This window comes from Nocardia fodinahabitans, from assembly GCF_052983615.1.
Genome location: NZ_JBRJJC010000001.1, coordinates 1030344 through 1088014, shown reverse-complemented (window position 1 = coordinate 1088014; position 57671 = coordinate 1030344). Strand labels below are relative to the sequence as shown.

Sequence of the window (57671 nt, the reverse complement as noted above, 5' to 3'; positions counted from 1 at the left end):
CGCGAACTGGGCGAGGAATGCTCGCTCGTCGCGATCAGCGACCGGCAGCGCGAACTCGCGCCCGAGCTGCCGTGGGCGGGCCGCGTGCACAACGCGTTGCGGCCGGACATGTGGCCGTTCGTGACCGAGAAGCAGGAGTACGCGCTGTTCCTCGGCCGCTTCACGATGGACAAGGGCCCGCATCTGGCCCTCGACGCCGCGCACGCGGCGGGCATCCCGCTCATCCTGGCGGGCAAGTGCTCCGAGCCACCGGAGAAGGCCTACTTCGAGGAGTACGTGCGACCACGGCTGACCGATGCCGATCACGTTTTCGGCCTCGCCGACGCGGCGGCCAAGCGTAAACTGTTGTCCGGAGCACGGTGTCTGCTGTTCCCCATTCGCTGGGAGGAGCCGTTCGGCATGGTGATGATCGAGTCGATGGTCTGTGGAACGCCGGTGGTCGCGTTGCGCGGTGGTGCGGTGGCCGAGGTCGTGGTCGACGGCGTCACCGGGCGCATCTGCGAGGAACCGGACGAACTGCCCGCCGCCATCGCCGAAGTCGCGACGTTCGATCCGGCGGCCTGCCGGGCGCACGTGGAGGCGAACTTCGGCGCCGACACTCTCGGTGGCGGCTACGAGCAGGTGTACCGGCAATTGTTGGCCCGCACCACGATCGGCTACGGCAACGCCTTCACATTGCCGATGCCCGTCGGGGCGGCGGTCAGCGGGCGCCGATGAGCCTGAACAACGCGTCGCCGCCGAGCCCGCTCAACGCGGGGGAACCCGCGGGGCTCGGCGGCAACGGCGGCAATGTCACCCTCGTCGAAGGCGGCACCTTCTGCCTGTCCGACCGGCTCGGTGACATCGAGCCAGGCAAGCCACAGGGCCTGTTCTTCCGTGACGCGCGGGTGATCTCGCGCTGGGAGCTGATGATCGACGGCAAGCGGCCCGAGCCGCTGTCGGTGCTCAGCCCGGAGGCCTTCGCCGGGCGGTTCGTGCTGCGCAGGCCGCCGCAACAGGGCCGGGCCGACAGCACCCTGCTGGTCGTGCGCGACCGGCTCGTCGCCGAGGGTATGCACGAGCTGATCACCCTGGAGAACATGAGCCGCGAGGCCACCGCGGTGGTGCTCGAGCTGCACGTCGACGCCGATTTCGTCGACCTGTTCTCGGTGAAGGAAGGCCGGATGGGCGGGCGCCGCGCGGAGATGACGACCTCCGACGGCGAACTGCTGCTGCATGACCGGGCCGACCTGTCGCGCGGGCTCGCGCTCACCTCGACGGTCGAGCCGATGGTGCTGCCCGGCACCATGATCTGGCGCGTCGTCGTGCCCGCGGGTGGCCGCTGGCAGACCGAGATCACCGCGCAACCGGCGGGTGCCGCGCAGCGCCCGCAGACCCAGGGCACCCCCGGCGAGCGCTACCGGGCGAGTGAGCCGGTGCGCAAGATCCAGGCCTGGCGGGCCACCGCCACCGACATCAGCGCCGATTCCGGGCTGCTCAACCAGATCCTGCGCCGCAGCGAGAGTGATCTGGGCGCATTGCAGATCCACACCGATTCCGGCACGGGCCGGCCGTTCGTCGCCGCGGGCGCGCCCTGGTTCATGACGCTGTTCGGCCGGGACTCGCTGCTCACCGCGTGGATGTCGCTGCCGCTGGAGACCGATCTCGCCCTGGGCACACTGCAGCAGCTGGCCGAATTGCAGGGCCAGACGGTTGATCCGCTGGTGGAGGAGGAACCGGGCCGGATCATGCACGAGATGCGGCGCGGCCCCTCGGTCGGGCAGGTGCTCGGCGGGCAGATCTACTACGGAACCGTCGATGCCACACCGCTGTTCGTGATGCTGCTGGCCGAGTGCCTGCGCTGGGGCGCCGACCCGGCCTCGATCGCCACCCTGCTGCCCGCGGCCGACGCCGCGATCGGCTGGATCACCGATTTCGGCGACCGCGACGACGACGGGTTCGTCGAGTACGTGCGCGCCACCGATCGCGGGCTGATCAACCAGGGCTGGAAGGACAGTTTCGACGGGATCAACGACGCCGCAGGGCATATCGCGCAGGCCCCGATCGCGCTGTGCGAGGTGCAGGGGTACGTGTACGCGGCGTATCTGGCCCGGGCGGAGCTGGCCGATCAGTTCGACGATCCGGCGCTGGCTACCCGGATGCGCGAGCGGGCCGCCGAGCTGCGGACGAAGTTCGCCGAACAGTTCTGGCTACCCCAATGCGGCTGGTACGCCGTGGCCTTGGACGGCAGCAAGCGTCAGGTCGACGCGCTGACCAGCAATGCGGCGCACTGCCTGTGGTCGGGGATCGCCACCGACGAACACGCCGAGATCCTGATCGCGAACCTGGCCAAGGCCGAGATGGATTCGGGCTTCGGCCTGCGCACGCTGGCCTCGACCATGGGCGCCTACAACCCGATGAGCTATCACTGCGGGTCGGTGTGGCCGCACGACACCGCGATCGCGGTCGCCGGGCTGATGCGGTACCAGCACGTGCCGGGAGCGGTGGCACTGGCGACGAAGCTGTCGGCCGGATTGCTCGACGCCGCCGCCGCGTTCGACGGCAGGCTGCCCGAGCTGTTCTGCGGTTTCCCGCGTGCCCGCTTCGCGGCGCCGGTGCCCTATCCCACCTCGTGCTCGCCGCAGGCGTGGGCCAGTGCCGCACCGCTGCTGCTCGTGCGCTCGTTCCTCGGGCTCGACCCCGATGTGCCCGCCAAGGTCCTGACCGTGCGGCCGCAGGTACCGCAGTCGTGGGGCTGTGTGCGGCTCTCGGAGTTCCGGCTCGGTGACGCCACCGTCGACCTCGAGGTCTGCGGGTCGGCGGTGACGGTGACCGGGCTGCCCGAGGGGTGGGCGCTGATCACCGACGAGGAGTCCTAGCACGACACCGGGGCCGGATCCGTGGTGGATCCGGCCCCGGCTCGGCACTCAGTCGCGGACGGGGAACCGGTCGTCCAGAGCGAGATTGAGCTCGACGACATTCACCCGAGGCTCACCGAGGAACCCGAGCGTGCGGCCGGCAGTGTGGGCCGCGATCAGCTCACGCACCTGATCGCCCGTGATGCCGCGAGCCTTCGCCACCCGCTCGACCTGGATGGCCGCGTACTCGGGGGAGATGTGCGGGTCCAGGCCGCTGCCGCTCGCGGTGACCGCGTCGGCGGGCACCGCCGCTTCGGCCGGGGCGTCGCCGAGGATCGGGATGATCCGGCCGACCGAGTAGTCCTCGCCCTCCTTCGCGCACGCCACGGTCACGCCGCGGAAGGTCGCCAGGAACGGCTGCGCCGGGCAGAGCTCGTTCACACTGACGACCTGCACCGGCCGCGACACATCGCCGTCGGCGTCGCGCGGGCCGATCACCGAGAGCACCGCGCCGACACCGTCTTTCGTGCAGAACTGGCGGGCGCCGTCGACCCCCTCACGGTCGCCGACCTCCTTCGAGCGGGTGCACACGGTCGTGAGCAGACTGGTGCGGGCGGTCGTGTCGACGATGTCCTCCGGGCCGAGATTGCTCGCGGCGGTGGACAGCGGGTCGTAGCCGTCGCCGGCGGCCGACGGACGGCTCTGGAAGTACTGCGTCATGGCATTGCCGTCGGCGTCGGTGAACGACTGCCCGATCAGGCTGGAGCCCACCAGTTCCCCGTCCCGCTCGATCAGCGAGCCGTCGGCTTTGTCGTTCAGTCCCGGCAGCTGAGCCACCGCGAAAACCGCGACGGGGTAGACGATTCCGGTGATCACGGTCAGCACGAGCAGGGCGCGCAGGGCGGCCAGGTGCTGGCGGATCCAGGTTGACATACGCATTTCAGGACATCCCGGGGAGGAGTTGGACGAGCAGGTCGATGATCTTGATGCCGAGGAATGGCGCGATGATGCCGCCGAGGCCGTAGATCGTCAGATTGCGGCTCAACAACGTCGAGGCATTGCTCGGCCGGTAGTTGACACCGCGCAGCGCCAGCGGAATCAGCGCCACGATGATGATCGCGTTGAAGATGACCGCGGACAGGATCGCCGACTGCGGGCTGGCCAGGCGCATGATGTCGATCGCGTCCAGGCCGGGGAACAGCGCCACGAACAACGCCGGAATGATGGCGAAGTACTTGGCGATGTCGTTGGCGATGGAGAACGTGGTCAGCGCGCCGCGGGTGATCAGCAACTGCTTGCCGATCTCGACGATCTCGATCAGCTTGGTCGGGTCCGAATCCAGATCGACCATGTTGCCCGCCTCTTTGGCGGCCGAGGTGCCGGTGTTCATCGCCACGCCCACGTCGGCCTGGGCCAGGGCGGGGGCGTCGTTGGTGCCGTCACCGGTCATCGCGACCAGGCGGCCGCCGTCCTGTTCGGACTTGATCAGGGCGAGCTTGTCCTCCGGCGTGGCCTCGGCGAGGAAGTCGTCCACGCCCGCCTCGTCGGCGATCGCCTTGGCGGTCAACGGATTGTCGCCGGTGATCATCACCGTGCGGATACCCATGCGGCGCATCTCGTCGAAGCGTTCCCGCATGCCGTGCTTGACGACGTCCTTGAGGTGGATGACGCCCAGCAGCCGGGGTGTGCCGTCCTTGACCTCACCGACCACCAGCGGCGTACCACCGGAGGCGGAGATGCCGTCGACGATCACCGCGGCCTGCTCGGGCACCGAACCACCCTGGGCGCGAACCCATTCGGTGACGGCACCGGCTGCCCCCTTGCGCAGCTGGTGCCCGTCGGCGAGATCGACGCCCGACATCCGGGTCTGCGCGGTGAATTCCACCCAGGTCGCACCCGGCAGCTCGCCGGCCGACCGTTCCCGCTTGTTGAACGTCTGCTTGGCGAACACGACGATCGAGCGGCCCTCCGGCGTCTCGTCGGCGAGGCTGGACAGCTGCGCCGCGTCGGCGAGCTCGTCGTCGGGGATGCCCGGCATCGGCACGAATTCGGCGGCCTGCCGGTTGCCGAGGGTGATGGTGCCGGTCTTGTCGAGCAGCAGGGTGTTCACATCGCCCGCCGCCTCGACCGCACGACCCGACATGGCCAGCACATTGCGCTGCACGAGCCGGTCCATCCCGGCGATGCCGATCGCCGAGAGCAGCGCGCCGATGGTGGTCGGGATGAGGCAGACCAGCAGCGAGACCATCACGATGCCGGTGATGCCGTGGACGTCCAGCGCCGAAGTATCCGGCACGCCGGGGTTGTTCGACTTGGCGAAGATCGCCAGCGGCTGCAGCGTGGTCACCGCGAACACGAAAATGATCGTGAGCGCGGCCAGCAGGATGTTGAGCGCGATCTCGTTCGGTGTCTTCTGCCGGCTGGCACCTTCGACCAGCGCGATCATCTTGTCGATGAAGCTGGCGCCCGGCTCCTGGGTGATCCGCACGACGATCCGGTCCGAGAGCACCGTGGTGCCGCCGGTGACGGCCGACCGGTCGCCGCCGGATTCGCGGATGACCGGGGCGGATTCGCCGGTGATGGCCGATTCGTCGACCGAGGCGATGCCTTCGACGACGTCACCGTCGCCGGGGATGACCTGACCGGCCTCGACCACCACGTGGTCACCGCGGCGCAGGTCGGGTGCGGCGACGCGCTCCTCGACGATGCGGCCGCCGGGGGTCCAGTCGGCCAGACGGCGGGCGACGGTGTCGGTCTTGGCCTTTCGCAGCGTGTCGGCCTGCGCCTTGCCGCGTCCCTCGGCGACGGCCTCGGCCAGATTCGCGAAAACGACGGTGAGCCACAGCCAGACGACGACCGCCCAGGCGAAGAAGCTGGGGTCGGCGATCGCGAGAATGGTCGACCACGCCGCGCCGATCTCCACGATCAGCATCACGGGGTTCTTCCACAGCGTGCGCGGGTCGAGCTTGCGCAGCGCGTCCGGGAGCGAGGTGAGCAGCAGCTTCGGATCCAGGACGCCCTTCTGTACGCCCTTGGTCCGGTGCTCGGGCCGCGGTGCGGCCGGTGTTTCGAGTGTGGGACTGGTCATTTCAGTGAATTCCTTCGGCGAGCGGCCCGAGCGCGAGAGCGGGCAGGAAGGTGAGCGCGACCAGGATCACGGTCACGCCGACGACCATGCCGACGAACTGCGGCCGGTGCGTCGGCAGCGTGCCGATCGACGCGGGAGTGGTGCCCTGTTGGGCCAGCGAACCGGCCAGCGCCAGCACGAAGATGATCGGCAGGAACCGGCCGAATACCATCGCCAGGCCGAGCGCGGTGTTGAACCACTCGGTGTTGCCGGTGAGACCGGCGAAGGCGGAACCGTTGTTGTTGGCCGCGGAGGTGAAGGCGTACAGCACTTCCGAGAGACCGTGCGGCCCCGAGTTGAGCATGCCCGCGCGCTGGCCGGGCAGTGCCATCGCGATGGACGTGCCGATCAGCACGATCAGCGGGCTCACCAGGAAGTACGACGCCGCGAGCTTGATCTCGCGCGGAGTGATCTTCTTGCCCAGGTACTCGGGCGTGCGGCCGACCATCAGACCTGCCACGAATACCGTGATCACGGCCAGGATCAGCATGCCGTAGAGGCCGGAGCCGACGCCGCCGGGGGCAACCTCGCCCAGCTGCATGTTGAACAGCAGCATCATGCCGCCCAGGCTGGTGTAGGAATCGTGGAACGAGTCGACGGCACCGGTGGAGGTGAGCGTCGTCGCCGCGCCGAAGGTGGCCGAATTCGCGACGCCGAAGCGGGTTTCCACGCCCTCCATGGACGCGCCGATCGCGGTCGGGACCGTGCCGTGGTGCTGGAGCTGGAACAGGTTGGTCAGCGTGACGCTGGTGAGCGCGATGGTGCCCATCACCGCCACGATCGCGTATCCCTGCTTGGTGCTGCCGACCATCCGGCCGAACGTGCGCGGCAGCGAGAAGGCGATCACCATCAGCAGGAAGATCTCCAGGAAGTTCGTCCAGGTGCTCGCGTTCTCGAACGGATGCGCGGAGTTGACGTTGTAGAAGCCGCCGCCGTTGGTGCCGAGTTCCTTGATGACCTCCTGGCTGGCGACCGGCCCGCCGGTGAGCGTCTGCTGGGCGCCGCCGACGGTCTGCGCGACCTGATCGTGCAGGTGGAAGTTCTGGATGACACCGCCCGCGACCAGCGCGATGGCGAAGACGAAGGCGATCGGCAGCAGGATCCGCAGCGTGCCGCGCACCAGGTCCACCCAGAAGTTGCCGAGCTCACCGGTGTGGCGGCGGGCGAAACCGCGCACCAGCGCCACCGCCACCGCCATGCCGACGGCCGCGGAGACGAAGTTCTGCACCGCCAGCCCGGCCATCTGCACCAGGTGACCCTGGGTGGACTCGCCGGAGTAGTTCTGCCAGTTCGTGTTGGTGACGAAGCTGACGGCGGTGTTCCAGGCCAGCGCCGGGGTCATCTCGGTGCCGGGGTCGTTCAGGTGCAGTGGCAGCGCGCCCTGCACCAGCTGGAAGAAGAACAGGAACAGGATGCCCACCGCCGAGAACGCCAGCACACTGCGGGCGTAGACCGGCCAGGTCTGCTCGACTTCGGGTTTCGCGCCGATGGCGCGGTAGATCAGCCGCTCGGCGCGGGAGTGCTTGTCGCTGCTGTAGACCCGGTACATGTAGTCGCCGAGCGGCACGTGCACCAGGGCCAGCGTGATGACCAGGGCCGCGACGAACGCGATCCCCGCTGTTGTCGTGTTCACCTAGAACCTCTCGGGGAAGAGCAGCGCCGCGACCATGTACACGGCGACGAGGATGGCCAGAGCCAGACCGACAAGGTTCGCGATCACAGCTTCTCCACCCCTCGCTGGATCACGCCCAGCAGCGCGAAGATCGCCACGGTGAGCACCGTGAACACCACGACAGACATTTCCAACCTCCTTGCGCTCCGAGGTGGAGCGCCTAGGTGAGTGAAACGCCGGAACGGGGCTCGGCGTGGTTTCCTTACGACTCCTTTGCGCTGGGCGGCACGGCCTTTACGGGCTGTTGACGCCCGGCCGCGCGGCGGGTGTGAGGATGCCGTCAAGGCCGGGCCGATAGCCGTCAACAGGCCGTAAAGATCGAGCTCAGGCGCCGACCGGGCGAGACACAATGGGGCACCGGCCGGGCGAGGGACGCCGCCGGTCCACGTGTTCAGGGAAAGTGAGATCGCGGTGTCTGTTGTGACTCTTGCGGTGATCCTCGGTTTCGTCGGGTCGCTGCTGCTGATCCGGGTGCTCGGCCGGCTCAACGCCTCGCACACGCCGATGGTGACCGTCGGTGTTCTGCCGGTGCGCCCTCCGGCGACGGAGCGCAGGCACGCGATGATGGGCAGGTGAAACGCGGACAACTGCGCATCTACCTCGGTGCGGCGCCGGGCGTCGGCAAGACCTACGCCATGCTCGGCGAGGCGCACCGGCGGTCCGAACGCGGCCGCGACGTGGTCGCCGCCGTGGTGGAGACGCACGGCCGGAAAAAGACCGCCGAACTGCTGGAAGGCATCGAGCGGATCGCGCCGAAGCTGGTCTCCTATCGGGGGACCGAGCTGCCCGAACTCGACGTCGACGCCGTGCTGGCCCGCAGGCCCGCGGTGGTGCTCGTCGACGAGCTGGCGCACACCAACGCGCCGGGCAGCGTCCACGAGAAGCGCTGGCAGGATGTGGAGCAGCTGCTCGACGCGGGCATCGACGTCATCTCGACGGTGAACGTGCAGCACCTGGAGAGCCTCAACGACGTCGTCCAGCAGATCACCGGCATCGAGCAGCGCGAGACCCTGCCCGACGCGGTGGTCCGCGCCGCCGATCAGGTGGAGCTGGTCGACCTCACGCCGGAGGCGTTGCGGCGCAGGCTCTCCCACGGCAACGTCTACGCCGCCGACAAGGTCGACGCCGCGCTGCGCAACTACTTCCGCCCCGGCAATCTGACCGCGCTGCGCGAACTCGCGCTGCTGTGGCTGGCCGACCAGGTGGACGCGGCGCTCGCGAAGTACCGGGCCGACCACAAGATCACCGAACTGTGGGAGGCGCGCGAACGGGTGATCGTCGCGGTGACCGGCGGTCCCGAATCGGAGACCGTGGTGCGCCGGGCCGGGCGGATCGCGTCCAAATCCAGCGCCGACCTGGTGGTGGTGCACGTGGTGCGCGGGGACGGTCTGGTCGGGGTGTCGACCGAGCGGATGGCCAAGCTGCGTGAACTCGCTGCCGGCCTCGACGCATCGCTGCACACGGTCACCGGCGACGACGTTCCGACCGCGTTGCTCGATTTCGCACGGGAGGTCAATGCCACGCAGCTGGTGCTCGGCACGTCCCGCCGGTCCCGGTGGGCCAGGATGCTCGACGAGGGCATCGGTTCCACCGTCGTGCAGCGCTCGGGCAAGATCGATGTCCACATGGTGACCCACGAGGAAGCCAACCGGGGTGTGCGCAGGCATTGGCTGCGCCCGCGTCGCCGGGTCACCGTGTGGCTGGCGGCGGTCGTGGTGCCGGTACTGGTGAGCGTGGTCTGCGGGCTGTTTCTCGACGGCTGGCTGCAGCTGGGCGGGCTCAGCGCCATGTTCTTCGTCGGTGTGGTCGCGGTGGCCTTGTTCGGCGGTGTGATCCCCGCGGGGCTGTCGGCGCTGTTGTCGGGATTGCTGCTGAATTGGTTCTACACCGACCCGCGATACAGCTTCACCATCGCCGAGCCGGACAACTTCGTCACTGTCGTCGTGTTGCTCATCGTCGCTGTCGCCGTCGCGGCCCTGGTCGACGTCGCGGCCAAACGGACGTCGCAGGCGCGCAAGGCCTCCCGTGAAGCGGAGCTGCTGACGATGTTCGCCGGGTCGGTGCTGCACGGCGCGGACCTGCCGAATCTGCTCGAGCAGGTGCGCGAGACCTACGGGCAGCGCGCGGTGAGTGTGCAGTGCGGTGACCAGATCGTCGCCACGGTGGGGGAGGAGCCGCCGATGCGGCGGTCCGCGGCCGAGACCGTCATCGAGGCGGGTGACGCACAGAGCCATCTGCTGTTGTCGGGCCGGGCGATCGACTCCGCCGATCGGCCGGTGCTCAATGCCGTCGCCAATCAGGCGGTCGGGCTGGTGCGGCAGGCCAAGCTGGCCGAGGAGGCCAGTGCGGCCGCGGCGCTGCTCGAGGCGGACCGGTTGCGCCGAGCCCTGCTCTCGGCGGTCAGCCACGATCTGCGCACCCCGCTCGCCGGGGCGAAGGCGGCCGTATCCAGTCTGCGCAGCGACGATATCGAGTTCTCGGCCGAGGACACCGGTGAGCTGCTGGAGGCGATCGAGGAGTCGGTCGACCAGCTGACCGCGCTGGTGGGCAATCTGCTCGACTCCTCGCGGTTGGCCGTGGGCGTCGTCACCCCGCAGTTGCGGCAGGTGTACATGGACGAGGCGGTGCATCGCGCGCTGGTCAGCGTCGGTATGGGCACCCGCGGACTCCGCAGAGCGGCGATGGACCGGGTGAAGGTGGAGGTCGGCGAGGTCTCCGTGCTCGCCGACAGCGGCCTGCTCGAACGGGTGCTGGCCAACCTGATCGACAACGCGCTGCGGCACTCCGGGCGCGAGACGCCGGTGCGGGTCACCGCCGAACACGACGGTGACCGGGTGGCGATCGCCGTCATCGATGTCGGGCCCGGTGTTCCCGCGGGCACCGAGGAACAGCTGTTCGAGCCGTTCCAGCGGCTCGGTGACCGTGACAACACGACCGGCGTCGGCCTCGGACTTTCGGTGGTGCGCGGTTTCGTCGAGGCGATGGGCGGCAGCGTGCATGCCGAGCCGACGCCCGGCGGTGGGCTGACGATGCTCGTCGACCTGCCGTCGGCCGGCGCCGCGCCGACCACGGACGATGACAGCGGGCCCGGATCCGACGAGACTGACCGATGACCGCATCGGCACTCGCCCCAGATCGGGCCGGTACGCCCGGCCACAACTCAGGAACGGTGATGACGGACAAGAACCAGGCTCCCGCGGCCACCAAGGTGCTGGTGGTCGACGACGAGCCACAGATCGTGCGGGCCTTACGGATCAATCTGTCGGTCCGCGGGTACGAGGTGATCACCGCGGGCAACGGTGCGGCCGCCCTGCGTGCCGCCGCCGAGCGGCATCCCGACGTCATCGTCCTCGATCTCGGCCTGCCCGATATGGACGGCATCGAGGTGCTCGCCGGGTTGCGCGGCTGGACCTCGGCGCCGGTGCTGGTGCTCTCGGCGCGCACCGACTCCGCCGACAAGGTCGAGGCACTCGACGCCGGCGCCGACGACTACGTCACCAAGCCGTTCGGGATGGACGAACTGCTGGCCCGGTTGCGCGCCGCGGTCCGGCGCGGCGCGACCGACGTCGACAGCGTCGACCCGGTGGTCGTCACCGACTCGTTCACCGTCGATCTGGTCGCCAAGCAGGTCACCAAGCGGGGCGAGCCGGTGCACCTGACGCCCACCGAGTGGGGGATGCTCGAGATGCTGGTGCGCAATCGCGGGAAACTGGTGGGCCGCAAGGAACTTCTGCGCGAGGTGTGGGGTCCCGCCTACGCCACCGAGACCCACTACCTGCGGGTCTATCTCGCGCAGCTGCGCCGCAAGCTCGAGGACGACCCGGCCAACCCCCGGCACCTGCTGACCGAGGCAGGCATGGGGTACCGCTTCCAGGAGTGATGCCGAGCACGCCCGGTGTTCGAGTCGTCCGGAAATCACGACCGGCAAGAATCACGGGGAGGCGGACGTGCCAGGATCAACGTATGGCTGAGCAGAACGCACCCGTGACCACCGCACCCACCGAACTGTGGGTCGAGCGCACCGGAACCAGGGCCTACACCGGGCGCAGCAATCGCGGCGCGGAGGTCCTGATCGCCTCGCAGGGTGTCGAAGGCGCGTTCACCCCGGGGGAGCTGCTGAAGATCGCGCTGGCCGCCTGCACCGGCCTCAGCTCGGACCTGCCGCTCTCGCGCCGCCTCGGTGACGACTTCGACGCCACCATCCGCGTCTCCGGCGACGCCGACCGCGAGAACGAGCTGTACCCGCAGCTCGACGAGGTCCTGGAACTGGATCTGTCCGAGCTGGACGAGGCCGCGCGCGAGCGACTACTGGTCACCGTGCAGCGGGCCGTCGACAAGGTGTGCACCGTGGGCCGCACCCTCAAGGCGGGCACGAAGGTGACACTGAACTTCGCCGTCGACTCGTGAGCGAGGCGCCGCAGCGGCTCAGCGCCTGGGTGCACGGGATGGTGCAGGGGGTGGGATTCCGCTGGTGGACCCGCTCGCGCGCACTGGAACTCGGGCTCACCGGGTACGCCCGCAACCACAGCGACGGGCGGGTGCACGTGGTCGCCGAAGGACCACGAACGGCGAGCACGAAGCTGCTCGAACTGCTACGGTCCGGCGATGCACCTGGCCGGGTCGACCTGGTTGTGGAAAGCTGGGAGCCCGCGCGGGGCGACATGACGGGATTCGAGGAGCGCTAGTGGTGACTACGGGGGCCAGGGGGCGGCAGCGGTGAGCACACAGAACCCTGGTCCGCCCGATCAACCGCCTGCCGGCGGCTCCGGACAGTCGCCGCACCAGCCACCGGATCCCGGTGCGGGCTGGCCACCACCCGACCCCGGCGCGGGCTGGCCGCCGATGCCGCAGCAGCCGCCCGCCGCGCCGGAACCCCCCACGGGCGAGTCGCCGCAGCCCGGCCGGATGGCCAGGCAGGAACCCGGCGTCACCCAGCCCCGCCCGCCCACCGTCGGTGAGGCGCGTGCCCGGGACAAGGCGCGCAAGCAGGCCGAACAGGCCCAGCGTGCGGCCGCCGAGGCGGCAGAAGTCAAGCGGCGCACCCGGAAACGGGTGATGATCGGTGGCGTCGCCATCGTCGGTGTCGCCGCGCTGGTAGGCGGTGGCTATCTGGCCTACCGGGCGATCGCGGCGCCGGACCAGGTGACCGCCTCGTGCGTGCAGATCGACCAGAACGGCAACGAGGTCGTCGTCGCCGACGACTACTGCGGTGACGGCAAGTCCAACTTCCGCAGCGACACCAGCCACGGTGGCGCGGGCAGCCTGATCCTGCTCGGCTGGCCGCAGTACCGCTACCACTACGGCGGCACCCCCACCATCGGCAAGCCGCCCAGCGGTGGCAGCTCGGTGAAGCCGCGCAACGCCACCGTCACCACCAAGAGCGGCACCACGATCCAGCGCGGCGGGCTCGGCAGCAAGTCGACCGGCGGGAGCGGGTCCTAGTGCGGCGGGTGGCGGGTACGCCGCGTCCGGGCTGGCAGCAGATCATCGAGAGTCAGGGGCTGGTCTACGGCGCGCCCGGTCGCGATGCCAGCGGTCAGCCGCGCCCGTACTGGGACGAGTCGGTGCACTACGAGTTCTCGATGGACGAGATCCTCGCGCTGGAAGCCGATGTGGAACTGCTGCAGTCGATGTGCCTGCACGCGGCCGAGCACGTGGTCCTCACCGAGCGCTACGCCGATTTCGGCCTGCCCGAATGGAGCTGGGGGCCGATCGCCGAATCCTGGCGGCGCAGTGACCCGTACGTCTACGGACGTTTCGATCTGCGCTACGACGCGCGGCGCCCGGCCAAACTGCTCGAGTACAACGCCGACACCCCGACCTCGCTGCTCGAGGCCGCGATCATCCAGTGGCACTGGTTGCAGCAGGTGTATCCCGGTGGCGACCAATGGAATTCGCTGCACGAGAAGCTGGTGGAGCGCTGGACCGAGCTGCGCGGCGTGCTGCCGGGCGCCGAGCTGCACTTCACCTGGTCGGGCGCCGACGCGACCGGCGAGGACAACGTGACCACCGCCTACATGCAGGAGACCGCCGCCGAGGCGGGCTTCGACACGGTCGCGCTGCCGATCGAGGAGGTCGGTTTCGACATCGAGCTGAACCGCTTCGTCGATCTGGCGGAGGCGCCGATCGAGGCGGCGTTCAAGCTGTATCCGTGGGAGTGGATCCTGGACGACGATTTCGGCAAGCGCGTCGTGGCCGGCCTGCCCGCGACGGCCTGGATCGAACCGCTGTGGACGACGCTGCTCAGCAACAAGGCGATCCTGGCGATCCTGTGGGAGATGTACCCCGGGCATCCCAACCTGCTGCCCGCCTACCTGGATGCCCCGAACGAGCTCACCGAGTACATCCGCAAGCCCAAACTCGGTCGCGAGGGCGCCAACATGACCATCGTCGGTCCCGGCATGGAGACCGCGACCGGCGGCGTCTACGGCGCCGAGGGCTTCGTCTACCAATTACTCGATCCGCTCCCGGAATTCGACGGCATGCGCCCGGTGCTCGGCGCCTGGGTCGTCGGTGACACGGCGGCGGGCCTCGGCATCCGGGAGACGGCCGGCCTGATCACCGACGACGGCGCCGCCTTCGTCCCGCACCGCATCGTCGACTGACCCTGTGACAACAACACTGTTCGAAAGGACCACGATGACCGCCCTCGCCCTGGAATCGGGTTATTGGAGCGCGCTCGGTGAAGGCGTCGGCGCCATCATCCTGTACTGCCTCATCGGTCTCGCGCTGATGCTGATCGGCTTCTTCGCCATCGACCTGACCACGCCCGGCAAGCTGCGCGACCTGGTCGTCGCGGGTAAGCCGAACGCGCTGATCGTGTCCGCGGCGGGGATGGTCAGCATGGCCTTCATCGTCGTGTTCGCGGTGCTGGCCACCGGCGGGGTCAACAAGCTGTCCGAAGGCCTGATCGCGGCCGTCGTGTACGGCCTGGTCGGCATCATCGCGCAGGTGATCTCGGTGCGCGTGATCGAGAAGGTCACCGGCATCGATATCGGCCGCACCTTGCACGCCGACACCTACACCCCCGAGGTGCTTGTCGTCGCCGCCGCGCACTTCGCCCTGGGTCTGGTGGTGGCGTTCGCCATCCTGTGACCGTCGCCGCGGTTGACATCACACAGTGGAGGGTGGACGCTGGGAAACAGCTGTCCACTGTGGTTGGTGAACGAGAGGATGTCGGCATGGACATCACCCCAGGCACACGCGCGTCCGATGCCGAGCGCAACGCCATCGTCACGCAGCTGAGTACCCATCTCGCCGACGGCCGGCTCGATCTCACCGAATACGACCAGCGCGTCGCCAAGGTCTACGCGACCACCACGCGCGACGAGCTCGCTGTCGTGCTGTCCGATCTGCCGGCGCTGACCGAGCAGCAGCAGGCCGCGGCCGCGCCCGTCGCGAAGAAGGGCGCGCGGATCCCGGTCTGGCAGCGCATCGAGGCGGGTAGCTGGCTCGGCGTCAGCCTGATCGTGGTGGTCATCTGGGGCCTGATCTCGCTGAGCGCGGGCGAGCTCACCTACTTCTGGCCGATGTGGGTCATCGGCCCGTGGGGCGCGGTCCTGGTGTTCCGTGTCCTGACCGGCTGGGAAGCGACGCCGGGCACCCAGACCCACCTGCGCCAGCTCCAGAAGCAGATGAAGCACCACCAGCACATGGACCCGCACAACCCGGATCGCCGGCACTGACGCGGCGCGGCCGGTAGCGGCCACCCGGACCCGCACCGCCCGGATCGTCGGCATTGACGCAGAGCGGCCGGTAGCGGCAGGTAAGCTCACGCGAGCACATGGGTAACTCGTCGGGCACGGGCTACCGCAACCCGATACCCGACCGCCAGCCGCGTGCGCCGCCCCGCTCGCGCTCGAGTCTGGCCTGAATCGCGGAGAGGCGGGCCGGCCTTGCATCTCAAGAGCTTGACGTTGAAGGGGTTCAAGTCCTTCGCGTCCGCTACCACGCTGCGCTTCGAACCGGGTATCACCTGCGTCGTCGGACCGAACGGGTCCGGTAAATCCAATGTCGTGGACGCCCTCACCTGGGTGATGGGTGAGCAGGGTGCCAAGGCGTTGCGGGGCGGCAAGATGCAGGACGTCATCTTCGCCGGCACCACCGGTCGCGCCGCGCTCGGCCGCGCCGAGGTGACGCTCACGATCGACAATTCCGACGGCGCGCTGCCGATCGACTACGCCGAGGTCTCGATCACCCGGCGGATGTTCCGCGACGGCGCGGGCGAGTACGAGATCAACGGCAGCAGCTGCCGGCTGATGGACGTGCAGGAACTGCTGTCGGACTCCGGTATCGGCCGCGAGATGCACGTCATCGTGGGGCAGGGTCAGCTCTCGGCCATTCTGGAGTCCCGCCCGGAGGACCGGCGCGCGTTCGTCGAAGAGGCCGCGGGCGTGCTCAAGCACCGGCGGCGCAAGGAGAAGGCGGTCCGCAAGCTCGACGCGATGCAGGCCAATCTCGCCCGGCTCACCGACCTCACCACCGAACTGCGCCGCCAGCTCAAGCCGCTCGGCAGGCAGGCCGAGGTGGCGCGGCGCGCGCAGACCGTGCAGGCCGACCTGCGCGATGCCCGGCTGCGGCTGGCCGCCGACGATCTGGTGACCCGGCGCGGCGAGCTGGAATCCCAGCTCAGCAAGGAGGCCTACGCCCGCGAGCAGCAGATCACCGTGCAGACCGAGCTCGACGCCGCCAATGCCGCGCTCGCCCAGCAGGAATTCCAGCTCTCGCGCCTGAGCCCCAGCGCCGAGGCCGCCGCGCAGACCTGGTTCCAGCTGTCCGCACTGGCCGAGCGGGTCAACGCCACCATCCGCATCGCCGGTGACCGAGCCAGGCACCTGCACACCGAGACCCCCGTCGGCACCGGCCGCGATCCCGACCAGCTCGAAGCCGAGGCCGACCGGATCGAAGCCGAGGAAGCCGAGCTGCGCTACGCGGTGGAGATGGCCACCGAGACGCTCGAGGCCGCGCGCGAGGCGCTGGCCGATCGCGAGTACGCCGCCAAAGCCGCCGAGCAGGCGCATCTGGCCGCCGTGCGCGCGATCGCCGACCGGCGTGAGGGGCTGGCCCGGCTCTCCGGCCAGGTCGACAACCTGCGCACCAAGTCGCAGTCGGTCGACGCCGAGATCGCCCGGCTGTCGGTCGCCATCGCCGATGCCCGCCATCGCGGCGAGGCCGCCCAGGTCGAATACGACTCGGTGCAGGACGAACTCGGCGAACTGGACGCCGGCGAGAAGGGCCTCGACGCCCAGCACGAGCACGCCGTCGCCGCCCTGGCACTGGCCGACGAACGGGTGCGGGAACTGCGGGAGCAGGACCGTGAGGCGAGCAAGCTGGTCGCCCGGCTCGGTGCGCGCATCGAAGCGCTCGGCATGAACCTGGCCCGCAAGGACGGCGCCGCCTGGCTGCTCGAACACGGAGTCGGCGGACTCGGTGACCGGCTCTCGGCGCAGCTGCGGGTCGACGGCGGTTTCGAGGCCGCGGTCGCCGCGCTGCTCGGCCCGCTGGCCGACGCGATCACCGCCGAGACCCCGACCGCCGCCGACGCCGCCGTGCGCGAACTGCGGTCCGGCGACGGCGGCCGGGTCGCCTTCGTCTTCGCCACCGCCGGGCTGGTCCCCACCGAACGCGGCAGCTTGCCGTCGGGCGCGCGCTGGCTCGCCGAGGTCGTCGACGGCGCCGAGGCGGTGCGGCCCGCGCTGGCGGCGCTCACCGCGGGCGTCGTGGTCGTCGACGATCTGGCGACCGCCACCGAACTCGTCGCGCTGCGTCCGGAACTGCGGGTCGTCACCCGTGACGGTGACCTGGCCGGCGCGGGCTGGATCGTCGGCGGCTCGGAGCGGATGCCCAGCCAGCTCGAGGTCCAGGCCGAGATCGATACCGCCACCGCCGAATTGGCGGCCGCGCAGCGCCGGGCCGAGGAACTGGAAGCGGCGCTGGCCGGTGCGCTGGCCGAGCAGACCGACCGCAAGGAAGCCGCCGATCACGCGCTGATGGCGCTGCACGAATCCGACCAGGCCCTGCTGGCGATCTACGACCGGCTGGCCCGCGTCGGCCAGACCGCGCGTTCGGCGCAGACCGAGGGGGAGCGCCTGGCGACCCAGCGCGCCGACGCCGAGGCCGCGCGGGAGAAGTCGCTGGCCTCCCTCGCCGAGCTCGAGGACCGCCTGCGCCACGCCGAGATGGAACACGACGGCGGCGACGACAGCTACGGCGCCGCGGGCACCGAGACCGCGGGCCGCGAACGCGAGGAGGCCGCGGCCGCACTCGCCGAGGCCCGCACCATGGAGGTCGAGGCCAGGCTGGCCGTGCGCACCGCCGAGGAGCGCGCGGAATCGGTCCGCGGCAAGGCGGATTCGCTGCGCCGGGCCGCCCGCGCCGAACGGGAGGCCAGGGCCCGCGCCGAACGGGCGCAGGCCGCGCGCAGGCAGGCCGCCGCCGTGGCCGCCGCCGTCGCCGAATCAGGGGCGAGGATCGCGCACGAGCTCGAGCGGGTTGTGGCCGCCGCCGCGGCCCGGCGCGACGAGCTGGTCCGGCGACGTGGGGAATGCGCCGCCGCGCTGGAGCAGGTGAAGGAACGGGCGCGGGCGCTGACCACCCAGCTGGCCCAGCTCACCGATGCCGTACATCGCGACGAGGTCGCCAAAGCCCAAGCGGCCCTGCGCATCGAACAGCTCGAGACGACCATCTCCGAGCAATTCGGCATCGCGCTGGCCGACCTGGTCGCCGAATACGGACCCGATGTCGCGCTGCCGCCCTCGGCGCTGGAATTGCAGGAGTACGAGGCCGCCAAGGAACGCGGCGAGCAGGTCAGCGCCCCGCAGCCGATGCCCTACGACCGGGCCACGCAGGAGCGCCGCGCCAAGCGGGCCGAGAAGGACCTCAGCACCCTCGGCAAGGTGAACCCGCTCGCGCTGGAGGAGTTCGCGGCGCTCGAGGAGCGCTACACCTTCCTCGCCACCCAGCTCGAGGACGTCAAGAACGCGCGCAAGGACCTGCTCGATGTGGTCGCCGAGGTCGACGCGCGCATCCTGCAGGTGTTCACCGAGGCCTACGCCGACGTGGAGCGGGAGTTCGTCGGCGTCTTCGCCAAGCTGTTCCCCGGCGGTGAGGGCAGGCTGGTGCTCACCGACCCCTCCGACATGCTCACCACCGGCATCGAGGTGGAGGCCAGGCCGCCGGGCAAGAAGGTCAAGCGCCTGTCGCTGCTCTCCGGTGGGGAGAAGTCGCTGACCGCGGTCGCGCTGCTGGTCAGTATCTTCCGGGCCAGGCCGTCCCCGTTCTATGTGATGGACGAGGTCGAGGCCGCCCTGGACGACACCAACCTGCGCAGGCTCATCGGCCTGTTCGAGCAGCTGCGGGAGAAGAGCCAGCTGATCGTCATCACCCACCAGAAGCCGACCATGGAGATCGCCGACGCGCTCTACGGCGTCAGCATGCGCGGTGACGGCATCACGCAGGTGATCTCGCAGCGGTTGAACCGGGCCGAGGTGACCGATACCGATCCGGTCGGCGCGCCGGCGTAGCAGTCCCACTCTCCGGGATTGTGAAATGGCAACACATTTCATCGATCACGGCCGCTGTTAGCGTGCGATGGATGAAACGTGCTACTGCCTCGCTGGTCGCCGGAATCGCGGCCGCGCTCCTCGCCCCACTGCCGGTGGCCGGCGCCGACACCGGGTCGTCCTCGCTGTCCGGCGGCGGCTCGTCGTCGCTGTCGGGCAACACCTCCGAGCTGCCGCCGTACGCGCAGTGGATCGGTGAGATCACCCCCGTCGTGGCCGAGGCGAAGACCTACCTCGCCGGTCGGCTGCCCGGCGCGACCAAGCCCGCGATCGTCTTCGATATCGACAACACGACACTCGAGACCTCCTACAACGCCGGGCTGATCATCCCGGCCATCCAGCCGGTGCTCGGCCTGGCCACCTGGGCGAAGCAGAACGGCGCCGCGATCATCTTCGTCACCGGCAGGCCCGCGCTGATCGGCGCCTACTCACAGGCGAACCTGACCTCGGTCGGCTACCCGGTCGACGCGCTGTACGGCAGCGCGCCGACCACGCTGTCGGCGGGCAATGCCGGACTGGCCGAGTACAAGACCGCGAGCCGGGCCGATATCGAGAGCAAGGGCTACACGATCGTCGCGAATATCGGCAACAGCCCCTCGGACCTGTCCGGCGGACACGCCGAGCGCACCTTCAAGTTCCCGGACTACAACGGCGCACTGAACTGATCCGCGTGGGACGGCGCCGAGTGGACCAGCGTTCGCTCGGCGCCGGGGCGTGGTTCCTCACGTCGCGGCCGGAGCCGAGCCGCCCGGGGTGATCGCGACGAGGATCGCCGCGATCCCGATGGCGAGTGCCGCGATCGTGGCTGTCGCGGTCCAGCCGAACCACTCGACCGCGGCCGCGCCGAAGGCGGTGCCGAGGCTGCCACCCACGAAGTACGTCATCATGTACGCACTGTTGAAACGAGCGGGCGACGCCGGGTCGATGGCGAGAACGGTGCTCTGATTCGCGACCTGGGCGGCGAACAGACCGGCGTCGAACAGTGCGAGGCAGGCGAGCGTCACCACGGTGCCGGTCAGCGTGCCGCCGAGCACGATCGCGGCGAACCCGGCCAGGGCGAGACCGATCAGGAGGACCCGCCGGGGGCCGACGCGGTCGGTCCACCCGCCCGCGATCCGCGTCGCCGCGATGCCCGACAGCCCCGCCAGGGCGTACAGGCCGATCCGTTCCGCCGAATACGAGAACGGCGGCTCGGCCAGCGCGACCGCGAGCCCGCTCCACACCGCGCAGAACGCGAAGAACCACAGCGCGCCACGGATCGACGCGGTCCGCAGCGCGTCGTCGCGTGCCAGCAGACCGGGGAGGGAACGCAGCGTCTCGAGGTAGCCGCGGTCGGTTGTGCCCCGCTCGGTCGGCAGCACGGCCAGGCAGCCGAGCGCGACGCACGCGCAGGCGGCGGCGAACGTCAGCTGCATTGCGCGCCAGCCGATCTCGTCGGCGAGCCACCCGCCGACGATGCGCCCGGCCAGGATTCCGGCGGAGATCCCCGCGGTCACGATGCCGAGGATCGTCGCGCGCCGATGCGGTGGCGCGAGCCGGCCCGCCACCGAACTGAGCCCGGCGCCCACCGCCGAACACGCCCCGACCACGCCGATCACCACCCCCAGCTGCCGCGGGCCGCGCACCGTCGCACACAGTGCCGACGCCGCGGCGAGCACCGCGAACTGGAGGGCGAGCAGACGCGCGGGCGAGAAGCGGTCGACCAGCGGAACCAGGAGCCCGAGCCCGACCAGATACCCGACCGGCCCGCACGCCAGCGCGACACCCACGGCCGCGATCCGGGCACCCAGCGCGTCCGCGACATCCGCGATCGCGGGTTGCAGCGGGTAGAGCGCCGACGTCCCCAGCGCTGCGGCCAGCGACATGAACAACACGACGGAGCCACGGAGCGGAGCCGCTGTGGGCAGCGTGGCGACAGGTTCAGTATGCACAACGACCGACGGTAGGAATCCGCCGTTCCGCTCGCTGGCGGGATACCGACGTCACCGTCGCTGCCCGCCGGGCATCGTGGTGCGGTGATGTCCGGTGGCCCGCCAGGGTCGCCGGGAGCTGAGTGTTACCCGGGTCGCCCAGAGCAGCGCGGTATTGCCCGAGCGGCCCCGGACCGACTGAGAGCTGCCCGGAGCCACGCCGTGTAGCCCGGGGCTGTGTAGGTGGCCTGAGTCGCTCGGAGTCGCGCCGTGTTGCCGGGGCTGAGCACAGTGCCTGAGCTGCTTGGAGTCGCGCCGTGTTGCCGGGGCGTGCGCCCTTGGCCGAGCTGCGCCGAGCCGCCGGGCGCGCGCCGTTGCCCGAGCTGCTCGGAGCTGCGCTGTGGTGCCCGCGCGCTGTTGCCCGAGCCGCTCGGCGCACCGGTGGGCGCTGCGGTGTTCAGGCGACGGGCGCCGACTCGTCGAGCCTGGCCAGAATCCGTGCCGCGCCGCCCGCCGCCAGCCATTCCCGCAGCGTCGTGAGACCCGGGTACAGCTGGCGGAGGGTGGGCAGGTCGGCCTGCCAGCCGCCGGTCTCGCGGATCAGCCGCCAGGTGTTGCCGAGCTGGGGGCCGATCGCCTCCGCTTCGGCCTCGGTGATCTCCCGATAGCGGATCGATCGACCGGTCGCCGCGCTGATGGCGGCCGCCGCGTCGATGGGCGTGATCGCGTCGCCCGCGAGTTCGATGGCGCGGCCGTGCCAGCCCTCGGGATCGGCGAAGGCGAGCGCCGCGAACGCGGCGATGTCGTCGAGGGCGATGAGCTGGAGCGGGCGGTCGGCGGGGAACAGGTGCCGGTTTTCGCCGCTGTTGCGGAAGCCGTCGATGGGCATGCCCTGCAGCAGATAGTTCTCCATGAAGCGGACCGGCCGCAGCAGGGTGTAGCGCAGGCCGGAGGCGAGTACCGCCGCCTCGATCTCGCGCTTGCCCTCCTGACCCCACAAATGCGCCGCTCCCATGGTGGCGACGCCGGAGAAGACGATCTGCTCGACGTCCGCCGCGCGCGCCGCGTCGACCATGGCGGCGCCACGGCGCGCCTCGTCGCCCGCTGTCCAGCCGTTGAGGCCGCAATCGGCTGGGGGAATGAGGAATACGGCACGAGCGCCGGTGGCGGCCGCCCGCAGCGAGGCGCGGTCGTCGAAATCGCCGACCGCCAGTTCGGCGCCCGCGGCAGCCAGGGCGCGCGCGGCGGGAGCGGCCGGTTCGCGCACGAGCGCGCGGACCGGACGGCCCGCCGCCAGCAGTGCCCGGGCGGTCGCGCCGCCCTGCTTGCCGGTCGCGCCGGTGACCAGAACAGGAAGTGCTGATGACATTGCGGATGAACTCCGTTTCGTTCCTTACAATCGGGTCGGTCGACCCGGATTCCGGACGGTACGGGCGGGTCGACCCGGTTGACCAGGCGTGATGCAGGGAGGGCGTAACGAAATGACCGTCGACAACGGCGTGGAATCGGCGATCAGGGCCGACGCCCGGCGCAACCGGGCGCTGGTGCTGGCCGCCGCGCAGCGCGCGCTCGCCGAACGCGGCACCACCGTCTCGCTGGCGGAGGTCGCCCGCCGGGCGGGGGTCGGCGCGGGCACCGTCCACCGGCACTTCCCGACGAAGACCGATCTCCTGGAAGCGGTGATGCAGCAGCGAGTCGACCGGCTCGCCGCCCTGGCCACCGATCACCTGGCCGATCCTGACCCCGGCGCGGCCTTCTTCGCGCTGTGTACCCACGTCATCGTGACGACACCGGGGAACAAAGATCTCTGCGACCTGGTGCAATCCGACGACGGCTGGCCGCGCGCCCTGCTCCGCGGCGCGGGCAACCGCTTCCACCGCGCACTGGGCGCCCTGCTCACCGCCGCCCAGCGGCAGGGCGCGGTCCGCCCGGACGTCGTCGTCACCGATGTCCTCGACATCTTCACCGGCTGCGTGGCGATCCAGCGGCATCGGCGTCAGGGCGAGCCGCCGGCCCCCGCGGTCACCCTCGTGCTGGAGGCCCTGCGCGCTCCACGACCCGTCACGGAACCCGCGGCAATCGCCCGTGACGAAACGCGGGACCGTGACGAAACCAAGCAAGTGCTGTGTGCCGTCTGCGCCCATCCGATTCACCGGTCCACTACCGGCAGGCCGGCCCGCTACTGCTCGGCGGCCTGCCGCCAGAAGGCACACCGCAGACGCAACCTCGTGCCTACAGCAGGTCGCTGACGTCGTCGGGGACGTCTACGGCGTATTTGCGCAGGATGTCCATGGAGATGACCTCCAGGGCGTTCTCGTGGGTCGCGGCCAGCACCACCGGTGCGGCGACCCCGTCCTCGTGCGCGTGCAACCAGCGCACCGCCACCACGCACCAGCGATCGCCCGGCTGCAGGCCGGGGAAATTGTTCTCCGGACGCGGAGTACTGAGGTCGTTGCCGATGGATGCCTGGTGCTCCAGGAATTCCGCCGTCACGACCGTGCACACGGTGTGGCTGCCGAGATCCTCCGGACCGGTGCTGCAGCAGCCGTCCCGGTAGAAGCCCGTGAGAGGATCGGTGCCGCACTCTTCCAGCGGCCCCCCAAGCACGTTTCGATCGGTCACGTCGCCGATCCTATGGGGCGAGCGCCAGAAGTTCCGCAGGACAACGAATCTGTAGTGTTTCCCCGGCGTGCCGATGCGTCCCGGCGCTCGTCACCGACCCGCCGCGCCGACGCCGCCGACGTGCCGCGATCCGCCTCCCGAATAGACTCTGCCGGGTGAGTTCGCAAGCGTGGATCCTGATCGCCGCGATCGCCGCCGTGCTGTTGGTGGCGCTCGTCGCGGGTTTCGTCCTGTACAAGCGGCGCCAGATCTCCCTGGCACCGCCCGAGCCGGACAAGGAGTTGACGGACCGGTCCGGTGGGTACACCGCGTCCGGCGGATTCAGTTTCAGCCAGGGCGGGTCGGCGGCCACGCTGCCGCGACCCGAACCGGTGGGGGAACGCACCGACGACGAGGGTCAGCCGCACGTCGGTGACGACGCCGCCGTCCCGCGCGACGCCCCCCGTCGCGGCATCACCGATGTCCCGCTGCCCGAGGCCGACGTGCAGGCCGCCGAGACCGTGGTGGTCCCGGACGACCTGAGCTCCCTCGACACCACGGTCACCGGGACCGCGCCGACCGAGACCGCGCCGGCAGACACCACGCCCGCCGAGACCGCGCCGACCGAGACCGCGCCGGCAGACACCACGCCCGCCGAGGCCGCGCCCGCCGAGACGGCGCGCCCGAGGCCGCCCCCGCCGAACCCACCGTCGCCGAGGCCCCCGCCACGACCGCGCCCGCCGAGGTCGACGCCGTCGCCGCCGCGATCGAGGAGATCGACCCCACCGCCGGCCGGCTCGAACGCCTGCGCGGCCGTCTGTCCCGCTCGCAGAACGCGGTCGGCAAGAGCCTGCTCGGCCTGCTCGGTGGCGGCGACCTCGACGAGGACTCCTGGGAGGAGATCGAGGACACCCTGGTGCTGGCCGATATCGGCACCGCGAGCACCGCGAAGATCGTCGAACGCCTGCGCGAGGAGATGGCCGCGCGCAGCGTGCGCACCCCGGAACAGGCCCGCGCCGCCCTGCGTGACGTGCTGATCGAGGCGCTGCGCCCCGAGCTGGACCGGTCCATCCACGCGCTGCCGCACGCCGACCATCCGGCGATCCTGCTGGTCGTCGGCGTCAACGGCACCGGTAAGACCACCACCACCGGCAAACTGGCCCGGGTGCTCGTCGCCGACGGCCGCCGGGTGCTGCTCGGCGCCGCCGACACCTTCCGCGCCGCCGCCGCCGATCAGCTGCAGACCTGGGGCGAGCGGGTCGGCGCCGAGACGGTGCGCGGCAAGGAGGCCGCCGATCCGGCCGCCGTCGCCTTCGACGCGGTCACCGCCGGCATCGATCGTGGGGTCGACGCGGTCCTGGTCGACACCGCGGGCCGCCTGCACACCAAGACCGGCCTGATGGACGAGCTGGGCAAGGTCAAGCGGGTCGTGGAGAAGAAGGCCGAGGTCGACGAGGTGCTGCTGGTCCTCGACTCGACCGTCGGCCAGAACGGCCTGATGCAGGCGCGGGTGTTCGCCGACGTCGTCGACATCACCGGCGTCGTGCTCACCAAGCTGGACGGCACCGCCAAGGGCGGCATCGTGTTCCAGGTGCAGCACGAGCTCGGGGTGCCGGTAAAGCTCGTCGGTCTGGGTGAGGGCGCCGACGATCTGGCGCCGTTCGAGCCCGGTGCCTTCGTCGACGCGCTGCTCGGCGGCGCCGCGTAGCCATCTCCGCGATGCCCGCCCGATCCAGCGATCGGGCGGGCATCGCTGTTCTGCAGGCGAAACACCGTTCCCGCCTCCGCGCGCGAACACGAGGCGAACCGCACACTCGTACCGGTCTCACCGTGAGGCGACAGGTGGCGGCCAACCGTACGAAACGTGGAAGCAACACAACCGCGCTATCCGTTCACTCAGGTGAAACACCACAGCTCAACGGATGAAACACCGAGTGGCGACCCTTCTGTACAGGTCCTTTTGCCGTCATCGGCAGGGCCCGAGATGAGGAGGAACACAAGGTGGCATTTCCCGTAATCGGCGAACCCAGCGCCGGTGACACTGCATGGATGCTGGCATCAGCGGCACTCGTGCTGCTGATGACGCCCGGACTGGCGTTCTTCTACGGCGGTATGGTCCGTGGCAAGAACGTGCTGAACATGATCATGATGAGTATCTCCGCAATGGGTCTGGTGACCGTCCTGTGGTGTCTCTACGGCTTCTCGATCGCGTTCGGCGAGGACAAGGGCAAACTGCTCGGTGACCCGCTCCAGTACTTCGGCCTGAAGGGTGTCTTCGGCGGCGACTACCTCGCCACGACCGACCCCGCGGCGCCGGCGGCGATTCCGCTGTTCGGCACGATTCCCCTGTCGGTGTTCGTCGCGTTCCAGCTCATGTTCGCGATCATCACCGTCGCACTCATCTCGGGCGCGGTCGCCGACCGCCTGAAGTTCGGCTCGTGGCTCGTATTTGCCGGAATCTGGGCCACGGTCGTCTACTTCCCCGTCGCGCACTGGGTCTTCGCCTTCAGCGGCTACACCGGTGAGAACGGTGGCTGGATCGCCAACAACCTCAAGGCGATCGACTTCGCCGGTGGTACCGCCGTGCACATCAACGCCGGTGCGGCCGGTCTGGTCCTGTGCCTGATCCTCGGCAAGCGCAAGGGCTGGCCGAAGTCGCCGTTCCGTCCGCACAACCTGCCGTTCGTCATGCTCGGCGCCGGTCTGCTGTGGTTCGGCTGGTACGGCTTCAACGCCGGTTCGGCGCTGGGCGCCAACGGCATCGCCGGTGCCACCTTCCTCACCACCACCATCGCCACCGCCGCCGCGATGATCGCCTGGCTGATCGTGGAGAAGATCCGCGACGGCCACCCGACCTCCCTCGGCGCCGCGTCGGGCATCGTGGCCGGTCTGGTCGCCATCACCCCGGCCTGTTCCTCGGTGAACGTGGTCGGCGCGATGGTCATCGGTGTCGTCGCCGGTGCGGTCTGCGCCCTGGCCGTCGGCCTGAAGTTCCGCTTCGGCTTCGACGACTCGCTCGACGTCGTCGGCGTGCATCTCGTCGGCGGTCTGATCGGCACCCTGATGGTCGGTCTGGTCGCCACGGCCGAAGCTCCCGCAGCTGTCGACGGACTGTTCTACGGTGGTGGAGTCGAGCAGTTGAAGCTGCAGGCTGTCGGTGCCTTCGCCGTCCTGGCCTACTCGCTCGTCGCGACGGCCGTGATCGCATACGCGATCAAGTTCACCATCGGCCTGCGCGCGAGCGACGAGTCCGAGTCGGCGGGCCTGGACGAGTCCGAGCACGCGGAAACCGCTTACGATTTCGCTGCTGTGGGTGGCACGGCACGCTCGCTCGTCAAGGAGGCATGACGAACATGAAACTGGTTACGGCAATCGTCAAACCGTTCACGCTCGAAGACGTGAAAACCGGGCTGGAACAGGCAGGCGTGCTCGGCATGACCGTCAGCGAAGTCCAGGGGTACGGCCGGCAGAAGGGCCACACCGAGGTCTACCGCGGTGCGGAGTACTCGGTGGACTTCGTTCCGAAGGTCCGGGTCGAGGTCGTCGTCGACGATGCGTCGGTCGAGAAGGTCGTCGAGGTGATCGTCGAGGCCTCGCGCACCGGGAAGATCGGTGACGGCAAGGTGTGGGTGACCCCGGTGGACACCATCATCCGAGTCCGCACCGGCGAACGCGGAAGCGACGCACTGTAATTCGGTAGCGACGCACGGTTGTAAACGATCGAGCGGCGGCCCCGCTCCCACCGGCACGACCGGTCGGGGCGGGGCCGCCCGCATGAATGGCGGTGGGACTGTGGCACAACAGAACGGCGGTATTCAGAACAACGGGGCGGCAGACCTGGTCAAGGCCAGGGCACAGCTGCTCGACGGGGCGGGGACCCGAAATCCCCGGCTCGATCCGGAATCGCTGCGCGCGGCCCTGGTCGACCTGTTCGAACTGTGGCTCACCAGCAAGGGCAACGAACTCGGCATCACCGCCGACAGCGGCCTGGCCGTCGTCGCGGTCGGTGGCCTCGGCCGTCGCGAGATGCTGCCGTTCTCCGATCTGGATCTGGTGCTGCTGCACGACGACGTCGACCCGGCCGTGGTGTCGGAGGTCGCCGACCAGCTCTGGTATCCGCTGTGGGACGCCCACATCAAGCTCGATCACAGCGTGCGTACCGTCCCGCAGGCGCTGCGGGTGGCCGCCGACGACATGGTCGCCGCGCTCGGCCTGCTCGAGGCCCGCCACATCGTCGGCGACGAGGACCTGTCCAATCTGCTCATCGGCGGGGTGCGCCGGGAGTGGCGGACCGGCATCAGGTCCCGCTTCGACGAACTGATCGCCCAGACCACCGCGCGCTGGCAGCGCAGCGGCGAGATCGCCCACCGCGCCGAGCCCGACCTCAAGAACGGCCGCGGCGGCCTGCGTGACATCCAGCTGCTCGACGCACTCGCCATCGCCCAGCTGACCGACGCCATGCCCGGCCTCGGCCCCGAAGTCCCCGGCGGCGGCCTGAAGCAGGCCCACCGGCGGCTGCTCGACGTGCGCACCGAACTACACCGGGTCGCCGGTCGCGCCCGCGACCAGCTGCGTGCCCAGGACGCCGACGAGATCGGCGCCGCGCTCCGCATCGGCGACCGTTTCGATCTGGCCCGCACGCTGAGCGATTCGGCGCGCACGGTGAGCTACTCGACCGACGTCGGCCTGCGCACCGCGGCCAACGCGCTGCCGCGCCGCGGTCTGGCCAGACTGCGGCGGATGCCGGTGCGCCGACCACTCGATGAGGGGGTGGTCGAGCACTCCGGCGAGGTGGTGCTGGCCAGGGACGCGCGGCCGCAGCGCGATCCCGGCCTGATCCTGCGGGTCGCCGCCGCCTCGGCGCAGACCGGGCTGCCGATGTCGGCGACCACGCTCAACCGGCTCTCCGAGGACGCGCCGGAACTGCGCGAGCCGTGGCCCAAAGACGCGCTCAACGACCTGCTGGTGCTGCTGGGCGCGGGCCGCGGCAGCATCGACGCGGTCGAGGCGCTGGATCGGACCGGCCTGTGGGGCAGGCTGTTTCCCGAGTGGGGCGCCGTGCGCGACCTGCCGCCGCGCGACGCCCTGCACACCTGGACCGTCGACCGGCACCTGATGGAGACCGTCGCCTACGCGGGCGCGCTCAGCACCAGGGTCGCCCGGCCGGACCTGCTCGCGCTCGGCGCGCTGCTGCACGACATCGGCAAGGGCAGGGCGGGCGATCACAGCGTCGTCGGTGCCGAACTGGCCACCCACATCGGCCGCAGGCTCGGCCTGTGGCCCTCGGACGTGCGCACGCTCAGCGCGATCGTGCGCCACCATCTGCTGTTGCCCGACACCGCGACCCGGCGTGACCTGGCCGATCCGGAGACCGTCCGGTTCGTCGCCGACGCGCTCGGCGGTGACGTCGGTCTGCTCGAGCTGCTGCACGCGCTCGCCGAAGCCGACTCGATGGCCACCGGCCCCGGCGTCTGGGGTGACTGGAAGGCCTCGCTCATCGGCGATCTGGTGCGGCGCTGCAAGCTGGTGATGGCGGGGGAGCCGCTGCCGCAGCCGGAACCGATCGACCCCGAGCTACTGGAGAAGGCGCGGGTGGGTGGCGTGCATGTCACCCTCACGCCGGGCGAGGGCAAGCACACCTACCTGGTGAACGTCATCGCTCCCGACGAGCCCGGCCTGCTCTCCGACGCCGCGGGCGTGCTGGCCCTGCACTCGCTGCGGGTGCTGTCGGCCTCGCTCGGCAGCGCGGGGGAGTCGGCGATCAACACCTTCGCGGTGACCCCGAAGTTCGGTGACCCGCCCGACGCGGGTCTGCTGCGCCAGGAGCTGATCCGGGCCACCACCGGTGCGCTGAACCTGCCCGAGGTGCTCGCCAAGCGGGAGACCGAGGCGGTCGGCGCCGGACCGGGCCGGTTCGCGCGGGCCCAGCCGCGGATGATCTGGTCGGCCACCAGCACGCCGGGGCAGGTGATTCTCGAACTGCGCGCCGAGGATCGGATCGGCCTGCTCAGCAGGCTGGCGGGCACCTTCGCGACGGCCGGGGTGAACGTGCGCTGGGCCAAGGTCGTCACGATGGGTTCGGCCGTGGTCGACGCCTTCTGTCTCGATCTGGGTGACACCGACAGCCCGCAGCTACGCGACCGCATCGAGAAGGCGGTGCTGGATGTGGTCCCGCTCCCTGCGCCACCGCCGCCCGTGGCGGCGACCGCCGACTGAGACAGTCAGGACACAGTTTCACCACCGATTGCTATCAGGTTGCCCGTCAACGGTCGGCGATGCCCGATCGGTCGAGATCAGACCTATAGCATTCGAGAGGTCTGGCTGTCACTCGTTCGAGGGGAGCAGATCTGTGGCTATCGAAGTCGTATCCGCATCGATGATGACCTGCGACGCGACGACGCATATCGCGCGCTGCGTCGGCGGTGACCTGTGGGTGGTTTCGTGGCTACCGGGACGTACGCTCACCGGCGCCCAGGCCCTGGCGGCGATGACCATCGCCTCCACCACCGCCCGGCACGTCGACAGTCCCGATGCCGAATGGGAGCGGATCGAGTCGCTCTCGCGTGAACTGGGTCTCACCGGCCGGGAAGCGGTGTACCTGGTGAACATCGAAAATCACGAATTGCGGCGCACCGCCCCACCGCACGTGCGGCACCGGGAATAACACCCATTACCCTGGGAGGGCAATAGACGTCCCTTTCAGATCAGGAGCGCGATCGGTGTTCGAATCCCTGTCCGACCGGCTTACCGGTGCACTGCAGGATCTGCGCGGTAAGGGGCGTCTGTCACCGGCCGACATCGACGCCACCGCGCGCGAGATCCGCCTCGCCCTGCTCGAAGCCGACGTCGCGCTGCCCGTGGTGCGCGGCTTCATCGCCAATGTCAAGGAGCGCGCCAAGGGCGCCGAGGTCTCCGCGGCGCTGAACCCGGCCCAGCAGGTCGTCAAGATCGTCAACGAGGAGCTCGTCGCGATCCTCGGCGGCGAGACCCGCAGGCTCAACCTCGCCAAGAACCCGCCGACGGTCATCATGCTGGCCGGTCTGCAGGGCGCCGGTAAGACCACCCTGGCGGGCAAGCTCGCCAAGTGGCTGCGCGATCAGGGCCATCAGCCGCTGCTGGTCGCCTGTGACCTCCAGCGTCCCGGCGCGGTCACCCAGCTGCAGGTCGTCGGTGAGCGCGCGGGCGTGCCCGTGTTCGCCCCGCACCCCGGCACCTCCGTCGGCGGCGGCGAGAACCCGCTCGGGATCTCCGCGGCCGACCCGGTCGGCGTCGCCCGCGCCGGTATCGAAGAGGCCAAGGCCAAGCAGCACGACGTGGTCATCGTCGACACCGCAGGCCGCCTCGGTATCGACGCCGAGCTGATGCGCCAGGCCGCGGGCATCCGCGACGCCGTGCAGCCCGACGAGACCCTGTTCGTGCTCGACGCGATGATCGGTCAGGACGCGGTCAGCACCGCCGAGGCGTTCCGCGACGGCGTCGGCTTCACCGGTGTCGTGCTCACCAAGCTCGACGGCGACGCCCGCGGTGGTGCCGCGCTGTCGGTCCGTAACGTGACCGGTTCGCCGATCATGTTCGCCTCCACCGGCGAGAAGCTCGAGGACTTCGACGTCTTCCACCCGGACCGGATGGCCTCGCGCATTCTCGGCATGGGTGACGTGCTCACCCTGATCGAGCAGGCCGAGCAGGTCTACGACGCCCAGCAGGCCGAGGAGACCGCTCGCAAGATCGGCAGCGGCGAGCTCACCCTCGAGGACTTCCTCGACCAGATGCTGGCCATCCGCAAGATGGGCCCGATCGGCAATCTGCTGGGCATGCTGCCCGGCGCCGGGCAGATGAAGGACGTGCTGGCCCAGGTCGACGACAAGCAGCTCGACCGGGTGCAGGCGATCATCCGCGGCATGACCCCCGCCGAGCGCGACAACCCGAAGATCATCAACGCCTCCCGGCGCCTGCGCATCGCCAACGGCTCGGGCGTGCAGGTCTCCGAGGTCAACCAGCTCGTCGACCGTTTCTTCGAGGCCAAGAAGATGATGGCCATGATGGGCCGTCAGATGGGCCTGCCCGGCGCGCGCCGCGGCAACAACAAGAAGGGCAAGAAGGGCAAGAAGGGTGGGCGTGGCCCGACTCCGCCGAAGATGCGCGGTGGTTTCCCCGGCATGCCCGCCGGGATGCCCGGTCTGCCGCCGGGCATGGATCTGTCGCAGATGCCGCCCGGGCTCGACCAGCTGCCGCCCGGTCTGGAAGGCATCGACCTGTCGCAGCTGAAGTTCCCCAAGAACTGAGCTGGGTTATTTGAGCGCTGGTGCGCTCGAGTCGCGGCCCCTTGTGTCCCGCCGATCAGCGGCAGTTGCTTGCTCCTTCGTCGCTTGCGCAACTGCCGCTGATCGGCGGGACGGCCGCGACCGCCGCTGCGCGGCGAACCCTCCTCGAGGTCGGGTTGTGCGGGGTGAGTTGTCAGATCACGCCGGGGATCAGGGCTTTGCGGGTTGGGGGGTAGTCGACGAACTTCTCCCGGTACCAGCGGTGCGTCGCGAAGGCGCGTGGCACCAGGTTGCCCGCGGTGATCAGGAAGATGACCACGCCGGCCAATGACCAGGTGAGTAGCGCGAACCCGGCCCAGGCGATCAGTTCGCCCAGGTAGGCCGGGCTGCTGACGAAACGGAAGCCGCCGCCGTACGGGATGCGGTACTCGGCCGCGCCGGGGTTGTTCTTGTCGCGCAGGTTGCGCACGATCGCCTCCGACCGCACCAGCAGCGCGAAGCCGCACAGGTACACGACGAGCCCGATCAGGAAGCGCGGATCGGTGAGCCAGGCGGTGCTGTACTGGTTCTTGTAGTCGTGGCTGAAGAACGCGCCGTTGAGGTAGCCGTGCAGCGAGGTCACGAACACCCCGGCCGCGACGACCGAGAAGTTGAAGCTGCTCTTCTTGCCCGGCACCTGCCGGATGGAGAGCGGGAAGAACCAGCCGCGATTGCCGTAGTGCAGCAGCCAGATCGCCGCCAGCACCAGCGGCACGGGCTCGAACCGGTCGGGCCCGCTGAGATAGAACACCGCGAACACGACGGTCGCGGGCAGTTCCATCAGCCACCAGCCCAGTTTGGGGTTGAGATTGAAGCCGATCGAGGTCGAGGCGAAACGGCCGTAGGGACTCTGCGCGAACAGTCCGCCCACGATCACGAACGCGGCGAAGGCGAAGGCGATGGCCAGCACCGTGTCGTAGATGGCGTTCCCGGTGTACCAGTCCATCGAGATTCCTTTGTCCAACAGCGCGCCGAGCACGATCGCCGACGCAAAACTAGAACACGTTCTATCATGGATCGGGCAGGGGCAGCGCGACTATGGAGGACCTACATGCCGTTGGATCGGACCGCGGAAGACCTGCTGGCGGCGGTACAGGCCTCGCCCCGCGCGGTGGCCGCACACGACAAGGACGCCTGGGTCGGGCTGTTCGTCGACAACGCGGCGGTGCACGATCCGTACGGCGCGCGCGAACACATCGGCCGCGAGGCGATCTCGCGGTTCTACAACGTCTTCATCGCGCCGAACTCCATCGCCTTCCGGGTCGAGCGCGACCTGGTCGCCGGGCGCACGGTGGTGCGCGACCTGCACATCGAGACCACCATGTCGACCGGCGCCACCGTCACCGTGCCCATGCACCTGCGCTACGACCTGATCGAATCCGCGGGCGGCTGGCGGATCGCCCGGCTGGCCGCGCACTGGGAACTGGCGGTGATGATCCGGCGGCTCATGGGCACCGGAACGGCCGGGGTGCTGGCCGGGACCAAGCTCGGCCCGCAACTGGTCTCCGAGCTGGGCGTCGACGGGGCGATGGGCATGATGCGCGGCCTGCGCAGCGTGGGCGCGACGGGCAAGCGGGTCGTCGGCAGGCTGTTCGGTGCCGCCGCCGCGGGTGACCTGGCCGGCGTGCGCGATCTGCTCGGCGCGCGGGCGGCGGTGGAACTGCCCGCCGGGCAGCCGGTCGACGCGGCGGGGTTCGCCGAGCTCGCGCGAGACATGCAGTGGGACAAGATGATCGCCGCAGGGCGCACGGTCAGCGCGAGCGTGCGGATCGGCGCGGCGCGGGGAGTGGCCTTCGTCGATTTCGCGGCCGACGCGCCGCGCGTCATCGCCGTGACGGTCTTCCTCGACGGCCCGCTGCCCAGCCGCTAGCCGCCGCGAGCCGGTTCCCGGCCCGGTCGACGCGAGTGCGTCGGCCGAGCGCGGGCGGTAGGTTGGGGCCAGGCCGACGTCTGGAGGTTCGTGTGCATCTGCGTGGTGTGGTTCTCCCCGGTGACGAGGAGCGCGACCTCTGGGTCGTCGACGGGCTCGTCACCTTCGAGCCGGTGCCCGGGGCCGAAACCCTGTGCCGCACCGGCTGGATCGTCCCCGGCCTGGTCGACGCGCACTGCCACGTCGGTATCCGCTACGGCGGCGGCGACGAGACCCGCGAGGGCGCGATCGAGCAGGCGGAGACCGAGCGCGACGCGGGCGCGCTGCTGCTGCGTGACGCGGGCTCGCCGATCGACACCCGCTTCATCGACGAGCACATCGAGCTCCCGCGCATCATCCGCGCGGGCCGCCACATCGCCCGCCCCAAGCGCTATATCCGCGAACTGGGCATCGAGCTCGACGACGAACGCGACCTGCCGGAGATCGTCGCCGAGCAGGCCCGCTTCGGCGACGGCTGGGTCAAGATCGTGGGCGACTGGATCGACCGTTCCGTCGGTGACCTGCGCCCGCTGTGGAGCGACGACATCCTGAAGCAGGCGATCGACGCCGCCCACGCCAACGGCGCCCGCGTCACCGCCCACGTCTTCGGCGAGGACGCCCTGCCCGGCCTGATCAACGCCGGCATCGACTGTCTCGAACACGGCACCGGCATCACCGACGACACCATCGAACTGATGCTCGCCCACGGCACCGCGCTGGTCCCCACCCTGATCAATATCGACACCTTCCCCGGCATCGCCGACGGCGCAGGCAAGTTCCCCGTCTACGCCGCCCACATGCGTGACCTGCACCGCCGCGTCCGCGACACGGTCGGCAAGGCGCACGAGGCCGGCGTGCCCATCTACGCGGGTACCGACGCGGGCGGTTCCATCCGCCATGGCCGCATCGCCGACGAGATCGCCGCTCTCGGCGGCGCGGGCCTCTCGCCCCACGACGCGCTGGGCGCCGCCTCCTGGAACGCCCGCACCTGGCTGGGCCGCCCGAGCATCGAGGAAGGCGCTCCCGCCGACTTCGTGGTCTATTCCGACGACCCCCGGACCACCCCGGCTGCCCTCACCGACCCCGAGTGGGTCGTCCTGCGCGGCCTGGTCGTCAAGACTCCGAACCCGGTCACCGGCCACCGCTGAGGTCCGGTTGCCGCCGGGTGCGACGAGCGGGCATGTTCCGCGGCGTTCTCCCAGGTCGCGGGAGCGCTGGTCTGTAGAGTTGTCTACACGCTGCAAACATGTGCAAACATGCGATCGAGGTTGAATCGGTTGTTCTGCGGCCGAGTATCAGTCCGGTCCGAGTTGTCCAATTGTCGGTACGACCAGGGGAGATCGGCGGAGATGACGATGAGCGCCGAGGTTTCGATGATCCACCCGTTGGGCCCGAAGACTGTGGAAGACTGGCTCGCCGAAGAGCAGCCGGCGGATGGATCGCGACTCGAACTCATCTGGGGGTACCTGCACATGACGCCGCCGCCAGGTGGTCCGCATCAGTACGCCGCCGGTGAATTGTTCGTCACCCTGCGTGCTGCTGTTCGTGCCGTGGACCGGCCGGACCTGACGGTCTTGCCCGCCGTCGGAGTGCGGATCAGCACACCGTTGCGCACGAGCATCATCCCGGATGTCGTGGTGGTCGATGCCTCGGCTGACCACACCACCTTCGCCGCCGATGACGTCCTTCTGGCCGTGGAGGTCTGGTCGCCGGGAAACAGCCGCGAGGAACGCGATACCAAGATCGCCGCATACGCCTCTGCTCGCGTCCCCTACCTGTGGATCGTCGAACTCCCGGACGGTAAGCCCGCCCGATTCTGGGGCTACTCGCTGGGAGAGTCCGGCTACCGCCAGGAAGTGTTCGCCGCCGACGGCGAGTCGGTGAAGGCGCCCGGCCCGGTGCCGGTGGTGGTCGACACCGAGCAGTTGCGCTGAGGTAGCGCTGAGCAGCCGGAGCTGATTTCGGGGAGCGCGTACCCGTCTGGCACAATGAACAACCGTCCTTCCTGGACAGTGTCAGCCCGTCTCCGGTCACGTACCGCGCGGCGGTCACGCACTTCATGCGCGAAACCGGACCCGCAGACCATGCGGGTCGCCGAATCGCGTGGTGACCAAACTACTGAAAGAGGCAGATCAGCATGGCTGTTCGCATCAAGCTCACCCGCCTGGGCAAGATCCGCAACCCGCAGTACCGCGTGGTTGTCGCCGACGCCCGCACCCGTCGTGACGGCCGGGCCATCGAGGCCATCGGCAAGTACCACCCGAAGGAAGAGCCTTCGCTGATCGAGATCGATGCCGATCGCGTCGCGTACTGGCTGTCCGTCGGCGCGCAGCCGACCGAGTCCGTGCAGCGTCTGCTGGAGATCACCGGCGACTGGCAGAAGTTCAAGGGCCTGCCGGGCACCGAGGGCACCCTCAAGGTGAAGGCCGCCAAGCCGTCCAAGCTGGACCTGTTCAACGCCGCGCTGGCCGCCGCCGACAACGAGCCCGTCGCCGAGGCCGTCACCCCCAAGAAGAAGGCCGCCAAGAAGGACGAGGAGGCCGCCGAGGCCCCCGCCGCTGAGGCTGCCGAGTAATGACCGCCGTTGTTGCCGATGCCGTCGAACATCTGGTTCGCGGCATCGTCGCCAACCCCGATGACGTCCGCGTCGAGCTGATCACCGGCCGCCGCGGGCGCACCGTCGAGGTGCACGTCCACCCCGAGGACCTGGGCAAGGTGATCGGACGCGGTGGTCGTACCGCGACCGCGCTGCGCACCCTGGTCGCCGGCATCGGTGGCCGTGGTATCCGGGTCGACGTGGTCGACACCGACGCCTAGATGGAACTCGTCGTAGGTCGGGTCGCCAAGTCGCACGGCGTGCGCGGCGAACTCGTCGTCGAAGTGCGCACCGACGAGCCGGAACTCCGGTTCGCGCCCGGTGCCACCCTGCACGGCAGGATGCCGAAATCCGCGGCGACCCGCGACTACACCGTGAAGTCGGCCCGAGAGCACTCGGGCCGGCTTCTGGTCTTCGTCGACGGCGTCGCCGATCGCACCGCGGCCGACGCGCTGCGCGGCATGCTGTTCGTCGTCGACAGTGAAACGCTGCCCCCGTCCGAGGACGCGGACGCCTTCTACGACCACGAGCTCGAGGGCCTGCGGGTCGAGCTCACCGACGGCACCGTCGTCGGCGAGGTCACCGAGGTGCTGCACTCGGCCGCGGGCGAACTGCTGTCGGTGCGTGCCGCCGACGACGGCCGCGAGATTCTCATTCCCTTCGTCACCGCTATCGTGCCGACCGTGTCGATCGCCGATGGACTGGTGGTCATCGATCCGCCCGAGGGCCTGCTCGATCCGGAGTAATTCGTGCAACTCGACATCGTCACGATCTTTCCGGAGTACCTCGAGCCGCTGCGGACCGCGCTGCTCGGCAAGGCCGTCGACAAGGGCCTGATCTCGATCGGCGTACACGACCTGCGTGACTGGACGCACGACGTGCACAAGTCGGTCGATGATTCGCCCTACGGCGGCGGCCCCGGCATGGTCATGAAGCCCACCGTCTGGGGCGACGCGCTCGACGCGGTCTGCCCCGACGACGCCCTGCTCGTCGTCCCCACCCCCGCCGGGGTGCCGTTCACCCAGGCCACCGCGCAGCGCTGGTCCACCGAACGGCACCTGGTCTTCGCGTGCGGCCGCTACGAGGGCATCGATCAACGCGTCTTCGACGACGCCGCCCGCCGCGTCCGCGTCGAAGAGGTGAGCATCGGCGACTACGTGCTCATCGGCGGCGAGGCCGCCGTGCTGGTGATGACCGAGGCCGTGGTGCGGCTGATTCCCGGCGTGCTCGGCAATCAGCAGTCCCACCAGGAGGATTCGTTCTCCGACGGGCTGCTCGAGGGCCCCAGCTACACCCGCCCGGTCTCCTGGCGTGGCCTCGACGTGCCGCCGATCCTGCTTTCCGGTGATCACGCCAAGGTGGCCGCCTGGCGGCGCGAGCGGTCACTGGAACGCACCCGCGACCGCAGGCCGGATCTGCTCCCGGAGCCGGAACTCCCGCGCTAGGCGGTCACCACCCGGGTGGTGATACAGAACGGATGCCCGGCCGGGTCGAGCAGCACGCGCCAACGCGGGTCCTGTTGCACCGGAGCCGGTTTGGCGCCGATCGCCATCGCGTGCTGTTCGCACAGATCCAGGTCGGCGTCGGCGGCCAGCTCCAGCTGCACGGCGGCGCTGCCCGGCCACTGCGGCGGGTAGTAGTCCTCGACGCGTTGCGCGGCGACCGTCAGCCCGGACGGGAGCCGGATTCCGACACTGTGGACGTCGTTCCACAGCACGCGGCCACCGAGCAGCCCGAGATAGAAGCGGGCGAGGGTTTCGGGGTCGTCACAGTCCAGCGAGACGCCGGCCAGTTGGAAAGGCTCCGTCATCGGACCGACGCTACCGGGCCGGATCGACGTCCAGATTGTTTTGTCCCAAAGATATTCGGGTATCCGGAAGGGTAATTCGTTGTGTCATCGTCCAGGATGAGGATTGCTCGTTCCATCCGGAATAGCTTCCAGTGCAACGGTACTCGGCGGTCCGGCCGGTCCGGTCCGGCGTCGTCGCCCATGTTCCCAGTACAGACCGTGCGTCCCTGGACGATTCGATGTCCGGCGCGGCCCGGTCGTACCGGATGCCGGGTCCGCGGCGGCGGACCGGGCCCGGCGGCATCGCCGATCGCGCGCGTGCGTGCCGGCCGTTACGACGGCCGGGAGGGTGACCGATCACACATCAGGGCAGCAGTCCGTGGCGCCGGGCCAGCGCCACCGCTTCGTGCCGGGTCCGCGCGTCGAGCTTGGTCATCGCCTGCCGCAGATAGCTCTTGACGGTCTCCGCGCCGAGTGAGAGTCGCAGTGCCGCTTCCTGGTTGGTGCAGCCGAGCGCGATCTGGGCGAGAACGTCGAGTTCGCGCCGCGACAGCCGCGGTACCTCCGCCGCCGGGTCGCCGGACAGCACTCCCGTCAGCCGATCGCACACCCCGGACAGTTGCGCACGCAACGCCGCGTCGCCACTGGCCGCCGCCATGGCGCGCAGCTCGGCGTGGATCTCGCGGAGTTCCTCGGTGACCGCGGGCGTGGCGGGCGTGGCGGGCGCCGCGAGCGCGAGCATCCTGACCCGCCGGTCCACCTCGTCGCGCACCCCGATCTCGGCGGCCAGCCGCCTGCTCGCCTGCAGGATCACCTCGGTCGTGCGATCGCCGATCGGGCCCGCGCCCCGGGTGGCCGCGTACAGCACCGCGCGCGGCCGGTCGTCCACCACCACCGGCACCGCGACCACCGAGCGCAGGCCCTCACCGCACACCGGGCCGTCGTAGTGGTGGGTGATGGTGGAGGCGCCGCGATAGTCGGCCACCGAGGCGGGTCTGCGGCGGTCCATGGCCTGGCCGCCGAGCCCGGACGTGCGCAGCACCGTCAGCCCGCGCAGCCCGGTGGTGACGGTGCCGACGAACTCGGTGAGCAGCAGGGCGTCCTCGTCGACCGCGCCGCCGAAGATCACCGGGACATTCGCCCGGCGCGCCACCCAGCGGATCTCCGCGCGCAACGCATCGGCGTCGCGGGGGCGCAACAGAGCAGTGGCCGGCATCGGTCACCCCTTTTCGGGGGTAGTGGCGAACGTGAGGTGTGCCACATTCTAAGACAAGACCTGGCGGCCCGGCCCAGGTGTTGAGGAGAACTGCGATGAGTACCGACCTGGACGCGCGAGTGCGCGACCTGCTCGAGAGTTACGACGGACCCGAGGCCTGTGCGGCCGAGCTGCTGTGTGATCGCCATCCGGCCGAGCGGATCGCGTTCACCGTCGTCGAGTCCGACCTGAGCGCGCACGAGCTGACCTACGGCGAACTGCGGGAGCGATCGGCGCGCTTCGCGGCGGCGCTGGCCGAGCTCGGCGTCGAGCCGGGCGACCGGGTCGCGACGCTGATGGCGAAGTCCGCCGATCTGGTGGTGGCGTTGCTCGGCATCTGGCGGCGCGGCGCGGTGCACGTCCCGCTGTTCACCGCCTTCGCGCCGCCCGCGATCGGCTTCCGGCTCACGGCGAGCCGCACGAAGGTGGTCGTCGCCGACGCCGATCAGGCGCCGAAGCTGGCCGGCAGCGCGGACATCCCCGCCGATCCGGACCGCCGCACGATCGTCGTCGGCGACACCGATGCCCCCGACGCCCTGCGCTTCGCCGACCTGCTCGCCGCGCACCGCGCCGACGACCCGCGCGCGGACCCGGTGGCCGTCGGCGGCGACGGCCTGCTCGTCCAGTTGTTCACCAGCGGCACCACCGGTACCCCCAAGGGTGTGCCCATCCCCGTGCGGTCGCTGGCCTCCTTCCACGCCTACCAGGAGTTCGCCCTGGATGTCCGCTCCGAGGACGTCTACTGGAACGCGGCGGATCCGGGCTGGGCGTACGGGCTCTACTACGCGATCCTGGCCCCGCTGGCGAGTGGGACGCGCAGCCTGCTGCTGCACGCCGGCTTCTCCGCCCCGCTCACCCTGGACGTCCTGCGCCGGTTCGGTGTCACCAACTTCGCCGCCGCGCCGACGGTCTACCGCGCGCTGCGCGCGGGTGCTGTCCCCGAGGGGATCACGCTGCGCCGGGCGTCGTCGGCGGGCGAACCGCTGACCCCCGATGTCGTCGCCTGGTCGGAGCGGGCGCTCGGGGTCGCGGTGCGCGATCACTACGGCCAGACCGAGCACGGCATGGTCATCTGCCACGCCTGGCACTCGGACGTCGACCGGCCCGCCCCGCTCGGCTCGATGGGCACCGAGCTGCCCGGCTGGACGTGTGCGGTGCTGGCCGACGACGCCGACGTCGAGGCCGCGCCCGGCGAGATCGGCCGGGTCGCCATCGACACCGACCACAGCCCGCTGCTGTGGTTCCTCGGCTACCTCGACGCCCCCGAACGCACCGCGAGCCGGTTCAGCGCCGACGGCCGCTGGTACCTCACCGGCGACGTCGGCGCCCGCGACGCGGACGGCTTCTTCCACTTCAGCTCGCGCGACGACGACGTGATCATCATGGCCGGCTACCGGATCGGCCCGTTCGAGGTCGAGAGCGTGCTGGTGCTGCACGACCGGGTGGCCGAGGCCGCCGTCGTCGGTATGCCGGACGAACTGCGCGGCGAAGTACTCGAAGCGTTCGTCGTGCTGCGCGACGGCGCCGAGGGCGGCGCCGAGCTGACCGCGGAGCTGCAGCGGCTGGTCAAGGACAAGTTCGCGGCGCACGCCTACCCCCGTCAGGTCCACTACGTGGCGAGCCTGCCGAAAACACCGAGTGGCAAAGTGCAGCGTTTCCTGCTGCGCGGCAAGGAGATCCGCTGATGCCCGAACTGAGTTACGCCCACGGCCTGACCGGCACCCCGCTGCTCGGCGACACCATCGGCGCGAACCTCGACCGCACCGTGGCCGCCCACCCGGACCGCGACGCGCTGATCGACCGCCCGACCGGACGCCGCTGGACCTACCGCGAGCTGGGCGTCGCGGTCGACGCCGTCGCGACCGGCCTCGCCGACCTCGGCATCGGCGCGGGTGACCGGGTCGGGATCTGGGCGCCCAACTGCGCGGAATGGTTCCTCGTCCAGTACGCCACCGCCAAGCTGGGTGCGGTGCTGGTCAATATCAATCCCGCCTACCGCACCAGCGAACTCGAGTTCGTGCTGCGGCAGGCGGGCATCCGTCAGCTGATCGCCGCACCGGAGTTCAAGACCTCGAACTACGTGGCGATGATCGACGACGTCCGGCCGAATTGCCCCGACCTGGAACTGGTCCTCATCCTCGGCGGGCCGCAGTGGCAGGAGATCGCGGCCACCGAGCCCGATACCGCGCTCCTGGCCGGGATCGCCGCGACGCTGTCGGCCGACGACCCGATCAATATCCAGTACACCTCGGGCACAACGGGTTTCCCGAAGGGCGCCACGCTCAGCCATCACAACATCCTCAACAACGGCTTCTTCGTCGGTGAACTGTGCGGCTACACCGAGGTCGACCGGATCTGCGTGCCGGTGCCGTACTACCACTGCTTCGGCATGGTCATGGGCAATCTCGCGGCCACCTCGCACGGTGCGGCCGTGGTGATTCCGGCGCCCGCGTTCGATCCGGCGGCGACCCTGGCCGCCGTCGCCGCCGAGCGCTGCACCTCGCTCTACGGCGTCCCGACGATGTTCATCGCGATGCTGGCCGAGCTCGACGCCGGTGCCACCCCGGATCTGTCGAGCCTGCGCACCGGCATCATGGCGGGCTCGCCGTGCCCGGTGGAGGTGATGAAGCGGGTCATCGACCAGCTGGGGATGACCGAGGTGTCCATCTGTTACGGCATGACCGAGACGTCACCGGTGTCCACCCAGACCCGCAGCGACGACAGCATCGAGCGCCGCACCGCCACCATCGGCCGGGTCGGCCCGCACCTCGAGGTGAAGGTGGTCGACCCGGCGACCGGGCGCACCCTGCCGCGCGGCGAGGCGGGCGAACTGTGCACCCGCGGCTACTCGGTGATGCTCGGCTACTGGGACCAGCCCGACAAGACGGCCGAGGCGATCGACGCGGCCCGGTGGATGCACACCGGCGACATCGGCGTCATGGACGACGACGGCTACCTCTCGGTCACCGGCCGGATCAAGGACATGGTGATCCGCGGCGGCGAGAACATCTACCCCCGCGAGATCGAGGAATTCCTCTACACCCACCCCGATGTCGTCGACGCCCAGGTCATCGGCGTCCCCGACGACAAGTACGGCGAGGAACTGATGGTCTGGCTCCGCCTCCGCGAGGGCGCGCCCCTCCTCGACGCCGTGGCGATCCGTGCCTTCTGCACCGGCCGCCTCGCTCACTACAAGATCCCGCGCTACGTCCATGTCGTGGACGAGTTCCCGATGACGGTCACCGGCAAGATCCGCAAGGCCGAGATGCGCGAGCTGGCCAGGGACATCCTCGGCTGATCCACCGGAACCCCGCCTCTCCCGGCACCACTCGACACGACGCCGGATTCGCGACCGGCTGGAAACGCCATCTGGTCATAGCGAATTCGGCCCACTACGGCTTCACCGACATGCCGTCGCTGGTGCCAGGGCCCACCCGGCCGCCCGCCGCGCGGTACATCGGCACCATCGACCCTGATCGGATGACATTTCTCGGGCGTGCCTATGTCGCCGCGATGTTCGACAAGTTCCTGCGCGAGCGCATCGATACGCCGCTGGATCGTCCCGTGCGCGAGCCCGAGGTGGCGACAGTCCGCTGACCTGGGAGTCGGCCGGGTGTCGGGGAAGAGCTGTAGTCTCTGCGGTCGTGACGACAGCGCCCGAGACCGCCCGTTCGACGTCGAACGGCACTCCGACCGACAGCACGACCATCCTCGCCAGCGTGGGCAGACGGATCGCCGACGAACTGGGGGTGCGCGAGACCCAGGTGCGCGCCGCCGTCGAACTGCTCGACGGCGGTTCGACGGTGCCCTTCATCGCGCGCTACCGCAAGGAGGTCACCGGCGGCCTCGACGATGCCCAGTTGCGTCAGCTCGACGAGCGGCTCGGCTATCTGCGTGAGCTCGACGAGCGGCGCGGCGCGATCATCGAATCCATCCGGGGCCAAGGCAAACTCGACCCGGCGCTGCACCAGCAGATCATGCTCGCCGAGACCAAGGCCCGCCTCGAGGACATCTACCTGCCGTACAAGCCCAAGCGCCGCACCAAGGCGCAGATCGCGCGCGAGGCCGGGCACGAGCCGGTGGCCGACGCACTGATCGGCGACCCGACCACCGACCCGGCCGGCTACACCGCCGAACAGCTCGAGGGCGCCCGCGCCATCCTGGTCGAGCGGTTCGCCGAGGACGCCGACCTGGTCGGCGAGCTGCGCGAACTGATGTGGAACCGCGGCCAGGTCACCTCGACCGTCCGCGCGGGCAAGGAGGAAGCCGGCGCCAAGTTCGCCGACTACTTCGAGTTCAGCGAGCCGTTCCACAAGCTGCCCTCGCACCGGATCCTGGCGCTGCTGCGAGGCGAGAAGGAAGAGGTGCTCACCCTGCACCTCGAGCCGGACATCGACGAGCCCGCGCCGGGCGAGCGCACGATCTACGAGGGCCGCATCGCCGTCGCCTTCGGCATCGCCGACCAGGGCCGCCCGGCCGACTCCTGGCTGCTCGACACCGTGCGCTGGGCCTGGCGCACCAAGCTGCAGGTGAGCCTGGGTATCGACACCCGGATGCGGTTGCGCCAGGCCGCCGAGAAGGACGCCGTCGACGTGTTCGCCGCGAACCTGCGCGACCTGCTGCTCGCCGCACCGGCGGGCACCCGCACCACCATGGGCCTGGACCCCGGCTACCGCACCGGCGTGAAGGTCGCGGTCGTCGACTCGACCGGCAAGGCGGTGGCGACCGAGGTCATCTACCCGCACAAGCCGCAGGGCCAGACCGAGAAGTCGCTGGCCGTGCTCGCCGCGCTGGTCGCCCGGTTCGGCGTGGAGCTCATCGCCATCGGCAACGGCACCGCCTCGCGCGAGACCGATGCCCTGGCCACCGAACTGATCTCGCGTATCCCCGAGAACAAGCCCACCAAGATCGTGGTGTCGGAAGCAGGCGCCTCGGTGTACTCGGCCTCGGCCTACGCCTCGGCCGAACTGCCCGACATGGATGTGTCGCTGCGCGGCGCGGTCTCCATCGCCCGCCGCCTGCAGGACCCGCTGGCCGAGCTGGTGAAGATCGACCCCAAGTCGATCGGTGTCGGCCAGTACCAGCACGACGTCTCCGAGACGCTGCTGGCCCGCTCGCTGGGTGCGGTCGTCGAGGACGCGGTGAACGCGGTCGGTGTCGACGTGAACACCGCCTCGGTGCCGCTGCTCTCGCGCGTGTCGGGTGTCTCCGGTTCGGTCGCGGAAAGCATTGTGGCGCACCGTGATCAGAACGGCCCCTTCCGCAGCCGGACCGCGCTGCTCGAGGTGCCCCGGCTCGGTCCCAAGGCCTTCGAACAGTGCGCGGGCTTCCTGCGCATCCGCGGCGGCGACGACCCGCTCGACACCTCCGCCGTGCACCCCGAGGCCTACCCGGTGGTGCGCCGGATTCTCGAGCACACCGGCCGCCCGATGGCCGAGGTCATCGGCAACACCGGCACCCTGCGCGCACTGCGGCCCGCCGACTTCACCGACGAGAAGTTCGGTGTGCCCACCGTCAGCGACATCATCGCCGAGCTGGAGAAGCCCGGCCGCGACCCGCGCCCGGAGTTCAAGACCGCCGAATTCGCGGCGGGCGTGGAGAAGGTCGCCGACCTGGAGCCAGGCATGGTGCTCGAGGGCGTTGTCACGAATGTGGCCGCGTTCGGCGCGTTCGTCGACGTCGGCGTGCACCAGGACGGCCTGGTGCACGTCTCGGCCATGTCGCACACCTTCGTCAAGGACCCGCGCGAAGTGGTCAAGTCCGGTGACGTCGTGAAGGTCAAGGTGCTGGAGGTCGACGTCGCCCGGCAGCGGATCGGGCTGAGTTTGCGGCTCGACGACGAGCCCGGCAAGCCCGCGCAGGGGGACAATCGTGGTGGCGGCGCACCGCGCGGCCAGAACCGTGGTCAGGGTCGTCCGCAGGGCGGCCGTGGTCAGGGCCCGGATCGTGGACAGGCGCAGGGACGCGGCCAGGCCCAGCAGGGGCGTGGCGGCAACCCGCGCAAGCCCGCGGCCGAGCCGAGCGGATCGATGGCCGACGCGCTGCGCCGGGCGGGATTCGGCGGCAAGTAACTCGACGACAGGGCGGGCGGCATGCGACGGTGGCTCGAAGACGATGTGATCGCGCACGGCCGCCTGCCCCTGTTGTGCTTCCTGCTGGGGTTCATCCTCGGTTTCGTGGTCATCCGGATCAGCGTGCGGATGATCAGGGCCAACGTGCGGTGGTGGCCGGGCAATGTCACAGCCGGCGACACCCACATCCATCACATGGTCTTCGGCGTCGTCACGGTGCTGCTGTCGGGCATCGGGCTGATCGCCACCGCCGAGGACTCCACCCAGGTCACCTCCAGCGTGCTCGCCGCGGTGTTCGGGGTCGGCGCGGCGCTGGTACTCGACGAGTTCGCGCTGATCTTCTACCTGCGTGACGTCTACTGGGAGGAACAGGGACGCACCTCGGTGGACGCGGTCTTCGTCGCGCTCGCCGTCACCGGTCTGCTGCTGCTCGGCGTGCAACCGGCGACCTTCCTCGACTACGACGATTTCCGGCAGTCGCGCGGCATCGGCGTCCGCATCGCGGTTCTGGGCACCCTGCTGCTGAACCTGGGCCTGGCGGCGGTGGTGATCGCCAAGGGCAAGATCTGGACGGGCCTGTTCGGCATGTTCTTCACGCCGCTGCTGCTGATCGGCGCGATCCGGCTCAGCAGGCCCGGCGCGCCGTGGGCACGCTGGCGCTACGGCAACCGAGCCAAGACCATGAACCGGGCCATCGCCAGGGAGCGGCGCTACCGGCGTCCGGTGATCCGCGCGAAGATCTTCATCCAGGACCTGATCGCCGGCAAGCCCGACGTCGAGCACGCGAAGATGGCGGCCGAGGCCGAGCTCGCGCGGCGGGTGGTCGCGGCGCCGGCCGCACCGCCGCCGCATCCGCATCTGCTCCCGCGTAGCCGGGCCGACGCCACGGCCGACACCTCGGCGGGGGAGTGACCCCGGTCGCCCGATTTCAGTCCGGAGTGCCTGGTCTGGCACAATGAACCGGTTGCCTCGGCCGAGTTGTGTCCGTGAGCACTCCTGTTCTGAGCATGAACCGGTCGAGCGCGTCAGTGCCGCCAGGTTCCTCTGTTCGCGCAAAGAATCCGAAAAGGTGGAAAATGAACACCCTTGACTTCGTCGACGAGAAGTCGCTGCGTAGCGATGTCCCCGATTTCCGTCCGGGCGACACCCTGAACGTGCACGTGAAGGTCATCGAAGGCTCGAAGGAGCGCATCCAGGTCTTCAAGGGCGTCGTGATTCGGCGTCAGGGCGGCGGCATCGGCGAGACCTTCACGGTCCGCAAGGTGTCCTTCGGCGTGGGTGTCGAGCGCACCTTCCCGGTGCACAGCCCCAACATCGACCACATCGATGTCGTGACCCGCGGTGACGTGCGTCGCGCCAAGCTGTACTACCTGCGCGATCTGCGCGGTAAGGCCGCCAAGATCAAGGAAAAGCGCTGATCGTGCGGTAGCTGTTCGCAGCACAGAGATTTCCGGTAGCCCGGCGCTCCGACTTCGGTCGGGGCGCCGGGCTACTCTGTTCGGCGTGGCAGACGAAAGTGGGTCGGTGTCGGTGTCCGATTCGGGCGACGAAGGTGGGCGGCGCAAGCGCAAGCGCGGCGACGAGAAGCAGCGACCGTTCTGGCAGGAGCTGCCGATTCTGATCGTGATCGCGGCCGTGATCGCCGCGCTGATGGTGACTTTCGTCGGACGGCCGTATGTGATCCCGTCGCAGTCGATGGAGAACACGCTGCTGATCGGCGACCGCATCTATGTCGAGAAGATCAGTTACTACGGTTCCGACCCCGGTCCCGGCGACGTCGTGGTCTTCGTCGGCCCGCCGTCGTGGAACGGGCACTACAAGTCGGTCCGCTCCGACAACACCGTCGTGCGCGGGCTGCAGAACTTCCTGTCCTATTTCGGGCTGGTCCCGCCCGACGAGAACGATCTCGTCAAGCGCGTCATCGCCGTCGGCGGGCAGACCGTGCAGTGCTGTGATCCGCAGGGCCGGGTGATGGTCGACGGCAAACCGCTCGACGAGCCGTACATCAAGAAGGACTACCCCTGGTTCACCGACCGCCCCAACGCGGTCTACCCGGCGGGCCGGGTCTTCGGTCCGGTGAAGGTGCCCGAGGGCAATCTGTGGGTGATGGGCGACAACCGCAACGAGTCGGCCGATTCGCGCGCTCACGTCAGCGACGATCTGCAAGGCACCGTGCCGGTGGACAACGTGCGCGGCAAGACGGTGTTCAAGATCTGGCCGCCGAGCCGGATCGGTCCGGTGAAGACGCAGAACGCGCAGGAAAACTGACACGCGACGAGACACGGGGACAATCGAACTGTGGGGCAGGATCGGACCAACTGGCCGCCGCGGGTGGTGATGCGCCGCGCCGGGGGCCTGCGCACGCTCGAGGCGGCGCTCATCCGCAGCGGTCTCGGCCCGGTGGCCGGTGTCGACGAGGCGGGCCGCGGCCCGTGCGCCGGACCGCTGGTGGTCGCCGCGTGCCTGCTGGCGCCCAAGGCCTACGACAAGTTGTCCGGGCTCGACGACTCCAAGAAACTCACGGAGGCGGCCCGTGAGGAGCTGTTCCCGGTCGTTCAGCGGTTGGCGCTGGCCTACAGCGTCGTCGTGGTGCCCGCGTGGGAGATCGACTCGATCGGGATCCACGTCGCCAATATCGAGGGCATGCGCCGGGCCGTCGTCGGCCTGGGCCGTACGCCCGGCTATATCCTGACCGACGGTTTCAAGGTCCCGGGGCTGCCCGCGCCCTCGCTGCCGGTCATCGGCGGCGACGCCACGGCGGCCTGTATCGCGGCGGCGAGCATCCTGGCCAAGGTGACCAGAGACCGGATGATGGTCGAGCTCGACGGGCAGTTGCCCGGATACGGTTTCGCGGCGCACAAGGGCTACAACACGCCCGAGCACACCGCCGCGCTCCGGCAGCTCGGACCGAGCACCGAACATCGCCGGTCCTGGCGCAATGTGCGCGAACTCGAGCTGCCCGGCGGTAGCCGAGTGGCTACTCGTGCCGCGCATGCGCGATGATGTCCACTATGAACGCGGCGCTGCTAGAAGGAGGACGGCCCACCCGATGAGTGCTGAGGACCTCGAGAAGTACGAAACCGAGATGGAACTGTCGCTGTACCGCGAGTACAAGGACATCGTCGGCCAGTTCTCGTACGTGGTGGAGACCGAACGTCGCTTCTACCTGGCCAATTCTGTCGAATTGCGGCCCCAGAACGCCGACGGCGAGGTCTACTTCGAAGTGCGGATGAGCGATGCGTGGGTGTGGGACATGTACCGCCCGGCGCGCTTCGTCAAGCACGTACGAGTGATCACGTTCAAGGACGTGAACATCGAAGAGCTGGAGAAGCCGGACCTGCGCCTGCCGGAATGACGGCGCACCGCCGGCCTGGTTGTCCACAGGCCGGCGGTTGTCCACAGGATTGTTGTCCGCCCAGGTCACCGGGCCGGGCGCGACGGTGTCGATCGGCATGCTTCGACCCGTGGCAGACAAACAGGCGCTCGGCGCATACGGGGAGAAGCTCGCCGCGCAGTTCTTGCGCGAGTCGGGGATGGAGATCGTCGCCCGCAATTGGCGATGCCGCTACGGCGAACTGGACCTGATCGTCCAGGACCCGTCGGTGACGGCGTTCGTCGAGGTCAAGACGCGGTCGGGCCTGGGGTTCGGCATCCCGGCCGAATCGGTCACCTTCAGCAAACAGCAGCGGATCCGTCGGCTCGCGCTGCTGTGGCTGGCCGAGCAGGAAGGCCCGTGGCGGCGGATCCGGTTCGACGTGGTGTCGGTGCTGGTCCCGCGCGGGCACCGGCCGGTCATCGACCACCTGGCCGGAGCCTTCTGATGGCGCTCGGTCGCGCGTTGTCGGTGGCGGTGACCGGTGTCGACGGTCAGCTGGTGGAGATCGAGGCCGATATCGGCCAGGGTCTGCCCTCGGTGAATCTGGTCGGCCTGCCCGACACGGCCCTGCAGGAGTCACGCAATCGAGTACGCTCGGCGGTCGCCAACACGGGGGAGAAGTGGCCCGACGGCCGGGTGATCCTGGCGTTGTCCCCGGCCACCCTGCCGAAGGTCGGCAGTGTCTACGACCTGGCGCTGGCGATCTCGGTGCTCGACGCGTCCGGGGCGGTGCCGGGGGAGCGGCTGCCGAAGACCGTACTGCTGGGTGAGCTGGCGCTCGACGGTCGGGTGCGGCGGGTGCGCGGGGTACTGCCCGCGGTGATCGCCGCGCGCACCGCCGGCGTGCCGACGGTGATCGTGCCCGCGGCGGCGGTGGCCGAGGCCGGGTTGGTCGAGGGGATCGAGGTGCTCGGCGCGGTCAGTCTGCGCGCGGTGGTCGCCTGGCTGCGTGGGGAAGGCGGTCTGCTGGAACCGGACGGGATGGTGCCGGGGGCGCAGGCGCCCAGCGGTGATCTGAGCGATGTCGTCGGTCAGGACGAGGCGCGATGGGCGCTGGAGGTCGCGGCGGCCGGTGGCCATCACCTGTTGCTGACGGGACCACCCGGGATCGGCAAAACGATGCTGGCGCAACGCCTTCCCGGCTTGCTGCCGCCGCTGTCGGAGGCCGAGTCGCTGGAGGTCACGGCGATCCACTCGATGGCGGGATCACTGTCCGCCGAACAACCGCTGATGACACTGCCGCCGTTCGTCGCCCCGCACCACTCGACCTCGGTGACCGCCATGATCGGCGGCGGGTCCGGTATGGCGCGGCCGGGGGCGGTGAGCCGGGCGCATCGCGGGGTGCTGTTCCTCGACGAATGCGCGGAGATCGGCACGAAAGTGCTGGAGGCGCTGCGGACTCCGCTCGAGGAAGGCGAGGTGCGGATCGCCCGGCGCGACGGTGTCGCGCGGTACCCGGCCCGATTCCAGCTCGTCCTCGCGGCCAACCCCTGCCCGTGCGCACCCGCCCGCGACGTCGACTGCATCTGCGCGCCACTGGCCCGGCGCCGCTACCTCGGCAAACTGTCCGGACCACTGCTGGATCGGATCGATATCTGGGTGCAGATGCGCGGTCAGGCCGGCGCGACATTCGGTGACGAGCGGGTCGAGAGCAGTGCCGGTGTCGCCGCGCGGGTCGCGCGGGCACGCGGGCTGGCGCTGGAGCGCTGGCGCGCCGACGGCTGGGCGACCAATGCCGAGGTGCCGGGACATGTTCTGCGGCAGCGGTTCCGGTTGCCGCGGGAGTCGATCGCACCGATCGAGACGGCATTGCGGCTGGGGCGGATGTCGGCCCGGGGTGCCGACCGGGCGATCCGCGTCGCGTGGACGGTCTGCGATCTGCGCGGCGGGGAGCTGCCGAGCGTGCAGGACGTGCTGTCGGCGTTGAACTTCCGGCAGCGAGGCACACAATGAGCGGCCTGCGCGCAGATGACCGTCGCGCTCGGACTCGATCCGCTGTGGTCGGGACCGCGCCCGTGGAGCTGGATGGTGACAGCGATGAACGCAGGCTCGCCTGGGTGTATCTGTCGCGGGTGGTGCAGGGTCCGTGTGCGCCGTTGTCGGCGCTGATCGCCTCGGTCGGGGTGTGCGAGGCGGCGCGGGCCGTGCGCGAGCGCGAACTGCCGGAGGCGCTGCGAGGACCGACGGCGGCGCGGCGGGAGATCGACACGGCGGCCGCCGATCTGGCGGCGATGCAGCGGCTGGGCGGACGGGTCATCACACCGGACGACGACGAGTGGCCCGGCTGGCGAATGCTCGGCCTCGACCAGCTCGACAGCGAGCGTGACCGCGAGGGTGCGGTGCCGCTGGTGCTGTGGGCGCGCGGCCCGCTCTCGCTGCAGACGGCGTCCGAACGTGCTGTCGCCGTGGTCGGTTCGCGCTGCAGCAGCGGGTACGGGGTGCAGGTGGCGAGTGAGATCGCCTGCGACCTGGCCGGGCGCGGCTGGACCATCGTGTCCGGAGCGGCATTCGGCATCGATGCGGCAGCGCACCGCGCGGCACTCGCGGTCGGCGGGCCGACCGTCGCCGTGCTGGCCTGTGGCGTCGACCGGCCCTACCCTGCCCAGCACGACCGCCTGCTGTCCGCCATCGCCGACACCGGCTTGGTCCTCAGTGAGTACCCGCCGGGCACCAGCGCGCAGAAGCACCGATTCCTGGCCCGCAACCGGCTCATCGCGACCCTCGGTGACGGTGTCCTCGTCGTCGAAGCCGGCCTGCGCAGCGGCGCCCGCAACACCGTGAAATGGGCTCGCCGCCTCGGCCGCCCCGCGATGGCCGTGCCCGGCCCCGTCGGATCCGCGTCCTCGGCCGGCTGCCACCGCATGATCCGCGAGGGCGAAGCCCTCCTCGTCACCCGCGCCGAAGACGTCATCGACGAGGCGGGCCCCCTCCGCCTCCCGGTCCCCGACGACACCACCACCGACCCCGCCGCCCACCTCCGCGGCGCCGAAGCCGACATCTACGCTGCCCTCCCCGCCATCGGCTCCCGCCTACCCCTGGACCTCGCCCACCAATCCGGCCACGACGTCGCCACCGTCCGCGCGATCCTCCCCGGCCTGGAACTCGCCGACCTCGTCGGTTGCGATTCCGATGGGTGGTTCCGAACCCGAGGCCGCATGGTCGACGTGAGGTGGGCCGTCGTCGACCAGCGAATGACGAGGGGCCGCTTGCGTCGGCGACATATCGCGCTGCACCGTCAGCGAGATCGCTGAGCCCGTGGATCGCGCGGGCGCCCGCTGCTTGCGGTCGGCCGGGTCGGCCCGCCCAACGATGGGCGTGAGGGTTGCGTGCGGTGCGGCGCTATGTGCCGGTCGGTGCGTGGGACTGGGGAGACGGTTGGTCGGGCGGCGTGGTGGGTTGCGTGGGGTGGCGGGACGGGTCACGGTGGGGGGATGGATGTGTTGCCCGATGATCTGACCGCGCTGCTCACGGAGTTCGGGCGGCACCTGCGGTTGGGACGGAATCGGTCGGCGCATACGGTGCGGGCCTACGTCGGGGATGTGCGGTCGTTGCTGGAGCATCTGTACGCGCGGTCGGCGGATTCGTCGGTGCGGGAACTGGATCTGCCGCTGCTGCGGTCGTGGCTGGCCGAGCTGGCGGCGGCCGGTGCGGCGCGCACGACGATGTCGCGGCGGGCTTCGGCCGCACGGACTTTCACCGCCTGGCTCACCGAGACCGGGCACCTCGCCGTCGACCCGGGGTTGCGGTTGCAGGCGCCGAAGGCGCACCGGGTGCTGCCCGCGGTGTTGGCGCAGGGGCAGGCATTGCAGGCCATGGATGCTGCGGAATCGGGTGCGGCGCAGCAGGATCCGATGGCACTGCGGGACCGCCTGATCGTCGAGATGTTGTACGCCACCGGTATCCGGGTCAGTGAGCTGTGCGGCCTCGATATCGACGACATCGACCGGGAGCGCACCCTGGTCCGCGTACTCGGCAAGGGCAACAAGGAACGATCGGTGCCCTTCGGTGGCCCCGCCGACGCCGCGCTCGACGGGTGGCTCCGCGCAGGCCGGCCGTCCTTGGTCAACGAACACTCCGGCCGGGCACTCCTGCTCGGCCAGCGCGGCCGACGCCTGGACCAGAGGCAGGCCCGCACCGTCGTCCACGAGGTCGTCTCGGCCATCCCCGGCGCCCCCGACATGGGCCCGCACGGCTTGCGCCACACCGCCGCCACCCACCTGCTCGAAGGCGGCGCCGATCTGCGCGTCGTCCAGGAACTCCTCGGCCACGCCAGCATGGCCACCACCCAGCTCTACACTCACGTCTCCGTGGAACGCCTCAAACGAGTACACGACCAGGCCCACCCCCGCGCATGAGGTGAAACGCGCACGCTGCGCACCCCACGTCGAGGCTGCGCTGTGGTGAGTGCGATGCAGAGTGTGCGGTAGTCAGCCGCCGGATCGCAGACTGCCGGATGCGGCTGTCTCCGGGATGCGGCGACGTGCGGACGCTCGAGAGGTGTGGCCAGCCGTCTGATGCGCAGCGCAACGTCGTAGGTCAGGAAGTGGTGCTCGACCCGGGCCTGGCGACTCGTGCTCGCCACTTGGGGAGGAGGCGAGGCTCCAAGGTGCGCGCCACTCGATCACGAGGACGGGCACCGCGACTTGGACCGGATTCCGATGCCGAGTGCACCTGCGTATGCATCTGCGATCGGTGATCTCAGCGCTTTGTGAAGGTGCATTGTGTGCTCCAGTGCTCCAGTGCTCCAGTGCTCCAGTGCTCCAGTGCTCCAGTGCTCCAGTGCTCCAGTGCTCCAGTGCTCCAGTGCTCCAGTGCTCCAGTGCTCCAGTGCTCCAGTGCTCCAGTGCTCCAGTGCTCCAGTGCAGCAGTGCCGCAGTGCCGCAGTGCCCGTGCCGTGCCCCGTGCCTGGTGTCCGGTGCCGTGCCTGGTGCCGTGCCTGCTGTCCGGTGCCGTCCCGTCCCGTGCCGTGCCGTGCTCGATGCCCGGTGCCCGTGGGCGGTGCTGTGCCCGGTGTCTCGGTGGGCTGGTGCCATGGCGCCTCGGCCCGAGGTCGGACCATCTCGGGATCTCCTGCCATCCAGTGTGGTCCCGTGCGTGAGGCGGTGAGCAGTCGGTCGAGTTCTTGTGTGCGGGCACGGGGAGTGGCGGGCGACCGGTTGGGTAGGTGGTCGGCGCGTTGCGGGGTTGGCGGGCGGGGGCACGGCAAGATGTGGTTGGGAGGTGGTCGGTGATGGCGTTGCCCGATGTCGGGGGTGAATCCGAGGACGGGGAGGAGGAACTCGACTATCGGTTCACGCTGGCCAATGAACGGACGTTTCTGGCCTGGGTTCGGACGGCGCTCGGGCTGCTGGCAGGTGGTGTCGCCGTGCATACGCTGGTGCAGCCGCTGCGACTGGCGGGGCTCGGTGGGGTGATTGCCGTGAGCTGCCTGGTCATGTCGTTCGCGGTGGCGCTGGGGGCGTTCCGGCACTGGCGGCGGGTGGATGTCGCGATGCGGACCGGGCGCCGACTACCGGGCACCGTGCTGGTCCCGGTGTTGTCGGTCGGGGTGGCTGTCGTCGCCGCGCTCGCCTGTCTGGCGGTGCTGTTGTCGTGACGCCCCCGACCTTGGCGATGGAGCGCACGGCCCTCGCCTGGCGCCGGACCTCCCTGGGCGCGGCGGGTTGTGCGCTGCTGTTCGCCCACGAGGTCACCGCGGACGGGTGGCCGACGAACGCGCTACCAATGGTCGCGGCGATGCTCTCCCTTCTGCTGAGCTTTCTCGGATGGCTCCGTGGTCGTGCGCTCCATCACGGCAGGGTGGACGCCGGGCGACAGGTCGTCACGGCCACCGCCGTCGCAGTCGGTGTGGTCGCACTCATCGCCGTCACCGGTGTGCTGGTCACCCGACTGATCGACTGATCGGCCAGGTATATCCGGTGGGTGGGCTGCTGTGCGGGCGTGGACAGGCGGCGGTGGGCGTCGGTCGGGTTCGGTGGGTGGGCTGCTGTGCGAGCGCGACCAGGCCCCGGCGAGCCCCGGTCTGGTCCTGGGTGCGCTCCGACGGGGGCACTCGATTCGCAAGTGCCGGAGGCAGAGCGTTACCGACCGGGCGCCTCGGATCCGCTGATCGAGCAGGGCAACGGGATCTTTCGGCGGCCACCCCTGCATGCTCGTGACCTGGGACATCAACGAGAACTTGCTCGACGCCCGTGCCCCTGGCAACTACTCTCGGCGAGCATGACTGCCGGAACTTCGCACACGCCCGACTCCGCGTTGCGCGAGCGATTGCGCGACGCGCTGAAGCCGGCGATGAAAGCTCGCGACCGCAGCGCGATCTCGGCGCTGCGCTCCGCCCTCGCCGCGATCGACAATGCCGAGGCGATCGACGCGGGTGACGCGAAAGCCGGTGCGCTGGAAGCCAGCGCGGTCGGCCTCGGCACCGCCGAAGCGCGACGCCGCGACCTCACCGAAGCCGACATCACCCAGATCGTGCGTCGCGAGATCGACGAAAGGCGTCACGCCGCAGCCGAATACGACCGCCTCGGCGCAGCCGAGCGTCGCGACTCCCTCATCGCCGAAGCGGACGCATTGACCGCGCTCCTCTGACCGAGCCGCGGCGCGGAAGCGGATGCCAGTTGGCAACTTTCGAGCCGGTCGGCGATATTCGAGTACCGACGGTGAGCATTCGAGTGCCGCACCGCGAGCGGGATAGGGCCATCGCAGCAACTCCCGGGTCGCCCACGTAGACATGGGTCGACAGACCTGCCGTCCTCGTCGAGTCGGCATAGCACTCGCCGCACCCCGCACCCCGCACCCCGCACGCCGCGCAGCCGTCCGGGCGCCGTACCGTCCTGGCGACCTCGGTTCTGGGTGCGGTCACCGTGCCCGCGGTCTCGGCAGTCACCGGCGCAACGCCCGCGGTGTACGCGGATTGCCGGGCAGGTGATCGGCAGCGACCGTGCCGCGCGTCAAGCGGATTCGACGGCCAGGCTGTCGTGATCGCGTACCCGCCCCGGGTCCTTGCACCGCATGGCCCGCTACGGCGCCGCTGTCTGGGACGACTGTGCTACTCAGTGGCTGGTGGGCATGGTTTTCAGGTAGCGGCGCGCGAACCAGCGCTGGATCAGCCGGACGACCGGTCCACCGAGCGCCACGTACCAGGCGCCGGGCCGCGAGAACGCGGTGACCAGGCCGTACACCGTGTCGTCGGCGGGGTCGTATTCGACAGCGAACAGTTCCTCGCCGATCTCGGGATGCCCGGGCAGGGTGCCGTAGGCGAACCCGCGGCGGTCCGGTTCGTCCAGCACGTAGACGACCCGGCACGGTGCGACGATGCCGACCGGGCCCCATCCGATACGCACCGTCAATTCCGTTCCCGCCAGCGCGGTTTCGGTATCGGCTCGCTGGAAGACACCGGCGCCCTTCTGCACCCCGAAAGCCAGGATGTGGGTGGCGGCCCGGTCGAACAGCTCACGGCCGTGGCCGATCGGACGCCGGAGCTCGAACCGGTCGTAGCCCGACGGGAAGGTCGCACGGGTGGCACCCACGTCGGGGTAGGTGAAGGGCGCTGATTCCTCGGGCACACCTCGATTGTCGTCCCGCGATCGAGGGCGATGAACCCGGCGCGGCCGAGTGGTTCGTCACAGCGCCGGTTCCAGCGGCTTCAACCGGACCGGCACCTCGTGCAGCAGGCCCAGCGGGTCGATGTACTCGCGCCGCCCGTGCTCGCTCGCTTCGCGGCGGGCACCCCAGTGCAGGCAGGCGGTGGCCGGACACCCCTCGTGTCCGGCCACCAAGGACCCGATCGGCGTGCCCCTGCTGATCCGGCTCCCCACGGTGACCTGCGCCCGCACCGGCTCGTAGGTGGTGCGCAGCCCGCCGGGATGGTCGATGGACACCACCGGCTTGTCCGCCACGACACCGGCGAACACCACGATGCCGTCGCCCGCCGCGAGGACCGTCTGGCCGTCGCTGCCCGCCAGGTCGACCCCGCGATGGCCGGGCAACCAGTTCCGTACCGGCTTGTCGAATCGTCGCTCCACCGTCGGCCGCGGCCGCAGCGGCCACCCGAACGCCCCCTGCTCGGCCCCGTCGACAGGTGCCGCGCCGCAGACCAGCACCGTCCCCAGCGAGATCACCGCCGCACCGAAGACGGCTCCCGCACGTACTCGCCGTGGCAGCCCGAAAACCGTTCCTGCCCAGAGGTTCCCCCGGTGAGTGCGATGTTCCTGGTTGTCGACGGTTTCCGCCCGTCGAGGAGTTCTCGACCGACCAGGCACTTGCAGTACTGCTCGATCGCGCAGGACGCCACTACGCACGGTGTCCGCACCAGCTCAGCGATGCGGTCGTGGCGCAGGCACGCGCTGCGGCGTGATCAACGTCTGCACCAGATCGCGCAGCGCGGCGGGCAACCCCGCCGCCGACCCACTACCACCACCTCGGACGATGATCTCCACCTCCACGGGCGCCGTCGCCCGCGTCCGCTCGCCCGCGGCGTCCGGGGCCGTCGTCAGATCACGCACCGTCACCCGAACCGGCACCGGTGCCGCGGCACCACGCGGAGGAAGATCGGGCCCCGCCGCATCGTGCCGCTCGGGTGCGATGGCACCGCCCCCGGAACACACCGGACTTATCAGTGCCCCCGCGCCGGGATGCGCCGCGGCGGGCGCCGCCAGCACGCCCGCG

Annotated in this window: 55 protein-coding genes and 1 pseudogene (2 of these 56 cut by a window edge); 42 read left to right on the top strand and 14 right to left on the bottom strand. The window is 70.0% G+C overall.

Annotated features, from left to right (window positions below):
- Positions 1–717: the 3' portion of a glycosyltransferase family 4 protein gene (locus NV348_RS05235; protein WP_447150945.1), read on the top strand. It extends 453 nt beyond the left edge of the window; only the last 717 of its 1170 coding nucleotides appear in the window; its start codon lies beyond the left edge, outside the window; its stop codon occupies positions 715–717.
- Entirely contained in the window at positions 714–2858 is a 2145-nt protein-coding gene (locus tag NV348_RS05230; protein WP_447145959.1) for an amylo-alpha-1,6-glucosidase, read from the top strand. Before NV348_RS05235 ends, NV348_RS05230 begins: the two co-directional genes overlap by 4 nt.
- Before the next feature lie 48 nt (positions 2859–2906).
- Here NV348_RS05230 and NV348_RS05225 read toward each other — a convergent pair whose 3' ends face one another.
- Genes NV348_RS05225 through NV348_RS05205 form a run of 5 tightly spaced genes read right to left on the bottom strand, consistent with a single transcriptional unit; the run spans position 2907 to position 7764 of the window.
- A complete protein-coding gene (locus NV348_RS05225) occupies positions 2907–3776 on the bottom strand; it encodes a potassium-transporting ATPase subunit C (RefSeq protein ID WP_447145958.1) in 870 nt (289 codons plus the stop codon).
- Between the two features lies 1 nt (position 3777).
- The gene (gene kdpB / locus NV348_RS05220; RefSeq protein WP_447145957.1) at positions 3778–5925 is read right to left on the bottom strand and encodes a potassium-transporting ATPase subunit KdpB; all 2148 of its coding nucleotides are present in this window, start codon (positions 5923–5925) and stop codon (positions 3778–3780) included.
- 1 nt (position 5926) lies between these two features.
- Positions 5927–7597 carry a potassium-transporting ATPase subunit KdpA gene (kdpA, locus tag NV348_RS05215; RefSeq protein ID WP_447145956.1) on the bottom strand — a complete coding sequence of 557 codons (1671 nt, stop codon included), beginning with the start codon at positions 7595–7597 and terminating at the stop codon, positions 5927–5929.
- The gene (locus tag NV348_RS05210; protein WP_268241456.1) at positions 7598–7684 is read right to left on the bottom strand and encodes a potassium-transporting ATPase subunit F; all 87 of its coding nucleotides are present in this window, start codon (positions 7682–7684) and stop codon (positions 7598–7600) included.
- Complete coding sequence (locus NV348_RS05205; protein WP_110035904.1) at positions 7681–7764, bottom strand: potassium-transporting ATPase; 84 nt, start codon at positions 7762–7764, stop codon at positions 7681–7683. The genes NV348_RS05210 and NV348_RS05205 overlap by 4 nt, the downstream gene beginning before the upstream one ends.
- A gap of 283 nt (positions 7765–8047) precedes the next feature.
- On the opposite strand from NV348_RS05205, the gene NV348_RS05200 reads away from it, so the two are divergent.
- The 11 genes from NV348_RS05200 (at position 8048) to NV348_RS05150 (ending at position 19862) form a co-directional block, all read left to right on the top strand.
- Positions 8048–8212 carry a hypothetical protein gene (locus NV348_RS05200; RefSeq protein ID WP_447145955.1) on the top strand — a complete coding sequence of 55 codons (165 nt, stop codon included), beginning with the start codon at positions 8048–8050 and terminating at the stop codon, positions 8210–8212.
- Positions 8209–10749 (top strand): sensor histidine kinase, encoded by a 2541-nt coding sequence (locus NV348_RS05195; protein ID WP_447145954.1) that lies wholly within the window; start codon positions 8209–8211, stop codon positions 10747–10749. The genes NV348_RS05200 and NV348_RS05195 overlap by 4 nt, the downstream gene beginning before the upstream one ends.
- Before the next feature lie 59 nt (positions 10750–10808).
- The gene (locus NV348_RS05190) at positions 10809–11516 is read left to right on the top strand and encodes a response regulator (protein WP_447145953.1); all 708 of its coding nucleotides are present in this window, start codon (positions 10809–10811) and stop codon (positions 11514–11516) included.
- An 83-nt stretch (positions 11517–11599) separates the two neighbouring features.
- Positions 11600–12043: an OsmC family protein gene (locus NV348_RS05185; protein WP_447145952.1), complete on the top strand. Its 444-nt coding sequence runs from the start codon at positions 11600–11602 to the stop codon at positions 12041–12043.
- A 38-nt stretch (positions 12044–12081) separates the two neighbouring features.
- A complete protein-coding gene (locus NV348_RS05180; RefSeq protein ID WP_447150944.1) occupies positions 12082–12321 on the top strand; it encodes an acylphosphatase in 240 nt (79 codons plus the stop codon).
- 31 nt (positions 12322–12352) lie between these two features.
- Positions 12353–13078, top strand: coding sequence for a hypothetical protein (locus NV348_RS05175; RefSeq protein WP_447145951.1), 726 nt, complete (start codon positions 12353–12355; stop codon positions 13076–13078).
- Complete coding sequence (locus NV348_RS05170) at positions 13078–14241, top strand: glutathionylspermidine synthase family protein (protein WP_447145950.1); 1164 nt, start codon at positions 13078–13080, stop codon at positions 14239–14241. Before NV348_RS05175 ends, NV348_RS05170 begins: the two co-directional genes overlap by 1 nt.
- A 34-nt stretch (positions 14242–14275) precedes the next feature.
- Positions 14276–14731 carry a DUF350 domain-containing protein gene (locus NV348_RS05165; RefSeq protein WP_218719275.1) on the top strand — a complete coding sequence of 152 codons (456 nt, stop codon included), beginning with the start codon at positions 14276–14278 and terminating at the stop codon, positions 14729–14731.
- An 86-nt stretch (positions 14732–14817) separates the two neighbouring features.
- On the top strand, positions 14818–15321 hold the full coding sequence (locus tag NV348_RS05160) for a DUF1707 SHOCT-like domain-containing protein (protein WP_447145949.1): 504 nt from the start codon (positions 14818–14820) through the stop codon (positions 15319–15321).
- Between the two features lie 210 nt (positions 15322–15531).
- A complete protein-coding gene (gene smc, locus NV348_RS05155; protein ID WP_447145948.1) occupies positions 15532–19158 on the top strand; it encodes a chromosome segregation protein SMC in 3627 nt (1208 codons plus the stop codon).
- A gap of 71 nt (positions 19159–19229) precedes the next feature.
- Positions 19230–19862 carry an HAD family acid phosphatase gene (locus NV348_RS05150; protein ID WP_447145947.1) on the top strand — a complete coding sequence of 211 codons (633 nt, stop codon included), beginning with the start codon at positions 19230–19232 and terminating at the stop codon, positions 19860–19862.
- A 57-nt stretch (positions 19863–19919) separates the two neighbouring features.
- Here NV348_RS05150 and NV348_RS05145 read toward each other — a convergent pair whose 3' ends face one another.
- Positions 19920–21128, bottom strand: a complete 1209-nt coding sequence (locus tag NV348_RS05145; RefSeq protein ID WP_447145946.1) for an MFS transporter — start codon at positions 21126–21128, stop codon at positions 19920–19922.
- 436 nt (positions 21129–21564) lie between these two features.
- Complete coding sequence (locus NV348_RS05140) at positions 21565–22476, bottom strand: NmrA family NAD(P)-binding protein (RefSeq protein WP_447145945.1); 912 nt, start codon at positions 22474–22476, stop codon at positions 21565–21567.
- A 112-nt stretch (positions 22477–22588) separates the two neighbouring features.
- Here NV348_RS05140 and NV348_RS05135 point away from each other — a divergent pair, with 112 nt between their 5' ends.
- Complete coding sequence (locus NV348_RS05135; RefSeq protein WP_447145944.1) at positions 22589–23356, top strand: TetR/AcrR family transcriptional regulator; 768 nt, start codon at positions 22589–22591, stop codon at positions 23354–23356.
- Here the strand turns inward: NV348_RS05135 and NV348_RS05130 are convergent.
- Positions 23340–23729 carry a DUF2237 family protein gene (locus NV348_RS05130; protein ID WP_019048221.1) on the bottom strand — a complete coding sequence of 130 codons (390 nt, stop codon included), beginning with the start codon at positions 23727–23729 and terminating at the stop codon, positions 23340–23342. The two genes, NV348_RS05135 and NV348_RS05130, sit on opposite strands and share 17 nt — an antisense overlap.
- Before the next feature lie 155 nt (positions 23730–23884).
- On the opposite strand from NV348_RS05130, the pseudogene ftsY reads away from it, so the two are divergent.
- From ftsY to ffh, 6 genes and pseudogenes are all read left to right on the top strand, one after another.
- Positions 23885–25416: pseudogene (gene ftsY / locus NV348_RS05125) on the top strand (signal recognition particle-docking protein FtsY).
- A 293-nt stretch (positions 25417–25709) separates the two neighbouring features.
- Entirely contained in the window at positions 25710–27056 is a 1347-nt protein-coding gene (locus NV348_RS05120) for an ammonium transporter (protein WP_447145943.1), read from the top strand.
- A gap of 5 nt (positions 27057–27061) precedes the next feature.
- Entirely contained in the window at positions 27062–27400 is a 339-nt protein-coding gene (locus tag NV348_RS05115; RefSeq protein ID WP_110036141.1) for a P-II family nitrogen regulator, read from the top strand.
- An 82-nt stretch (positions 27401–27482) separates the two neighbouring features.
- Positions 27483–29924, top strand: coding sequence for a [protein-PII] uridylyltransferase (locus NV348_RS05110; protein WP_447145942.1), 2442 nt, complete (start codon positions 27483–27485; stop codon positions 29922–29924).
- Between the two features lie 133 nt (positions 29925–30057).
- On the top strand, positions 30058–30372 hold the full coding sequence (locus NV348_RS05105) for a hypothetical protein (protein ID WP_447145941.1): 315 nt from the start codon (positions 30058–30060) through the stop codon (positions 30370–30372).
- Between the two features lie 55 nt (positions 30373–30427).
- Positions 30428–31990 carry a signal recognition particle protein gene (ffh, locus tag NV348_RS05100; RefSeq protein WP_447145940.1) on the top strand — a complete coding sequence of 521 codons (1563 nt, stop codon included), beginning with the start codon at positions 30428–30430 and terminating at the stop codon, positions 31988–31990.
- A 172-nt stretch (positions 31991–32162) separates the two neighbouring features.
- Here ffh and NV348_RS05095 read toward each other — a convergent pair whose 3' ends face one another.
- A complete protein-coding gene (locus NV348_RS05095) occupies positions 32163–32954 on the bottom strand; it encodes a phosphatidylethanolamine N-methyltransferase family domain-containing protein (RefSeq protein WP_447145939.1) in 792 nt (263 codons plus the stop codon).
- 105 nt (positions 32955–33059) lie between these two features.
- Between NV348_RS05095 and NV348_RS05090 the strand changes: the two genes are divergently transcribed.
- The 7 genes from NV348_RS05090 to trmD all read left to right on the top strand — a co-directional run bounded on the left by NV348_RS05090 (position 33060) and on the right by trmD (position 37958).
- Positions 33060–33878 carry a nuclear transport factor 2 family protein gene (locus NV348_RS05090; protein ID WP_447145938.1) on the top strand — a complete coding sequence of 273 codons (819 nt, stop codon included), beginning with the start codon at positions 33060–33062 and terminating at the stop codon, positions 33876–33878.
- 92 nt (positions 33879–33970) lie between these two features.
- The gene (locus tag NV348_RS05085) at positions 33971–35065 is read left to right on the top strand and encodes a metal-dependent hydrolase family protein (RefSeq protein WP_447145937.1); all 1095 of its coding nucleotides are present in this window, start codon (positions 33971–33973) and stop codon (positions 35063–35065) included.
- Between the two features lie 207 nt (positions 35066–35272).
- Positions 35273–35851 (top strand): Uma2 family endonuclease, encoded by a 579-nt coding sequence (locus NV348_RS05080; RefSeq protein ID WP_447145936.1) that lies wholly within the window; start codon positions 35273–35275, stop codon positions 35849–35851.
- A gap of 203 nt (positions 35852–36054) precedes the next feature.
- On the top strand, positions 36055–36492 hold the full coding sequence (gene rpsP / locus NV348_RS05075) for a 30S ribosomal protein S16 (protein WP_218716827.1): 438 nt from the start codon (positions 36055–36057) through the stop codon (positions 36490–36492).
- A complete protein-coding gene (locus NV348_RS05070; RefSeq protein ID WP_019048210.1) occupies positions 36492–36734 on the top strand; it encodes an RNA-binding protein in 243 nt (80 codons plus the stop codon). The genes rpsP and NV348_RS05070 overlap by 1 nt, the downstream gene beginning before the upstream one ends.
- The gene (gene rimM / locus NV348_RS05065) at positions 36735–37259 is read left to right on the top strand and encodes a ribosome maturation factor RimM (RefSeq protein ID WP_447145935.1); all 525 of its coding nucleotides are present in this window, start codon (positions 36735–36737) and stop codon (positions 37257–37259) included.
- A 3-nt stretch (positions 37260–37262) separates the two neighbouring features.
- Positions 37263–37958 carry a tRNA (guanosine(37)-N1)-methyltransferase TrmD gene (gene trmD, locus NV348_RS05060; RefSeq protein ID WP_447145934.1) on the top strand — a complete coding sequence of 232 codons (696 nt, stop codon included), beginning with the start codon at positions 37263–37265 and terminating at the stop codon, positions 37956–37958.
- Here trmD and NV348_RS05055 read toward each other — a convergent pair.
- A complete protein-coding gene (locus tag NV348_RS05055) occupies positions 37955–38323 on the bottom strand; it encodes a VOC family protein (protein WP_447145933.1) in 369 nt (122 codons plus the stop codon). The two genes, trmD and NV348_RS05055, sit on opposite strands and share 4 nt — an antisense overlap.
- A 343-nt stretch (positions 38324–38666) precedes the next feature.
- Positions 38667–39518 carry a helix-turn-helix transcriptional regulator gene (locus NV348_RS05050; RefSeq protein WP_447145932.1) on the bottom strand — a complete coding sequence of 284 codons (852 nt, stop codon included), beginning with the start codon at positions 39516–39518 and terminating at the stop codon, positions 38667–38669.
- 95 nt (positions 39519–39613) lie between these two features.
- On the opposite strand from NV348_RS05050, the gene NV348_RS05045 reads away from it, so the two are divergent.
- The 15 genes from NV348_RS05045 to NV348_RS04975 all read left to right on the top strand — a co-directional run bounded on the left by NV348_RS05045 (position 39614) and on the right by NV348_RS04975 (position 55592).
- Entirely contained in the window at positions 39614–41242 is a 1629-nt protein-coding gene (locus NV348_RS05045) for an AMP-binding protein (protein ID WP_447145931.1), read from the top strand.
- Positions 41242–42855, top strand: a complete 1614-nt coding sequence (locus NV348_RS05040; RefSeq protein WP_447145930.1) for an AMP-binding protein — start codon at positions 41242–41244, stop codon at positions 42853–42855. Before NV348_RS05045 ends, NV348_RS05040 begins: the two co-directional genes overlap by 1 nt.
- A 346-nt stretch (positions 42856–43201) precedes the next feature.
- The gene (locus NV348_RS05035) at positions 43202–45628 is read left to right on the top strand and encodes a Tex family protein (protein WP_447145929.1); all 2427 of its coding nucleotides are present in this window, start codon (positions 43202–43204) and stop codon (positions 45626–45628) included.
- 21 nt (positions 45629–45649) lie between these two features.
- The gene (locus NV348_RS05030; protein ID WP_447145928.1) at positions 45650–46540 is read left to right on the top strand and encodes a hypothetical protein; all 891 of its coding nucleotides are present in this window, start codon (positions 45650–45652) and stop codon (positions 46538–46540) included.
- Positions 46541–46704: 164 nt separating this feature from the next.
- Positions 46705–47046, top strand: a complete 342-nt coding sequence (gene rplS, locus NV348_RS05025) for a 50S ribosomal protein L19 (RefSeq protein WP_019048201.1) — start codon at positions 46705–46707, stop codon at positions 47044–47046.
- A gap of 85 nt (positions 47047–47131) precedes the next feature.
- Complete coding sequence (gene lepB / locus NV348_RS05020; RefSeq protein ID WP_447145927.1) at positions 47132–47896, top strand: signal peptidase I; 765 nt, start codon at positions 47132–47134, stop codon at positions 47894–47896.
- Between the two features lie 30 nt (positions 47897–47926).
- Complete coding sequence (locus tag NV348_RS05015; RefSeq protein WP_447145926.1) at positions 47927–48631, top strand: ribonuclease HII; 705 nt, start codon at positions 47927–47929, stop codon at positions 48629–48631.
- Between the two features lie 46 nt (positions 48632–48677).
- A complete protein-coding gene (locus tag NV348_RS05010; protein ID WP_011210678.1) occupies positions 48678–48983 on the top strand; it encodes a DUF2469 domain-containing protein in 306 nt (101 codons plus the stop codon).
- Between the two features lie 109 nt (positions 48984–49092).
- Complete coding sequence (locus tag NV348_RS05005) at positions 49093–49449, top strand: YraN family protein (protein ID WP_447145925.1); 357 nt, start codon at positions 49093–49095, stop codon at positions 49447–49449.
- Complete coding sequence (locus NV348_RS05000; RefSeq protein ID WP_447145924.1) at positions 49449–50957, top strand: YifB family Mg chelatase-like AAA ATPase; 1509 nt, start codon at positions 49449–49451, stop codon at positions 50955–50957. The genes NV348_RS05005 and NV348_RS05000 overlap by 1 nt, the downstream gene beginning before the upstream one ends.
- 68 nt (positions 50958–51025) lie before the next feature.
- Positions 51026–52255, top strand: a complete 1230-nt coding sequence (dprA, locus tag NV348_RS04995) for a DNA-processing protein DprA (RefSeq protein WP_447150943.1) — start codon at positions 51026–51028, stop codon at positions 52253–52255.
- 180 nt (positions 52256–52435) lie between these two features.
- Positions 52436–53359 (top strand): tyrosine recombinase XerC, encoded by a 924-nt coding sequence (locus tag NV348_RS04990; RefSeq protein WP_447145923.1) that lies wholly within the window; start codon positions 52436–52438, stop codon positions 53357–53359.
- Positions 53360–54234: 875 nt separating this feature from the next.
- Positions 54235–54600, top strand: coding sequence for a YidH family protein (locus NV348_RS04985; protein WP_447145922.1), 366 nt, complete (start codon positions 54235–54237; stop codon positions 54598–54600).
- Complete coding sequence (locus NV348_RS04980) at positions 54597–54905, top strand: DUF202 domain-containing protein (protein WP_447145921.1); 309 nt, start codon at positions 54597–54599, stop codon at positions 54903–54905. The genes NV348_RS04985 and NV348_RS04980 overlap by 4 nt, the downstream gene beginning before the upstream one ends.
- A 318-nt stretch (positions 54906–55223) precedes the next feature.
- A complete protein-coding gene (locus NV348_RS04975; RefSeq protein ID WP_447145920.1) occupies positions 55224–55592 on the top strand; it encodes a GatB/YqeY domain-containing protein in 369 nt (122 codons plus the stop codon).
- A gap of 464 nt (positions 55593–56056) precedes the next feature.
- On the opposite strand, the gene NV348_RS04970 is transcribed toward NV348_RS04975, so the two are convergent.
- The 3 genes from NV348_RS04970 to NV348_RS04960 all read right to left on the bottom strand — a co-directional run.
- Entirely contained in the window at positions 56057–56569 is a 513-nt protein-coding gene (locus NV348_RS04970) for a DUF1990 domain-containing protein (protein ID WP_447145919.1), read from the bottom strand.
- A 57-nt stretch (positions 56570–56626) separates the two neighbouring features.
- The gene (locus NV348_RS04965) at positions 56627–57115 is read right to left on the bottom strand and encodes a M23 family metallopeptidase (RefSeq protein WP_447150942.1); all 489 of its coding nucleotides are present in this window, start codon (positions 57113–57115) and stop codon (positions 56627–56629) included.
- 204 nt (positions 57116–57319) lie between these two features.
- Positions 57320–57671, bottom strand: the 3' portion of a protein-coding gene (locus tag NV348_RS04960) for a hypothetical protein (protein WP_447145918.1). 50 nt of this gene lie beyond the right edge of the window; 352 of the gene's 402 nt are visible here — the last part of the coding sequence; the start codon falls outside the window, past its right edge; its stop codon occupies positions 57320–57322.

What these genes read in the sequence shown, in the direction of transcription:
- NV348_RS05040 (WP_447145930.1), top strand. Translation starts at nt 41,242, where the DNA reads ATGCCCGAACTGAGTTACGCCCACGGCCTGACCGGCACCCCGCTGCTC.
- NV348_RS05080 (WP_447145936.1), top strand. Translation starts at nt 35,273, where the DNA reads ATGAGCGCCGAGGTTTCGATGATCCACCCGTTGGGCCCGAAGACTGTG.
- NV348_RS05150 (WP_447145947.1), top strand. Translation starts at nt 19,230, where the DNA reads ATGAAACGTGCTACTGCCTCGCTGGTCGCCGGAATCGCGGCCGCGCTC.
- NV348_RS05055 (WP_447145933.1), bottom strand. Translation starts at nt 38,323, where the DNA reads ATGACGGAGCCTTTCCAACTGGCCGGCGTCTCGCTGGACTGTGACGAC.
- NV348_RS05115 (WP_110036141.1), top strand. Translation starts at nt 27,062, where the DNA reads ATGAAACTGGTTACGGCAATCGTCAAACCGTTCACGCTCGAAGACGTG.
- NV348_RS05135 (WP_447145944.1), top strand. Translation starts at nt 22,589, where the DNA reads ATGACCGTCGACAACGGCGTGGAATCGGCGATCAGGGCCGACGCCCGG.
- NV348_RS05160 (WP_447145949.1), top strand. Translation starts at nt 14,818, where the DNA reads ATGGACATCACCCCAGGCACACGCGCGTCCGATGCCGAGCGCAACGCC.
- rpsP (WP_218716827.1), top strand. Translation starts at nt 36,055, where the DNA reads ATGGCTGTTCGCATCAAGCTCACCCGCCTGGGCAAGATCCGCAACCCG.
- NV348_RS05230 (WP_447145959.1), top strand. Translation starts at nt 714, where the DNA reads ATGAGCCTGAACAACGCGTCGCCGCCGAGCCCGCTCAACGCGGGGGAA.
- kdpB (WP_447145957.1), bottom strand. Translation starts at nt 5,925, where the DNA reads ATGACCAGTCCCACACTCGAAACACCGGCCGCACCGCGGCCCGAGCAC.
- NV348_RS04985 (WP_447145922.1), top strand. Translation starts at nt 54,235, where the DNA reads ATGGCGTTGCCCGATGTCGGGGGTGAATCCGAGGACGGGGAGGAGGAA.
- NV348_RS05110 (WP_447145942.1), top strand. Translation starts at nt 27,483, where the DNA reads ATGAATGGCGGTGGGACTGTGGCACAACAGAACGGCGGTATTCAGAAC.
- NV348_RS05000 (WP_447145924.1), top strand. Translation starts at nt 49,449, where the DNA reads ATGGCGCTCGGTCGCGCGTTGTCGGTGGCGGTGACCGGTGTCGACGGT.
- NV348_RS05225 (WP_447145958.1), bottom strand. Translation starts at nt 3,776, where the DNA reads ATGCGTATGTCAACCTGGATCCGCCAGCACCTGGCCGCCCTGCGCGCC.
- rimM (WP_447145935.1), top strand. Translation starts at nt 36,735, where the DNA reads ATGGAACTCGTCGTAGGTCGGGTCGCCAAGTCGCACGGCGTGCGCGGC.
- NV348_RS05050 (WP_447145932.1), bottom strand. Translation starts at nt 39,518, where the DNA reads ATGCCGGCCACTGCTCTGTTGCGCCCCCGCGACGCCGATGCGTTGCGC.
- NV348_RS04975 (WP_447145920.1), top strand. Translation starts at nt 55,224, where the DNA reads ATGACTGCCGGAACTTCGCACACGCCCGACTCCGCGTTGCGCGAGCGA.
- NV348_RS05165 (WP_218719275.1), top strand. Translation starts at nt 14,276, where the DNA reads ATGACCGCCCTCGCCCTGGAATCGGGTTATTGGAGCGCGCTCGGTGAA.
- NV348_RS05180 (WP_447150944.1), top strand. Translation starts at nt 12,082, where the DNA reads ATGGTGCAGGGGGTGGGATTCCGCTGGTGGACCCGCTCGCGCGCACTG.
- NV348_RS04990 (WP_447145923.1), top strand. Translation starts at nt 52,436, where the DNA reads ATGGATGTGTTGCCCGATGATCTGACCGCGCTGCTCACGGAGTTCGGG.
- NV348_RS05070 (WP_019048210.1), top strand. Translation starts at nt 36,492, where the DNA reads ATGACCGCCGTTGTTGCCGATGCCGTCGAACATCTGGTTCGCGGCATC.
- NV348_RS05045 (WP_447145931.1), top strand. Translation starts at nt 39,614, where the DNA reads ATGAGTACCGACCTGGACGCGCGAGTGCGCGACCTGCTCGAGAGTTAC.
- NV348_RS05030 (WP_447145928.1), top strand. Translation starts at nt 45,650, where the DNA reads ATGCGACGGTGGCTCGAAGACGATGTGATCGCGCACGGCCGCCTGCCC.
- rplS (WP_019048201.1), top strand. Translation starts at nt 46,705, where the DNA reads ATGAACACCCTTGACTTCGTCGACGAGAAGTCGCTGCGTAGCGATGTC.
- NV348_RS05095 (WP_447145939.1), bottom strand. Translation starts at nt 32,954, where the DNA reads ATGGACTGGTACACCGGGAACGCCATCTACGACACGGTGCTGGCCATC.
- NV348_RS05090 (WP_447145938.1), top strand. Translation starts at nt 33,060, where the DNA reads ATGCCGTTGGATCGGACCGCGGAAGACCTGCTGGCGGCGGTACAGGCC.
- NV348_RS05010 (WP_011210678.1), top strand. Translation starts at nt 48,678, where the DNA reads ATGAGTGCTGAGGACCTCGAGAAGTACGAAACCGAGATGGAACTGTCG.
- NV348_RS05205 (WP_110035904.1), bottom strand. Translation starts at nt 7,764, where the DNA reads ATGTCTGTCGTGGTGTTCACGGTGCTCACCGTGGCGATCTTCGCGCTG.
- NV348_RS05140 (WP_447145945.1), bottom strand. Translation starts at nt 22,476, where the DNA reads ATGTCATCAGCACTTCCTGTTCTGGTCACCGGCGCGACCGGCAAGCAG.
- NV348_RS05190 (WP_447145953.1), top strand. Translation starts at nt 10,809, where the DNA reads ATGACGGACAAGAACCAGGCTCCCGCGGCCACCAAGGTGCTGGTGGTC.
- NV348_RS05185 (WP_447145952.1), top strand. Translation starts at nt 11,600, where the DNA reads ATGGCTGAGCAGAACGCACCCGTGACCACCGCACCCACCGAACTGTGG.